We start from the raw sequence: 57,671 nt of genomic DNA, 5'->3' as shown, positions 1-57,671 counted from the left end.
CCGTCGAGCTCGAAGCGGCCTCCGCCGACCACTGCACCCACCTCACCGACGCCGATGTCGACGCCCTCGCCCAGGCCGCCGGCACCACCGTCGCCACCCTGCTGCCCGGCGCCGAGTTCTCCACGCGCGCCCAGTGGCCCGACGCCCGGCGCCTGATCGACGCGGGCGCCACCGTCGCCCTGTCCACGGACTGCAACCCCGGCTCTTCCTACACGAGTTCGATGCCCTTCTGCATCGCGCTCGCGGTCCGCGACATGCGGATGACCCCCGACGAGGCCCTCTGGTCGGCCACCGCCGGTGGCGCCCGCGCCCTGCGCCGCGACGACATCGGCTTCCTCGCCCCGGGGGCCCGCGCGGACCTGGCCCTGCTGGACGCCCCGAGCCATGTCCACCTCGCCTACCGGCCGGGCGTACCGCTCGTCTCCGGCGTCTGGCAGCGGGGGCGCCGCGCCTGCTGACGAACAGTCAATCCCGGGTTGTCCTTTGTCTTCCCTCCGTAAGGGCCCGGGCGTACCTTGAGCCACCGATCTGATGTGTCGTCAGTTTTCTGTGGCCCGAGGGGAAGACGAAGGTGTCCGACCGCAAACGCTCCACCGCGCTCGCGCTGGCCTCCGCGCTGGCCGGATCGGCGGTGCTGTTCACCGCCCCCGCGGCCCATGCCGCCGTCGTCGACGTCGCCTACGACTGCAAGACCCCGATCGGGGACAAGTCGGCGGTGTCGCCCATCGACATCAAGTCCGTCAAGGAGGGGGACGGGTACAAGCTGACGATGTCCTTCCAGAAGGGCGTCTCGTCCAGCCCCATCGAGCTCGGCAAGGGCGCCATGAGCCCCAGCGCCGTCATCCTCGTCGGCGGCGCCGAGAAGGTGTCCGTACCGGTCTCGGGACCGTCCAACCCCGAGGCCGTGCCCCCGGACACCCCCATCAAGATCACCGACCTCTCGGGCACCTACACGCCCAAGAAGAGCGGCAAGGTCACCTTCACCGCCGGCGTGCTCACCATCAAGGCGATGGGCACCACGACCACCTGCACCCCCGGCAACAACCCGGGACCGTCGCTCGAACTGGACGTCACGGCGCCCGGCGGCGGCGGGAGCACGCAGCCCGGCGCCGACACCACCGGCGACACCCTCCCGCAGACCGGGCCCACCGACTCCGCCCTGGCCCTCGGCACCCTCGGCGGCACGGTGCTGCTCGCCGGCGCGGCCGGCGTGCTCTGGCTGACCCGGCGCGGGCAGCGGGCCCGGTCCTGAACGGAGCACCTCGGTCATGCCCGTGCTCCACACCCTCAGGCGCGCCGCCGCCGTCCTCCTGCTCGCCGCCGCCACGCTGTACGCGGCCCCCGCGCGCCCGGCGGCCGCCGACGAACCGGGCTGGACCGCCGAGCCCGCCACCGGCGCGGCGGCGACCGCCGTCCGCCCGTACTTCTACCTGGCCGGCGCCCCCGGCACCGTGCTGGAGGACCGCCTCGCCCTGGCCAACACCACCGACCAGGAGCGCACCATCACCCTGCGCGGGGCCGACGCCTACAACACGGCCGACGGCGCCTTCGCGGTCCGCCCGGCGACGCCCGGCGCCGGAGCCACCGGAGCGACCGGAGCCGCCGGGGCCGGTTCCTGGATCAGCTTCGGGGCCGCCACCACCGTGAAGGTCCCGCCCCGTACCCGGGCCGTGGTCCCCTTCACCCTCACCGTGCCGCCCGCGTCCCCGCCCGGCGACCACCCCGCCGCCGTGATCGCGACCGAGGGCGGCCGCGAGGTCGGCGTGCGGGTCCACCTGCGGGTCGGCGGCCCCACGCTGGCCGCCCTCACCGTCGAGGACGTCGCCGTACGGGGCCGGGGCGCGGCCGCCGTCATCGCCTACACCCTCGTCAACCGCGGCAACGTGGCCCTCACCCCGGAACTCCGGATCCGCGCCGAGGCCCTGGTCGGCGAGCCGGCCGCCCCGCCCCGCGGCCGCACCCTGCCGATCGAACTGCTCCCCGGCCAGCGGGTGGAGCTCACCGAGCCCTGGCCCGGCGCCCCGGCCCTCGACCGGGTCCGCGTCACCCTCACCGTGACCGCCCCCGGCGGCGCCCGCGCGGTGGCCACCGGATCTCGCTGGCTCGTCCCCTGGAGCCTGGCCGGCTGGACCGGGGGCGGCCTGCTCGGCCTCGGCGCGACGACCGCCGCCGCGCTGTACCTCGTACGCGGCCGGCGACCCGAACCGGGCCCGGCCCCGGCGCCGGACGGGCCGTCCGCGGCCGGACCGACGCCCCCTACGCCACACCACGAACTGACGGGAGCCGCCAGGTGAGAAGAGTCGGAGCCCTGCTGGCCGCGGGGCTGGCGGTGTGCGCCCTCGCCCTGTTCCCCGCGGGCCCGGCCGCCGCCGAGGGCAAGCCGGCCGTGGCGCTCTCGCTCCAGGAGGCCGCCAAGGGCACCGGGATCACCGTCACCGGCACCGGCTGGCCGGCGAAGACGCTGGTGATGCTGCTGGTCTGCGGCCAGAACATGATCGGCGGCACCAACAGCTGCGCCAACGCCGACGGCGCCGCCGTCTCGGTCGGCGCCGACGGGAGCTTCACCGGCCGGCTGCCCGTGGTGGCACCGCCCAAGCCCTGCCCCTGCATCGTCAACGTCACCTCCGTCAACGGCGACCAGTCCACCGTCGCGACCCCCTTGAAGATCACCGACCACCCGGTCGCCGAGCTGCCCGCCGAGTCCGGCACGGCCCGCCTCGCGATGCTCACCGGGGTCCGGCTGGAGGGCGAGGACGGGGTGCTGACCTGGTTCGGGGCCCCACCCACCCGGAAGTTCAAGGTCACCGTCGGCAATCTCGGCCCGGTCCCGGTCAAGGACCCGGTCTTCCAGCTCGGCACCGCGCACGGGGTGTTCGCCCCGGTGTGGGAGGAAGCCCGCTGGAAGGGCACCGTCCCGCCCGGCGGCAAGGCGGAGATCGCGCTCGACGTGAGTCTGACCGCCGGCGCCCACGGGGACTACACGATCTCCCTCAAGTACGGCGAGACCGTGGTGGCCACACAGCCCTGGGGCGTGGACCGCCCGTACGGGGTGCTGCTCTTCCGGGGCCTGCTCCTGCTGGTGATCCCGGCCGCGGTCTTCCGTATCGGCATGGCGATCGTCGACCGGGCCCGGCCGGGCGCCGCGCCCGCCAGCGGCCGCCACCGGGGCGTACGGCTCCCCGACGCGGCCTTGGCGGTGACGGCCCGGCTGCCGAGGATCGGGGCCCCGCGGTCGCCCGAGCGGGCCCCGGGCTCCGACGGCCCGGAGCCGTCCCCCCAGACCACCACGGCGGTCCTGCCGTGGTTCACCCCGGACAGCGCGCCGGGCACAGCACCACAGGCGTCCGCACCGTCTGAGAACCGTTCGACGACGAAGGGACATTCGTGAATACCCAACGGAGGGTGAGCGCGGCCGTGATCGCGCTGCTGCTCGGCGGCGCCGGTATCGCCATCGGAGCCACTCCCGCCCAGGCCGCGGAGACCAAGTTCAACGTCAAGTGCGTCCCCCCGGCCGGGGGTGGCGGTCCGGTGGAGGGGGAGACCACCGCCAAGGTCACCGCTCCCGCCTCGGCGAAGGTCGGCGACGAGGTCGACGTGTCCTGGGAGACGGTGAAGCCGGCCTCGAACAACACGGACCTGATGGACATCCCGCAGGACGCGGTCCAGCCCACCGGCTGGATCACCGTCGGCGGCGGTGGCGGTGAGCTGAAGGTCGTCGGGGAGAAGAAGAACCCGCCGATCCCGAAGAAGGCGCCCATGCAGATGTCCGTGATGAAGGGCAAGCTGAAGCTCACCAAGGCCGGGAAGATCACGCTGACCCCCGGCAAGTACGACGTGGCCGTCACCTTCTCCTTCGGCACGTTCGTCACCAAGTGCGCGCCGACCGGCGCCGTGGGGGTCGGGGCCACCATCGACGTGGCGGCCGGCTCCAGCGGGGGTACCACGACCGGCGGCACGACGACCGGTGGCACCACCACGGGCGGCTCCACCACCACCGGCGGTTCCACGACCACGGGCGGCTCCACGACCACGGGAGGCTCCACCGGCGGCTCCACCGGCGGCGGAGGCGGCCAGACCGACTTCCCGGGCAAGGCGGTCGAGGTGGCCTTCGACTGCGGACCGGTCGTCCCGGGAGGCATCAAGACCCCGGTCACGATCAACGCGAAGAAGAACGGCGGCAGCTACGACCTGACGGTCAAGACCGCCAAGGGCGCGATGGCGGCGCCCATGGCCCTGCCCGCGGGAGCGCTCAAGCCCTCCATGGACGTGAAGCTCGGCGGGGCGGACAGCGGCACGGTCAAGGTCTCCGGCCCGGCCAACGCGGAGCCGATCCCGGACAAGGCCCCGGTCAGCCTCAGCGACATGACCGGCACCTACAAGCCCGGGAAGAGCGGCAAGGTGACGCTGAGCCCGGACCAGCTGACGATCGACGTCACGATGGCTCCCGGCGCCACCCCGATCAACGTCCCCTGCAAGGCGGCGAGCAGCGGGGTGTCGCTGGAACTGGACACCGCCGCCCAGCCGGGCGGCTCCGGTTCCTCGACCTCCTCCTCCGGCAGCACCACCTCGGGCGGTCTCGCCGAGACCGGCGCGGAGGACGAGGGCGGCATCAAGGCCCTGGCCCTGGTCGCCGGCACGGTGATCCTGCTCGGCGGGGCGGTGTTCACCTTCACCCCCTGGCGCCGCCTGCGCGGCACCCGCTGACACGAGAACGGCCCGGCACACCTTCCGGTGTGCCGGGCCGTTCGCGTGGGACGGGGAGCCGACGGGTCAGCCCATGCCGTCCATCAGCTGGTTGACCTTCTTGCGGTACATGAAGATCGCGAGGCCGGCGAGCACGGCGGCGACCGCCTGGAAGAGGATGACCCCGACGCCGTTCAGCTGCACGTCGGCCAGACCCATCAGACCGGTGACGCAGTCACCGGCGGTGACGGCGAGGAACCAGACACCCATCATCTGGGAGCCGTACTTCTGCGGCGCCATCTTCGTGGTGACCGACAGGCCGACCGGCGACAGGCACAGCTCGGCGAGCGTGTGCATCAGGAAGATGAGCACCAGCCACCACATGGTGACCTTGGTGTCGTTCCCGGCGGTCTGGCTCAGCGGCAGGGCGAAGACGAAGAACGAGGCGCCGACGATGATCAGGGCCACCGAGAACTTCACGATGGTGCTGGGCTCGCGGTTGCGGCGGGCCAGGGCCACCCAGGCGGCGGCGAAGACCGGGGCCAGGGCCACCACGAAGAGCGGGTTCAGCGACTGGAAGATGGTGGTGGGGACTTCCCAGCCGAGCAGGCTGCGCTCGGAGTTCTTGTCACCGAAGAGCGAGAGCGTCGAACCGCCCTGGTCGTAGATCATCCAGAAGACGGCGGCGGCCACGAAGAACCAGATGTAGGCGCTCATCCGGGTCTGCTCGACGGTGGACAGGTCCCGGTCCCGCTTGATGCGGACGAGGACGGCGACCGGGATGAGCAGACCGGCGATGGTGATCGGGTACAGCGCCCACTTGATGGTGAACATGTCCGCGGCGACGACGGCGCCGTAGAACACGGCGACGACGGCCAGGACGGCGAGGGCCTTGACGATCACGGCCTTGCGCTCGACCGCGGACAGCGGGTTCGGGACGATGCTGCTCTGCGGGCTCAGGGTGCGGCCGGCGAGCAGGTAGACCACGAGGCCGATGCCCATGCCGACGGCGGCGAGCGCGAAGCCGAGGTGCCAGTTCACGATCTCGCCGACCATGCCGATGCCGATCGGGGCGAGCAGGGCACCCACGTTGATGCCGATGTAGAAGATCGTGAAGCCGCTGTCCCGGCGCGGGTCGTCCACACCGCGGTACAGGTGGCCGACCATCGTGGAGATGTTGGCCTTCAGCAGACCGGAGCCGACCGCGACCAGCAGCAGACCGACGAAGAACGACAGCTGGCCGGGCAGCGCGAGCGCCAAGTGGCCCGCCATGATCACGACGCCGGCGATGGTGACCGTCTTGCGGGCACCCCAGACGCGGTCGCCGAACCAACCGCCGGGCATGGCCATGAGGTAGACCATGGCGACGTAGACGGAGTAGATCGCCGTCGCCGTCGCGGCGGTGAAGCCGAGGCCACCACCCTGGCTGCCGGTCGCGGCGTCGACACCGCCGGAGACCAGGTACAGAACGAGAAGCGCACGCATGCCGTAGTAGGAGAAGCGCTCCCACATCTCGGTCATGAACAGCGTGGCCAGGCCGATCGGGTGGCCGAGGACGGTCTTCTCGTGAGCGGGGCTCGGTGAGGCCGTCGTCAGGCTGGAAGCCATGGTCGATCCTTGCTTGCTCGGGACGCTTCGGCTTCGTGAGCTCATCCGCGCCCGGTGGGGGGTGGCCGGCACCGGTGGACGGATCTCCCACCCCACGCCTCGGGGCCCGCCCCACGGGGATGGGGGCGGCAGGACATCCGTAACCGGGATCCACGCCCTCCCGCGCATCTCACGCGAGGGGCCCGGCCAACAGGTCATTCACTGTCGTCAAGGCCGGTCGGGCCGGTCCTTGATCGGACCGTCCGTCCGGTTCAGGACAGAAATAGAGACCTTTGTGCTGCTTTTCGGCACAAAGGTCCCTGAGGTATTGCATCAGGCGTCTCGCCACCATACGACACGACACTGCGGCATATGAAAGGACTTGAGAGATGGATCACAAGGCGCGCCGGGAACCGTTCGACCATATTCGAAGGCGCTCAGTCCCTCATAAGCGCAGATAGAGAGGGGTCCTCCCGGGGGCCCCAGGTTTCAGCCGCCGCGCACTACCATCACCCACATGACGCGTGTACTGCTCGCCGAGGACGACGCATCCATCTCGGAACCCCTGGCCCGCGCCCTGCGCCGGGAGGGGTACGAGGTCGAGGTCCGGGAGGACGGCCCCACCGCCCTGGACGCGGGACTGCAGGGCGGCGTCGATCTCGTCGTCCTCGACCTGGGACTGCCGGGCATGGACGGGCTGGAGGTCGCCCGCCGGCTGCGCGCCGAGGGCCACGGCTTCCCGATCCTGGTCCTCACCGCCCGGGCCGACGAGGTCGACACGGTCGTCGGCCTGGACGCCGGCGCCGACGACTACGTGACCAAGCCCTTCCGCCTGGCCGAACTGCTCGCCCGGGTCCGGGCCCTGCTCCGGCGCGGCGCCACCGAGGCCCTGCAGCCCCCCGCCACCCACGGCGTGCGGATCGACGTCGAATCGCACCGGGCCTGGATGGGGGAGGAGGAGCTCCAGCTCACGGCCAAGGAGTTCGACCTGCTGCGGGTCCTGGTCCGCGACGCGGGCCGGGTCGTCACCCGCGACCAGCTCATGCGCGAGGTCTGGGACACCACCTGGTGGTCCTCCACCAAGACCCTCGACATGCACATCTCCTGGCTGCGCAAGAAGCTGGGCGACGACGCCGCCAACCCCCGCTACATCGCCACCGTGCGGGGCGTCGGTTTCCGCTTCGAGAAGAGCTGACCGCCTCCTCCGCCCCACCTGGGGCATGCTCTAGGGCATGCGCCGCCGCCTCATCAACTCCACGCTCGCCGTGGTGCTCGTCGTGATCGCCGTCTTCGGGGTCTCCCTCGTCATCGTGGAGACCCGGACCATCACCAGCAGCGCCCAGGACCGCATCGAGTCCGAGGCGCTGCGGCTCGTGGGCATCGTCGAGGCGAACGTCCTGGAGAAGAAGCCGATCGACCCCGTGGCCCTCGGCGAGCAGCTGGACGCCGGCCACCACGCGCGGATCACCGTCCCCGGCCAGTCGGCCGTGCAGGTGGGCGCCCCGATCCCCGAAAGTGTGATCCGCGGCACCGCCCGCGGGGAGCAGGGCGAGGTCGTGGTCGTGGAGGAGTCCCGCTCCACCGTGACCCGCGAGGTCGGGCGGACCCTGGCCGTGGTCGGCGCGGTGGCCCTGCTGGCCGTCGTGGCGGCCGTACTGCTCGCCGTACGGCAGGCCAACCGGCTGGCCTCCCCGCTCACCGACCTGGCCGAGACGGCCGAGCGGCTCGGATCGGGCGACCCGCGGCCCCGGCACAAGCGGTACGGGGTCCCCGAGCTGGACCGGGTCGCGGACGTCCTGGACTCCAGCGCCGAGCGGATCGGCCGGATGCTGACAGCCGAGCGGCGCCTGGCCGCGGACGCCTCCCACCAGCTACGCACCCCCCTCACCGCGCTCTCCATGCGGCTGGAGGAGATCACGGTCACCGACGACCTGGCGACCGTCCGGGAGGAGGCGACGATCGCCCTGACCCAGGTGGAGCGGCTCACGGACGTGGTGCAGCGGCTGCTCACGAACTCGCGGGACCCGCGGACGGGCTCCGCGGTCCCCTTCGACCTGGACGAGGTCGTCAAGCAGCAGGTGGAGGAGTGGCGGCCGGCCTACCGCAGTGCGGGCCGGGCCATCGTGCGGTCCGGACGGACGGGCGTGCGGGCCGTCGGCACCCCGGGCGCGGTCTCGCAGGTGCTGGCCACCCTGGTGGAGAACGCCCTGATGCACGGCGGTGGCACGGTCGCGCTGCGTACCCGGGTGATCGGCAACCAGGCGGTGCTGGAGGTCACGGACGAGGGACCCGGTGTCCCGCCGGACCTCGGCAACCGGATCTTCGAGCGGGCCATCAGCGGTCGCAACTCCACCGGGATCGGCCTCGCGGTGGCCCGGGACCTCGCGGAGGCGGACGGGGGGCGCCTGGAGCTGCTTCAGGCACAGCCGCCGGTGTTCGCGCTGTTCCTCAGCCGGACGGCGCCGGAAAGGGCCGTGCGGGAGGCGATGGTCCGCTAGGCCCGGTTGTTCGCGGGCTCGGGGGTGGGAGCGGGCGCGGGCGCGGGCTGGGGCGTCGGCTTCGGCGCAGATACGGGCTCGGGCGCGGATTCGGCCACGGTCACGGGCAGGGCCTTGAAGACCCAGGTCCGGTACGACCAGAAGCGGAAGACGGTCGCCGTCCCGATGCCGACGAACTTGAAGACGTTGGACGCGAGCGGCCCGTCCCAGCCGAACCCGTAGGTGGCGGTGTAGAGCACGCCGTTCTCGATGACCAGCCCGATCGCGCTGAACAGGGCGAACAGGATCAGCTCACGGGTGCGCCCGCTCTGCGCGCGGTCCCGGTAGGCGAAGTAACGGAAACCGAGGTAGTTCGTGGCGATGGCCACGACGGTGGCTATGACGCTCGCGCGCACCACCTGGAGGTCGGTCGTGTTGCGGATCAGGTTGAAGACACCCAGGTTGACCAGCACACCGAGACCGCCGACGGCCCCGAACTTGGCGACCTCCCGTGCGAAACCGCGTACGCGTTCGAGGGGCGATCCGTTCTTCGGCGTGCTCATGTGATGGTTCAGTCCCTGTCGGTCACCGCCCCGCGAGGGGCGTCCGGTGGTTTTCGTCAACCCAGACATGCTAAGTGTCGCTCGGTTGCTCCGTCTGTCCCATCCGGGACCGTGCGACGCAACGCACACGGGTACACACACGGGAACGTTCTCGCCAGGGCCGTGTCCGGATGGCGGAATACCGGCGGATACCCTGGAGGAGTGACGTTCCCGGTAGTCGGCATGGTCGGCGGCGGACAGCTCGCCCGCATGACCCACGAGGCGGGTATCCCCCTCGGCATCAGATTCAAGCTCCTCAGTGACACCCCGCAGGACTCGGCGGCCCAGGTCGTGAGCGATGTCGTCATCGGCGACTATCGCGACCTGGAGACGTTGCGTGCCTTCGCGCGCGGTTGTGACGTGATCACCTTCGACCACGAGCATGTACCCATGGAGCACCTGCGGGCCCTGGAAGCGGACGGCATCCCCGTCCGCCCGGGGTCCGACGCTTTGGTGCATGCCCAGGACAAGGGGGTGATGCGCGCCAAGCTCGACGAGATCGGCGCGCCCAGCCCCCGCCACCGGATCGTGCGCGATCCGGCGGACGCGGCGGCCTTCGCGGACGAGGTGGGCGGCTTCCCCGTCATCCTCAAGACGGTGCGCGGCGGGTACGACGGCAAGGGCGTGTGGTTCGTCCGCACCCCGGAGGACGCGGAGGCCCCGTTCAAGGCGGGCGTCCCGGTCCTCGCGGAGGAGAAGGTCGATTTCGTCCGCGAGCTCGCGGCCAACATCGTCCGCTCCCCGCACGGCCAGGCCGTGGCGTACCCCGTCGTCGAATCCATCCAGGTCGACGGCGTCTGCGACACGGTGATCGCCCCGGCCCCGAACCTCTCGGAGGCCCTCGCGGGCGAGGCCCAGGCCCTCGCCCTGCGCATCGCCAAGGAACTCGACGTGACCGGCCACCTGGCCGTGGAGCTGTTCGAGACCACCGACGGCCGGATCCTGGTCAACGAGCTGGCGATGCGCCCGCACAACAGCGGCCACTGGACCCAGGACGGGGCCGTGACATCACAGTTCGCCAACCACGTACGGGCGGTCCTGGACCTTCCGCTGGGCGACCCGCGCCCGCGCGCCCGGTGGACGGTCATGGCGAACGTGCTGGGCGGGGACTTCCCCGACATGTACGCGGCGTACCTGCACTGCATGGCCCACGACCCCCAGCTGAAGATCCACATGTACGGCAAGGACGTGAAACACGGTCGCAAGGTCGGCCACGTCAACACCTACGGCGACGATCTGGACGATGTGCTGGAGCGCGCACGCCACGCTGCCGACTACCTCAGAGGAACGGTCACCGCATGAGCCCCACCTCCGCAGCCCCCGTCATCGGCATCGTCATGGGCTCCGACTCGGACTGGCCCGTCATGGAGGCGGCCGCCCAGGCCCTGGACGAGTTCGAGATCCCCTACGAGGTCGACGTCGTGTCCGCCCACCGGATGCCGCGCGAGATGATCGAGTACGGGGAGCGGGCCGCCGGCCGCGGGCTGAAGGCGATCATCGCGGGCGCGGGCGGAGCCGCCCACCTGCCCGGCATGCTCGCCTCGGTCACCCCGCTGCCGGTCATCGGCGTGCCGGTGCCGCTGAAGTACCTCGACGGCATGGACTCGCTGCTGTCGATCGTCCAGATGCCCGCCGGGGTTCCCGTCGCCACCGTCTCGGTCGCCGGCGCGCGCAACGCGGGCCTGCTGGCCGTACGGATGCTGGCCGCGCACGACACCGAGCTGCTGGCCCGGATGCGCGACTTCCAGCAGGAGCTGAACGACCAGGCCACGGAGAAGGGCAAGCGGCTGCGTACGAAGGTCGCGAACGCGGAGTCCTTCGGGTTCGGCAAGTGAGCGCCGCGCAGCGTCTGGACGAGGCGCGCGAGCTGCTGGCCGAACACCCCGTCGTGGACGGCCACAACGACCTGCCCTGGGCGCTGCGCGAGCAGGTGCGCTACGACCTGTCGCGTCGGGACATCGCGGGCGACCAGTCCGCCCACCTGCACACCGACATCCCCCGGCTGCGCGCCGGCGGGGTCGGCGCGCAGTTCTGGTCCGTCTACGTGCGCTCCGACTACGCCGGCGACGAGGCGGTCAGCGCCACCCTGGAGCAGATCGACGTCGTCGCCCAGCTGATCGACCGTTACCCCGGCGACCTCGTGCGGGCGCTGACGGCGGACGACATGGAGGCGGCCCGCGCCGACGGCCGGATCGCCTCGCTGATGGGAGCCGAGGGCGGCCACTCCATCAACAACTCGCTCGCCACCCTGCGCGCCCTGCACCAGCTGGGCGTGCGGTACATGACGCTCACGCACAACGACACCATCGACTGGGCGGACTCGGCGACCGACGAGCCCCGGCACGGCGGTCTGACCGACTTCGGCCGCGAGGTCGTCCGCGAGATGAACCGCGTCGGCATGCTGGTGGACCTCTCGCACGTCGCCGCGACGACGATGCGCGACGCCATCGCCGTCTCGGCCGCGCCGGTGGTCTTCTCGCACTCCTCGGCGCGGGCGGTCTGCGACCACCCGCGCAACATCCCCGACGACGTGCTGGCGCTGCTGCCGGCCAACGGCGGGGTGGCGATGGCCACCTTCGTCCCGAAGTTCATCCTCCCGGCGGCGGTCGAGTGGACCCTGGCCGCGGACGAGAACCTGCGGGCACACGGCCTCCACCACCTGGACACCACCCCCGAGGCGATGGCCCTGCACCGGGCCTTCGAGGAGGCGCGCCCGCGCCCCATGGCCACGGCCGCCACGGTGGCCGACCACCTGGACCACATGCGCGAGGTGGCCGGCATCGACCACATCGGCATCGGCGGGGACTACGACGGCACGGCCTTCACCCCGTCCGGCCTGGACGACGTGGCGGGCTACCCGAACCTCGTCGCCGAGCTGCTCACGCGCGGCTGGTCCAAGGCCGACCTGGCGAAGCTGACCTGGTCCAACGCGGTACGGGCGCTGCGCGACGCGGAGGCGGTCGCCCGCGACCTGTCGGCCTCCCGGGGCCCGTCGAACGCGGTGATCCGCTAGCGGACGCGGTGCCCGGTGGACGCGGTGACAGGGTGTGACCTGCGGGTTCACCCGAACGCTGCGTCCGCCGGGCGGCCCTGCCGTCCCGCGTGTCACGGTGGCACCATCTCTCCCTGCTGCCGCCGAGACCGGAGCGAACGCCATGGCCGACCTGCAGGATGAACCCCACTCCGTGGGCATCGGAGCCGAAGACCTCCCCGCACCCGCGGTAGCGGTGGCGGCGGGCGCCCTCGACCGGGCCGTCGCGCTGCTGGCCGTCCATCCCGTGGCCGACGGGTGCAACACGCTGGTACGGACCCTGCACCAGCGCCCGTACCACGACATCGAGACCTCGGACACGGGCGTGGACACCGACATCCCGCGGCTGCGCGCCGGGGGAGTCGGGGCCCAGTTCTGGTCCCTGCTCGTGCCGTCGGCGCGGGCGCGCGAGGACGCCTCCGGCGACCAGGTGCTCTCCGACACGCTGGACCAGATCGACACGGCGCTGACCCTGATGCGCCGCTATCCCGACAGCCTGCTCCTGGCCCTCACCGCCGACGACCTGGCGGACGCCCGCAACCGCGGCCGCATCGCCTCGTACCTGGGCCCGGTGCCCGGCCGCACCCTCACCGACTCCCTGGGCGCGTTGCGCGCCTTCCACGCGCTGGGCGTACGGATCCTCGCGCCGGCGGGAGCGCCCTGGGCGCGGGAGGAGCTGACGCCCTTCGGCCACGAGGTGGTCCGCGAGGCGAACCGGCTGGCGATCCTGCTGGACCTGACGGACTGCCCGCCGACGGTCGCCTGCCGAATCGCGGGAGCCTCCAAGGCCCCGGTGATCATCTCGAACACGGCGGCCGCCTCGCTCAACCCGCATCCGGGGAACGTGACCGACGAGGTGCTGGCCGCCCTACGGGAGGCGAACGGCCTGGCGATGGTCACCTTCGACACCGAGCGCACCGGGGACTCCCTGCACGCGGTGGCGGACCACCTGGACCACGTACGGGCGATCGCGGGCCCGCACGGCGTCGGACTCGGCGCCAGCTTCGGCACCGGACCGGGCCACCCCCGCCCGACGGGCCTGACCGACCCCTCGGGCTATCCGCGGCTGATCGCGGAACTGCTGGAGCGCGGCTGGCCGGAGTCCGAGGTGGCCCTGCTGACCTGGGGCAACGCCCAGCGCGTCCTGCGCGACGCGGAATTCACCGCGCGCGCGGCCGGGCACCGCCGCTGACCCGGCCTCAACGGTGTTCGAGGCGCTCCATTCAGCCTCGCCGGCGTTTGAGGCGCGGGGGTCCGGGGGCGGAGCCCCTGGCAACGGCGCCGCACCCGGCACCCCGGACCCGCACCCGGCACCCCGGACCCGCACCCGGCACCCCGGACCCGCACCCGCACCCCACCCCGGCCCGAGGGCTAGGCTCGCGGACGCCCCATCGCCCGGTACGTCCAGCCCGCGGCCCGCCACCGCTCGGGGTCCAGCGCGTTGCGGCCGTCCAGGATGAGCCGGTCGGTGACCACGCCGCCCAGCTCCGCCGGGTCGAGGTCGCGGAACTCGCGCCATTCGGTCAGGTGCAGGACGACCTCCGCGCCGCGGGCGGCGGCCATCGCGGAGTCCGCGTAGGCCAGCGTCGGGAAGAGGCGGCGGGCGTTGTCCATGCCCTTGGGGTCGTAGACGGTGACCTGGCCGCCCTGGAGGTGGATCTGCCCGGCCACGTTCAGCGCGGGCGAGTCCCGTACGTCGTCGGAGTCCGGCTTGAAGGTGGCGCCGAGCACGGCGACCCGCTTGCCGAGGAACGAACCGCCCACGGACTCCCGGGCCAGCTCGACCATGTGCCCGCGGCGCCGCATGTTGATGGAGTCGACCTCGCGCAGGAAGGTCAGTGCCTGGTCGGCGCCCAGCTCACCGGCGCGCGCCATGAAGGCCCGGATGTCCTTGGGCAGGCAGCCGCCGCCGAAGCCGATCCCCGCGCGCAGGAACTTCGCGCCGATCCGCTCGTCGTAGCCGATGGCCTCGGCCAGCTTGGCCACGTCTCCGCCGGCGGCCTCGCACACCTCCGCCATCGCGTTGATGAAGGAGATCTTGGTCGCGAGGAAGGAGTTCGCGGCGGTCTTCACCAGCTCGGCGGTCGGGAAGTCGGTGACCACCAGCGGGGTCCCCTCCGACATCGGGGTCTCGTACACCTCCCGCAGCAGCTTCTCGGCGCGCTCGCCCTGGACGCCGATCACGATCCGGTCGGGGTGCAGGGTGTCGTCCACCGCGAAGCCCTCCCGCAGGAACTCCGGGTTCCAGGCCAGCTCCACGTCCGCGCCCGCCGGGGCCAGCTCCGCGAGCTTCACCGCGAGCCGTTCCGCCGAGCCCACCGGCACCGTGGACTTGCCGACGACCAGGACCGGCCGCGTCAGATGGGGGGCCAGCGAAGCCATCGCGGAGTCCACGTAGGACATGTCGCAGGCGTACTCGCCGTGCTTCTGCGGGGTGTTCACGCAGACGAAGTGGACGTCACCGAAGGCGCCGACCTCCTCCCAGGAGGTCGTGAACCGCAGCCGGCCGGTCGAGCCGGGCAGTCCGGCCACGTGCTGGGCCAGCAGTTCCTCCAGCCCGGGCTCGTACATCGGGACCCGGCCCGTGGCCAGCATCTCGATCTTCTCGGGCACCACGTCCAGCCCCAGCACCTCGAAGCCCAGCTCCGCCATCGCGGCGGCGTGGGTCGCACCGAGGTAACCGGTGCCGATCACAGTGATCCTGAGGGGGGCCATGGGTGCTCCAGAGGTGCGGGGCCGTTTGCGGCCACTGAGCATAGTCGGGCCCGCCGGCGGGGACGTTCCCGGAGGAACCACCGCTGTCACCCATCTCACGTGGCCCGTCCATATCGCCATCCGTGACCGGACCACTAGGCTTGGGTTACTTAACGGTAGTTAGCATCACGCATCACCCTGGGGAGTGAGAGATCTTGGCGGGTTCTGCCGACTTCGACCTGTACCGCCCGGCCGAGGAGCACGACATGCTCCGCGAGTCGGTCCGCTCGCTCGCCGAGGCGAAGATCCTGCCGTTCGCGGCCGCGGTCGACGAGGAGTCCCGCTTCCCGCAGGAGGCCCTGGACGCCCTGGTCTCCAGCGACCTGCACGCCGTCCACGTGCCGGAGACCTACGGCGGCGCGGGCGCCGACGCCCTCGCCACCGTGATCGTGATCGAGGAGGTGGCCCGTGTCTGCGCCTCCTCCTCCCTCATCCCGGCCGTGAACAAGCTCGGCTCGCTCCCGGTGATCCTCTCCGGTTCCGAGGAGCTCAAGGCCAAGTACCTCGGCCCGCTGGCCAAGGGCGACGCGATGTTCTCGTACGCGCTCTCCGAGCCGGACGCGGGCTCCGACGCCGCCGGCATGAAGACCCGCGCCGTGCGCGACGGGGACTTCTGGGTGCTCAACGGCGTCAAGCGCTGGATCACCAACGCGGGCGTCTCCGAGTACTACACGGTCATGGCCGTCACCGACCCGGAGAAGCGCTCCAAGGGCATCAGCGCCTTCGTCGTGGAGAAGAGCGACGAGGGCGTGTCCTTCGGCGCCCCGGAGAAGAAGCTCGGCATCAAGGGCTCCCCGACGCGCGAGGTCTACCTGGACAACGTACGGATCCCCGCCGACCGCATGATCGGCGCCGAGGGCACCGGCTTCGCCACCGCGATGAAGACCCTGGACCACACCCGCATCACCATCGCGGCCCAGGCGCTCGGCATCGCCCAGGGCGCCCTGGACTACGCCAAGGGCTACGTCCAGGAGCGCAAGCAGTTCGGCAAGCCGATCGGCGACTTCCAGGGCGTGCAGTTCATGCTCGCGGACATGGCCATGAAGATCGAGGCCGCCCGCCAGCTCACCTACGCCGCCGCCGCCAAGTCGGAGCGCCTCGACGCCGACCTCACCTTCTTCGGCGCCGCGGCCAAGTGCTTCGCCTCCGACGTCGCCATGGAGGTCACCACGGACGCGGTCCAACTCCTGGGCGGCTACGGCTACACCCGCGACTACCCGGTGGAGCGCATGATGCGCGACGCCAAGATCACGCAGATTTATGAAGGTACGAACCAAGTGCAGCGCATCGTGATGGCGAGGAACCTGCCGTAGCAGGGTTTTCACAGGTCAGCTGCCTTCTCGGGTGATCGGGGAGAGGTGGTCGGCTTTCGGTCCGTTCGGGTCCGTTCCGGTTCGTTCCTGGGCATCATGCTGGGGGAATCCTGGGCGGAGACCGGGCGCGGAACGGGTGCTGACCTGCATGAACGAGAAGGCCCCCGGCGTGATGCCGGGGGCCTTTCGTGTGGGCTGTCCCAGGCGACTTCGTCTCGCTCGGTGGGGTCGTCCGCGCCGGGTGTCAGCATGCTTGCGATGGCGGCCCGTCCGCGCTGCTCGGCTCCTTCGAAGAGGTAGTGGTAGTGCTCGCGGAGCACGTCCGTGCTGCTGTGCCCCATCCAGTCGGCCACATCGTTCTCGGGGACGCCCGCGTTGAACCGTTCCGGGTTCGGTAGAGATCTCAGTTGTTGGGTGTGACCCGGGGTTTCGTGGTTGCTCGGTAGTGGTTGTTCTCGTATTCGACGGGTGGAACGTGGCCTATCTCACCGTGGAGTCGTCGGTGGTTGTACCAGTCGACGTACTCAGCAGTGGCGAGCTCGACGTCGGACAGCGTCTTCCACGGCCGTCGGGGTTTGATCAGCTCGGTCTTGAACAGGCCGATCGTGCTCTCCATCAGCGCGTTGATCCTTGCGGGATCCGGTGCGAGAAGACTGACAGTCGTAGGCGTCGCCGACCGATCCGATCGAGGCGGCGATACCGGCGGCGTCCAGGTGCTCGGCGAGCCGGAAACTCGTGTACTGCGACCAGGCGTCCGAGTGGTGGATCAACTCGCCTGGCTGAACAGGGTGTTGGTCGCGGTCGCGCTGCCAGATCGCCATCTCCAGGGCGTCCAGCACGAAGACCGTCTCCTTCACGGTGGCCGCGGACCAGCCGACGATCCGGCGGGAGAAGGTGCCCACGACGAACGCCACGCAGACGACGCCGACCCAGTCTTGACGAGGGTGAAGTCCGCGACCCAGCAGCGGTTCGGGGCACCGGCGACGAATTCCTGGTCCACAAGGTCCGGGGCCCGCTCGGTCTGGCCGCCGGGAGTCGTGGTGATCACACGCTTGCCGCGGACCGCTCCGGCGATAGCGAGTTCTCGCATGAGTCGCTCGACGGTGCAGCGAGCCACGGCCTGGCCCTGCCGGTTCAGCTCCCGCCAGATCTTCCTCGCCCCATAGACGCGGTAGTTGGTGTCGTAGACGTGCTGGACCAGCAGCTTCAGTTCACCGTCCCGCACGGTCCTGGCCGACGGTGCGGCCTGTCGCTTGTGGTGGGCGTAGTAGGTGCCTTAGGGCGGGCCCTTCGAGAAGCCCCGACCGGACCCGGCCGGGGCTTCTTCGTGCGGCGCATCGGCATGGCCGTCGCACACCCCCGGATGGGCTAAATTTGGACCCTCATATGCACAATCGGTTGGGGAGTACGCAATGACGGAAGCGATCCTGCTAGTTGGCGGGCAGGGCACGCGTCTGCGCCCCGTGACGGTGAACACCCCCAAGCCGATGGTTCCGGCAGCAGGTGTCCCCTTCCTCGCACACCAGATAGCCAGGGCCGCTGCCGCCGGCGTTACCCACATAGTGATGGCCACCTGCTACCTCGCCGAGGTCTTCGAGCCCTACTTCGGCGACGGATCGGCCTTCGGCCTCACCCTTGAGTACGTGGTCGAGGACGAGCCCCTCGGTACCGGCGGCGCCATCCGCAACGCCGCCCAGCGGCTGCACGGCGGCCCGGACTCCTCCGTCCTCGTCTTCAACGGCGACATCCTCACCGGCCTGGACATCGCCGGCCTGGTCGAGTCCCACAAGGCCGCCGACGCCGACGTCTCCCTGCACCTCGTCAGCGTCGAGGACCCCCGCGCCTTCGGCCTGGTCCCCACCGACTCCGAGGGGCGGGTGCTGGCCTTCACCGAGAAGCCGCAGACCCCCGAAGAGATCATCACCGACCAGATCAACGCCGGCTGCTACGTCTTCCGCCGCGATGTGATCGACTCCATCCCGGCCGGGCGCCCCGTCTCCGTCGAGCGCGAGACCTTCCCCGGTCTCCTCGCCTCCGGGGCCAAGCTGCACGGCGTCACCGAGAACACCTACTGGCTGGACCTCGGCAAGCCGGAGTCCTTTGTCCAGGCTTCCGCCGATCTGGTACGAGGCGTCGTGTCCTCCCCGGCCGTTCCCGGCCCCCGTGGTGAAGCCCTGGTGCTCCCGGGCGCCCATGTGGCGGACGGCGCGAAGCTTTCGGGAGGTACTGTGGTGGGCGCTGGTGCCCGGATCGAATCGGGCGCCGTCGTCCAGGGCTCCATCGTGCTGGACGGCGCGATCATCGGTCCGGACACGCACGTCAGCGCCAGCCTGGTCGGCGCCGGAGCCTCGGTGGGATCGCGCACAGTCCTGGACGGCGCGGTCATCGGCGACGGTGCGGTCGTAGGGGCTGACAACGAACTTCGCGCAGGGGCGCGGGTGTGGTGCGAGGCTGAACTGCCCGCGGCCGCAGTCCGCTTTTCCTCCGACCGGTGACCCCGGGCAGGGACGCGCGTACCGACCGACTTCAGTGAGGCATACCCCTGTGATAGGCGAGCAGCAGACTCCCCGCGCCACCGACATCGTGACCACCAAGCTCCCCGACGCGTGGGCGCAGACCCCGCTCACCGTGGTCATGCCCACGTACAACGAAGCCGGCAACCTGCCGGGCATGGCCGAGCTCATCATGGGCCTGGACCAGCCCGGCCTGCGCCTGCTGATCGTCGACGACTCCTCGCCCGACGGCACGGGCCGGATCGCCGACGAACTCGCTGAGGGCTACCTCACCGAGGACGGCGCCCCGCGCATGTCGGTGCTGCACCGCACGGCGAAGGACGGCCTCGGCCGCGCCTACGCCGCCGGCATGGCCAAGGCCGTCGAGGACGGCGCCGAGTACGTGCTCCAGATGGACGCGGACGGCTCCCACCCGGCCGGCAAGATCGCCGAGATGCTGGGCGTGGCCCTGTCCACCGGCGCCGGTCTCGTCGTCGGCAGCCGCTACGTCCCGGGCGGCACCCTGTCCGACGCGTGGGGCGCGCACCGCAAGCTGCTCTCCCGCTGGGCCAACGCCTACGCGAGCACCATCCTGGGCACCCGCGTGCGCGACATCACGGGCGGCTTCAACCTGTGGAGCGCCGAGGCGCTGCGCGCGATCGACCTGGCGTCGGTCGGCAGCGCGGGCTACAGCTTCCAGGTGGAGATGAAGTTCAAGGCGCTGCGCCGCGACTTCCAGGTGATGGAGGTCCCGATCCACTTCGAGGACCGCACCGTCGGCGAGTCCAAGATGAACCTCGCGGTCCAGCTGGAGTCCATCGCCATGCCGTGGAAGCTGCGCGCCCGCGCCGGCAAGCGCTGACCCGCTCTCCCGCTCTCACGGAAAATGGGGCACCCCCTCAGGGTGCCCCATTTTCCTTACACCGGGTCACTGGCCGCGGACGGTGACCTTCTCGTCGTTCTGGATCTCCTTCACCAGCTGCTGCACCTTCGCCTTGTCCCAGACGAGGTTGCCGCCGCGCTGGCCGGAGATCGGCATGTTCATCGAGACGCCGTCACCGCCGTTGATGCCCTTCATCGCGAAGAACATCTGGCCCATGTCCCACAGGCCCATGTCCTTGTCCACGATCAGCGTGTCCAGCCCGGCTCCCAGCATCGGGTACAGCGCGAACGGGTTCACGATCGTGGACGGCGTGGCCGCCTGGCTCGCCAGCGCGGACAGGAACTTCTGCTGGTTCTTCGTCCGTTGAAGGTCCGACTCGGCGAAGGCGTACCGGGTCCGTACGAAGGCCAGGGACTGCTCGCCGTTCAGGGTCTGCTTGCCGGCCTGGAAGTCGGCGCCGGACTTCTCGTCCTTGAAGCCCTTCTCGATGTCCAGCTCCACCCCGCCCAGCGCGTCCACGATGTTCGCGAAGCCGGCGAAGCCGATCTCCGCGTAGTGGTCGATCCGCAGGCCGGTGTTGTGCTCCACCGTCCGCACCAGCAGCTCCGGCCCGTCCTCCGCGTACGCCGCGTTGAGCTTGACCCGGCGCCCCTGCGCGGGGAACTTCTTGCCCGACTCGGAGCCGACGAAGGACGGGATCTCCACGTCCGAGTCGCGCGGCAGCGAGATCATCGTGTTCCCGCTGGAGCACTTGGCGAGGATCATCATCGAGTCGGTCCGCTTGCCCTCGGCCGAGCCCGTGTGCAGCTTCTTCTTCTCCTCGTCGGACATGCCCTCGCGGCTGTCGGAGCCCACGATCAGGTACGTCGTGCAGTCGCCCTCCTTCGGGCGCTCGATGACCTTGGAGAGGTCCACCTCGCGGCGCACCTTGGAGTCCGCCCAGAAGTAGGTGCCCACCGTCGTCACCAGCAGCGCGGAGACCAGCATGATCGAACCGATCTTGATCCGCCTGCCCCAGTCCGGCGCGTGGCCGGGCCCCGACGGTCCGGACGGTCCCGACGGCCGCTGCGGCGGCACACCCGGCCCGCCCGGTCCACCCGGCCCGCCCGGACTTCCGCCCGCAGGCGTCCCGTAGACCTGGCCGGTGTTGTAGCCGCTGTCGTACCCGCCGTCGTACCCGCCGTGCTGCTGTGGCGGGACCCCCGGCCGGCCGGGCTGCGGCTGCTGCGGCGGTCGCGGAGGCCTCTGCGGCTGCTGCGGCTGCCGCTGCACGTGCGGCATCCGCTGCGCGCCCTCCGGCCGCGCCTGCGCGCTGCCGCGCCCGTACCCGTCGTCCCGCCGATCCGGCCAGTCATTCATGTGCCCAAGGATGCCTGCCCGGGCGCGTCGTCCGACAGCCCGGGGGAGGATCCGTACCGGGCTGTTGCAGAGCTGATGCCTCCGGCGCGCATCTAAGGTGTCCGTATGACAGAAACACCGGGCGAGCTGCCCGGGAAGCCGATCTCGGCCTCCCGCACCACCCTGAGCCACATCATGACCGCCAACGACACCAACCTCCTCGGCTCGGTGCACGGCGGCGTGATCATGAAGCTGGTGGACGACGCGGCGGGCGCCGTGGCCGGCCGCCACTCCGGCGGCCCGGCGGTCACCGCGTCCATGGACGAGATGGCCTTCCTCGCTCCCGTGCGCGTGGGTGACCTCGTCCACGTCAAGGCCCAGTGCAACTGGACCGGCCGCTCCTCCATGGAGATCGGCGTACGGGTCCTCGCGGAGCGGTGGAACGAGTCCACCCCCGCCACCCAGGTCGGCAGCGCCTACCTCGTCTTCGCGGCCGTGGACGCCGAGGGCAAGCCCCGCCAGGTCCCGCCCGTCATCCCGGAGACGGAGCAGGACGAGCGGCGCTACCAGGAGGCCCAGATCCGCCGCACCCACCGCCTGGCCCGCCGCCAGGCCATCATGGCGCTGCGCGAGGAGCGCTCCGCCCAGGGCTTCGACGAAGAGTTCTGAGCGACACCGCACAGCCCAACGGCCCGGCGGTGAGTCCTGCCTCACTTTCGTCAACCGCCCGGGCCGCCCCGACAAGGGCCCCACGTAGACTCATGAGCTGACGTTCGGGCTCACCGGGCGAACCGACGTGACCCTTAACCCGGCTCAGCAGTGGAGAAGTTCCTCTATGTCGACGGTCGTACCCCTGGCGCCGGGCATCAGTTCGCCAACAGTGCCGCATCCCTCCCCGACGCCCGTCGCAGGTGGTACCGGCCGGCGCCCGCGGCTCCGGGCCCTGGACGGCCTGCGTCTGGTGGCCGCCCTCATGGTGGTCGCCTTCCACTGGACCGGCGTCAACCGCATGCCGGAGGTCTGGGACGGCGCGCCCCGGCAGCTGATGCCGGAACTGCACCGGTTCACCGCGTACGGCTTCCTCGGGGTTGAGCTGTTCTTCCTGATCAGCGGCTTCGTCATTTGCATGTCCTGCTGGGGCAAGACGCCCCGCCAGTACTTCAACTCCCGCGTCGTGCGGCTCCTGCCCGCCTACTGGGTCGCGATCATCCTCACGACCCTCGTGGTGAACTACGCGGCGACGGCGCGCAACCGACCTCATCTCAGCAAGACGGACGTGCTCTCCAACTTCACGATGCTCCAGTTGCCACTGGGTGTCACCGAGGTGGACCCCGTCTACTGGACCCTCTGGGTCGAACTGCGCTTCTACCTGCTGTTCGCCGTCGTCGTGGCGCTCGGCGTCACCTACCGCAGGGTGCTGGCCTTCTGCGGGATCTGGATGATCCTGTCCGTGGTCGCCGACAAGGCGGACAGTGCGCTGCTGAAGATGTTCGTCATGCCGGAGTACGCCCCGTACTTCATCGCCGGTATCGCCATGTTCCTGATCTATCGGTTCGGCACGAACTGGCTACTCCTGGGCGTCGTCGGGTTCTCCTGGCTGGTGGCCCAGCATCAGCTGCTGGGCACGAAGGGCAGTTACGAGTACGGCGTCATGCACTCGCTGAGCTGGAACGTGATGGCCGGCTTCTCCCTCCTTGCCTTCGGCGTGGTGCTGGCGGTGGCGATGGGTGCCTTCGACCGGATCCAATGGAAGTGGCTGACCGTCGCCGGCGCCCTCACGTACCCCGTGTACCTGCTGCACCAGGAGATCGGATTCGCTCTGATCCGCTGGGCCCGCAACCACGGTATGGGCGTCGGAGCGACCCTGCTCGCCGTGCTTGCCTGCGTACTCCTGTTGTCGTGGATCGTGCACCGCTACGCCGAGCGGCCGCTGTCGGCTCTCATGAAGCGCATGCTCGACGCCCCCGGCATCTTCCCGCTGAGGGCCGACCCGCCGGTGCGGGACCGCGCCGCAGACCGCGAACGGAACTCGAACGACATGGCAGGTTCCTCCCGATGACGACCCATACCCTGCCTTCCCCGACCGGCCGCCCCGCCTCCGAGGCGGCCTCGGACGACGCAGCGGGCCACCGGGGCGCTTCGCGCACACCGCGCTCGGCCCGCTTCGACTGGCTGTGGGCCGCCGTGCTGACCCTCGCGGTCGCCACCGTGGGCAGCGACAACCCCCAGCTCTGGCGCGACGAGCTCGCCAGCTGGAACGCCGCGATACGCAGCACCGGCGACCTGATCGGGATGCTGGGCCATGTGGACGCCGTCTCGGGCCTCTACTACCTGCTGCTGCACGGCTGGATATCCGTCTTCGGCGACTCCGAGGTCATGCTCCGGATGCCCTCGGCGATCGCCATGGCCGGCGCCGCCGCCTTCGTCGTGCTGACCGCCCGCATGCTGTTCGACCGCCGCACCGCCGTCTTCGCCGGCCTGCTCTTCGCCCTGCTCCCGTCCGTCTCTCGGTACGGCCAGGAGGCCCGCTCCTACGCCTTCGTCGTGCTCGCGGTCACCGCCGCGACCTGGCTGCTGATGCGGGCGCTGGAGCGGCCGACCCCGCGGCGCTGGGCCCCGTACGCCCTCGCCGTGGCGGCCGCCGGACTGTTCCACATCGTCTCCCTGCTCTTCCTGCTGCCGCACGCCCTGATCGTGCTCCTGCGCTGGTGGCACGACCGGCACGGCCGCACCGTCATCGCCTACGCGGTGACCGTCGTCGTCAGCTTGCTCCCGGTGATCCCGCTGGTGCTGCTGGGACAGCGCCAGGTCGGCCGCCAGATCAGCTGGATCAAGACCCCGCACCTGCGCAGCATCGCCGACGTGTGGGACGCCCTCTTCGGCTCCCCGCTCATCGCGCTCGCCGTCGCGGCGATGGCGCTGCTCCCGCTCGCGTGGAGTCGCGGCCGTCGGCCCGCCGCGGAGCTCGCGCTCGTCGGCGCGGCCCCGATCGCGGCCGCCTGGGTGGTCTCGCAGGGCAGCACCTCGTACTTCATGGACCGCTACCTGCTCTTCACCATGCCCGCCTGGGCGGTCCTCGCCGCCGCCGGTCTGGCCGCCCTCAGGCCCCGGCCGCTCGGGGTGGCCGGCCTGGCTGCGGTGATCCTCCTCGGCCTTCCCGACCAGCGCCAGATCCGTACGGAGACGATCAAGGCCGGCCGCGAGGGCGAGGAGGCCGCGGCGGTCATCGCCAAGGGCTACCGGCCGGGTGACGGCTTCGTACCGGTCCGGGGCGCCGACAGCGTGTACATGACCGATTTCCAGGTCGAGTACTTCCTGCCGGAGCGGGTCGAGCTCCGCGACGTGTTCGCGCAGCGCTCGGCCGTGGCGAACGACGACCTGTTCCCGGTGGAGTGCGAGCAGCCCGAGCAGTGCCTCGGCACCACCCAGCGGGTGTGGGTGGTCACGTGGAGCGGTACGAAGAACCCGTACCACAAGCTCCCGGAGGCACAGGCCGAGGCGCTGGAGAAGCACTACAAGCTGGTCGAGACGAAGAAGGTCCACGGCCTCCAGGTCTCCCTGGTGGAGCGCGTCCGCTAGACGGCTGGACGCCCGGCCGGGGCTACATCCCGCAGACCACCTCGTCGCCCGTGACCACCCCGAAGGTGCCCTGGTACGGGTCCTCGGCGCGCACCGGCACCACCTTGCGGTAGTCCGCCCCCGCGACCACCACGACCGTCCGGCCCTGGCCCGCCACCGCCCGCAGCTCGCTGCCCGGCAGCGCGGTCGCCACCGACCGGGCGGAGCGGTCCCAGCGGGGGTCGTACGTGATCACCGTGCGCTTGACCTCGCGGCTCGCGCCGTTGCCCGGGGCCCGGGTGGTGTCGAAGCCGGTGGCCCGCAGCGCGGCGTCGACCCGTCCGCCCAGTCCGTCGATCCGGGTGCCGTTCTCCACCTGGACCCGGACCTGGCGCGGGGGCACGTCCACGGCCACCGCCGCGGGCGGACCGCCTTCGGCCTTCCCGGGCCGCGCCGGAGCCAGCGGCCGGTCCTGGCGCAGCGCCTCGAACAGCTTGGCCGCCTTCGGCTCGTCCCACTTCACGGTGGACCCGATGCCCTTCACCGGGAAGGAGGGGCTGCCGATGGGCACCGAGGCGAACTCCGAGGAGGACGGGGTGAAGTCCCGCATCGCCTGTCCGAGGGCCAGCATCTGCTCCGAGCCGAAGTCCTTGTCGGCCCGGACGGAGCCGAGAAGGGTGGAGCTGACCTCCTTGAACTTCACCGGGTTCAGCAGCACCCCGCCTCCGGTCGCCTGTTTGATCAGGGCGGCGACGAACCGTTGTTGGCGCTGCATCCGGCCGAGGTCGGAGGCCCCGTCGACATGGCGCGAACGCACGTACTGCAGGGCCTGGCCACCGCTGAGGCGGTGGCTGCCGGGCAGCAGGTCGAGGCCGGTGTTGCGGTCCCGCATGGTCTTGGCCGTGCAGATCTCCACGCCGCCCATCGCGTCGACCGTCTTCATGAAGCTGGTGAAGTCGACCTCCAGGTAGTGGTCGATCTTCACCCGGGTCATGTTCTCCACGGTCCGCACGGTCAGGTTGGGCCCACCCTCCGCGTACGCCGCGTTCAGCCGCACGGGATGGGCCTTGTGGGCCTTGCCCGAGACGAGGTCCCGGTGGGCGGGCACCTCGGCGTAGCTGTCGCGGGGCAGGCTGATCACACTGGCGCGCTCCTTGTCCGCCGACAGGTGCACGAGCATGATCGTGTCCGTGCAGTGGCAGGGCGCGCCGCCCAACCGGTACTCGCGCTTCTCCTCCGGGGAGACCTTCTCCCGCCCGTCCGTGCCCACCAGCAGGAAGTTGAGGCCGTGTCCGGCCTGCGGGCGGTTCTTCATGTCCTTGAACGGGTCCACCCGCTCGATCCCGGTGTCCAGGCCGGTCATCACGGCGTGCCCGACGGCCCCGGAGCCGAGCACCGCCACCGACAGGCCGGCCGCCAGCCGGACCCCCCACCGGGGCCGCCCGTCCCGGCGCCGGGCGGGACCGCCTCCGCCGCGTCGGGCGCGCTGCGGTCGGGGCGGCCCGTCAGGACGGGCGGGACGGTGCGGCTGGGGCACGGGGGACACCTCCGCGGGGGGCAGCAGGGAGACCGGCCGGGGCACTGGCCGGATCAGCTGATTCGGCAGAACAGTAGGCCCATACGATCAGCAGCTGTCCTTACCGATCGCTCGGCGCGCACCCGGTTCCCCCGTACGCGGTAACGTGACACCGATACCCGACCTTGAAGGACCACATGCCCGCCCAGCAGCCCGCAGTCTCGGTGATCATGCCGGTGCTCGACGAGGAGCACTACCTCCGCGATTCCGTCCGCCACATCCTGGAACAGGAGTACGCGGGCGAGATGGAGGTGGTGATCGCGCTCGGGCCGTCCACGGACCGCACCGACGAGATCGCCGCCGAACTCGTCGCCGAGGATCCCCGAGTCCACACCGTCCCGAATCCCACCGGCCGGACCCCGGCGGCCCTCAACGCCGCCATCAAGGCCTCGCGTCACCCGATCGTGGTGCGCGTCGACGGCCACGGCATGCTTTCGCCGAACTACATCGCCACCGCCGTCCGCCTCCTGGAGGAGACCGGCGCCCAGAACGTCGGCGGCATCATGCACGCCGAGGGCGAGAACGCCTGGGAGGAGGCCGTCGCCGCCGCGATGACCTCGAAGATCGGTGTCGGCAACGCGCCGTTCCACACCGGCGGCCAGGCGGGACCGGCCGAGACGGTCTACCTCGGAGTCTTCCGCCGCGAGGCGCTGGAACAGCAGGGCGGCTACAACGAGGAGTTCATCCGCGCCCAGGACTGGGAGCTGAACTTCCGTATCCGCGAAGCCGGCGGTCTGATCTGGTTCTCGCCGGAGCTGATGGTCCAGTACCGCCCGCGGCGCTCCGTACGAGCCCTGGCCAAGCAGTACAAGGACTACGGCCGCTGGCGGCACGTGGTGGCCCGCTACCACTCGGGCTCCATCAACCTGCGCTACCTGGCCCCGCCGACCCTCGTCTGCGCGCTCGCCGCGAGCGTGGTCGTGGGCGCGACCGTCACCCCCCTGGGCTTCGTCCTCCCGGCCGGCTATCTCGCGGCGATCACCGCGGGCTCCGTACCGGCGGGCAAGGGACTCGGGATCAAGGCTCGGGCGCAGATCCCCGTCGCCCTGGCGACCATGCACCTGAGCTGGGGCTTCGGCTTCCTGACCAGCCCGCGGGCACTGGCGAACAAGGTCATCGCGAGTCGCCGTCCGGCCGTGCGGCGGGACTCCTCGCAGGTCTGAGACGTACGAAGGGGCCCGGCCCGGAGGCTGCGGATCGTCGCAGTCGCCGGGCCGGGCCCCTTTCGTGTGCGCGCTACCAGGTGAAGCCGGGCTGGATCGGCATGCAGGCGCCCTCGTTGTCGCCGTTGAGGGCGTGGGCCGAGGTCGGGGCCACGGTCGGGGCGGGCGGCGGCGGGGTCGGCGCGTTGCCGGTCCGCCAGTCCTTGCCGACGTACAGGGTGATCCCGGAGACCTCCTCGGACTTCTGCACCGCGGTGGCGGGCAGGCCCAGGGCGGTGGCCACGGCGCCCGCGTCGGCCGCCTGGGCGTCCGTGGCGTAGCGGACCACCGTGGTGTCCTCGGCGCCGGTCTGGTTGTCGGCGGTGGCCTTGGTGAAGCCCTTGCCGGTCAGCAGCGCGGCCACGTCGTTCGCCCGATTCTTGACCCGGGTCTCGGCGCCGTCCTTGCCGCTCGTGGCGTTGCGGACGGAGACCGCGATCTTCGCGGGAGCCGCGGCGGGCGCCGTGCTCGGAGCGGTGCTCGGGGTACCCGGAGCCGTGCTCGGGGTGCCCGGGGTCGCGGAGGCGCCCGGTGAGGGGGACGCGCCGCTCTCCGGGGTCCCGTTGCCCTTGCCGTCGAGCGCGATGTCCTCGCGGACCATCCGGAAGACGGCCTCGGCCTCGGTCGCCATGGGCTCGACCCGACCGTCCAGGCCGGGCTTGGTGCTGTAGACCCAGGGCATGGTGGTCATGGTGATCCGGCCCGGGGGCACCTTCTTGAGCTCCATGCTCAGGTCGTACAGCTTGTCGATCTTGTTCAGGCCGGTGTCCACGACCATGGCGTCGATGGCCGCCTGCGCCAGGCTGTTGAGCTTCACCGGGTTGGTGAGCTTGGCGTTCTTGCGGAACTCGCGGGCCATCGACGTCATGTACTGGTGCTGCGCGTGGGTGCGGCCGATGTCGGTGCCGTCCTCGAAGCCGTAGCGGGTGCGCAGCCACTGCAGGGCCTGCTCGCCCTGGATGACGCTCGTGCCCTTCGGCAGCTTCAGGCCGGAGCCCTTGCCGTCCCGGGTGCGGGAGTGGACGTTCTCCTCGACGCAGACCGGGACGCCGCCGATGGCGTCCGCCATCGAGACCACGCCCTTGAAGTCGATCATCATGAAGTGATCGACGGGGATCTTGGTCAGTTCCTGCCAGGCGGCGACCGTGCAGCCCGGACCGCCGCGCTGCAGGGACTCGTTGGTCTGGACGAGGCCCTTGCTGGCGGGGTGCACCTTGCCGCCCGGCTCGGTGCACTTGGGCATCATCAGCATCGTGTCGCGCGGCATCGAGACCACCGACATGTTGCTGCGGTCGGCGGACAGGTGCAGCAGCATCTGCACGTCCGCCAGCGGCGGGCCGTCGAAGGTGTCCGTGGCCCCGCCGAGGGCCTGGTTCGCCGCGTCGTCGCGCGCGTCGGAGCCGATCAGCAGGATGTTCAGCGGGGTCTGCCCGAAGGCGTTGGGCTTGGAACCGCCCAGTTTGGTCTCACCGAGGTTCAGCGCGTCCGTATGGATGCTGCCGTTCAGGTGCTGGTAGTACAGGTATCCGGCGCCCGCCGTCCCGAGTATCAGCAGGGACAACACGGAAGCCGTCCAGCGCAGCACGCGCCGTCTGCCCTGTCTGCGGGGACGGCCGCCGTCCGAACGGCGAGCCGCTCCGGAGCCGCCCCGCTGTGGGGGCACCGTGCCGGACGCGCCCGCCCCGCCGCCGGATATCTCCCCGGCGGCCTGGGCGTTCGCCCCCTCCCCTCGCACGCTGCTGCGCCTCACACGTCCCCCTCAAGGTCCTTCTTGGTCAACGGAGTGCCGGTGTCACCGGCAGATCCCTGCTACTTGGCGCAGATCGCCTTGTCGGCCTGCGCCCGCTGCACGTCCTCGGGCAGCTGTTGGGGCACCGGGGCCGCCAGCGGGGCGCCCGGCTTGGCGAAGTCCGGACCCAGCGTCAGCTTCATCGGGGTCTTCGCCGAGGCGTCCGCCGTCCCCACCTTCAGCGCGGTCGCGGGCAGGCCCATCATGTCCGCCAGCGCCCGAGCCTGGTCGGCCTGGTTGGGGGCGTACTCCAGCTGCGTGGCGCCGACCTTCGAGGGTGCGTTGCCGTCGTTGCTGGACTTGGACACGCCCTTGCTGTTCTGCAGCCAGTTCAGCGTGGTGGAGGCGGAGCCCTTGGGGCCGCCGCCGTTGTAGACGCTCACCCGTACGTCCGCCGCGGCCGCGCGGTTGCCCTGGAGCAGGGCGTCCTGCTTGGCCTTCGCGTCCGCGTCGGCCGCCTCCTTGGCGGCCTGTTCCTTCTTCTCGACCTCCGTGAGCGAGACGTCCCCCCGGATCATCTGCAGCAGCGGGTCGGCCAGGGACTTCTCGACGACGACGGTTGCCTTCTTGCCTTCCGGTTCGGCCGGATTGTCCTTCACGGGCAGGGTGGTGAAGGTGATGTTCTTCGTGTCGATGCCCTTCAACTCGCCCGCCAGATCGGTGAGTTTGCCGATGGACCCGATCCCCGAGTCCACGCCCAGCGACTTGGTGGCGGCCTCCGCGAGGGAGAGGAACTTCTTGGGGCTGGTCAGCGTCTCCTTCGACTTCATCTCGCGCATCATCGAACCCAGGAACTGCTGCTGGATCCTGATCCGGTCGAGGTCGCTGTTGTTGCCGAAGCCGTGCCGGGTCCGGACGAAGGCGAGGGCCTGTTCGCCCTCCAACCGGTGTTCGCCGGCGTCCAACTTGAGGTGGGAACCCTCCTCGTCGTTGACGGCCTTGTCCAGGCACACCGGTACTCCGCCGACCGCCGTGCTCAGCGTCTTGACGGCGTTGAAGTCGGCCATCATGAAGTGGTCGACCTCGATGCCGGTGAGTTCCTTGACCGTTCGCATCGTGCAGCCCGCGTCCCGGCCCTCCTGGCCCAGGCTGGTGTTGAAGCGGGTGCCCTTGGTCGGTGCGATCGTCTTCGTCGATCCGTCCGGCTGTTTCGTCGGGCAGGCCGGGATGTCGGTGATCAGGTCACGGGGGATGGAGAGCGCGGTCGCGTTCGTCCGGTCCTTCGACACGTGGAACAGGATCGTGGTGTCGGCGTGGCCGACGCTGTCCTTGTCCCCGTAGTTCTCGTTGCCCGCGCCGGTGCGCTTGTCGGTTCCGATCACCAGGATGTTGATGGCCTGGTCCTTCTTGAAACCGCCGGTGCCCGCGCCCGCCACGTCGGTGACGCTGAGGTTGCCGTTCAGGTGGTCGTAGTAGAGGTACCCCGCCACGGCGCCGCCGACCAGCAGGAACGCCAGGACGCCTCCGGTGATGGCCAGCGCCTTCTTACGGCCGCCACCGCCGAGCTTGCGGGAGCGCCCGCCGCGCCGGCCGCCCGGAGGCGGGTCGCCCCGCCGCGGCCGCGGTACCCCGGGGGCGGGCTTGGTCGGCGTCGAGGGAGCAGACGGCGATCTGCGGGGTGCGCTGACCTTGGGCCGCGCTTGCGCGGCGGAGTCGGCCAGTCGCAGTTCGTAGTTGCCGGTGCGGGGATTGAGTACCCACTGGTCTGCGGGGTCGATTTCGTCCGCCCGCCCACGGCTTTGCGCATCCACGGTTGCTCGAATCCTCCGTCGGTGCCTCGCGACGCGCCTCCCCCAGGCGCACGGTCAACGATCCGGCTGCTGGTGCCCGCCTCTGGTCCGGCCGGGCACCGGATCGCTCACCCTATCCGCCCTGTTCGGCGGCAAACCATGCTGGTGACAAATTCCACTCCCCTTATAACGGGGCGAACCGCCCATCCCACTCGGTTCGGTCACCGGCTTTTGGGATTGCTTTACCGGCAGTCGGCCTTGCCCGCAGTCGTTCCGGTGAAAGTAGGGACGGGTACCTGAGGTGTGACGGTTCCCTCGTCCGTGGAGTCCGTGTCCGAACCGGCCTCCGTGTCCGCCCCGGCGGCCTCGGCCGGAGCCGCGGTCGGGGTGGGCTTCGGCGGGGCGACCGTGACCGGCTTGTCCGTCCGCAGCTGCTGGAACAGCCGCTCCGCGTCGGGCTCGACCAGCTCGTCCCGGTTCGGGTCGGGTGCGTAGGGCTTGCGGGGCACCGTCAGGAACTTGACCTGATGGGTCGGGATGTCCCGCATGCCCCGCACGAGTTCGTACAGGCCGCGCAGCGAGGCCAGTCCCGGGTCCGTGGTCACCGAGGAGGTCGCCGCGTCCAGCAGCGGGTACAGCCGGGTCGGATTGAGCAGCACCCCGTTGCTCTGCACCTTCTTGACGAGCGATCCGAGGAACTGCTGCTGCCGGTCCATGCGTTCGGTGTCACTGCCGTTGCCCAGGCTGTGGCGGGCGCGGACGTAGCCCAGCGCCTGCTCGCCCCGGAGGATCTGGCGGCCGGCGGCGAGCCGCAGCTTGGCCTCGGAGTCGTTCACCGGGTCCTTGAGGCAGACCTCCACCCCGCCGATGGCGTCGACCATCTTCTTGAACCCGCCGAAGTCGATCACCATGTGATGGTCGATCCGGATCCCGGTGAGCTTCTCCATCGTACGGATCGTGCAGGCGGCCCCGCCCCACTGGAACGCCCAGTTGAACTGGGAGAACCGCGCGGCGGTGCGGCTCCCGTCCGGCTGCAGGCAGGAGGGGATGTCCGTCATCAGGTCGCGGGGGATCGACACCGCGGTCGCGCTCCGGCGGTCCTGCGGCAGGTGCAGCAGGATCGTGGTGTCCGAGCGCTGGGTGCCCCCGTCCTGCCCGTACCGGGCGTTGTCCTTGCCGGAGCGCGAGTCCGAGCCGATCAGCAGGATGTTCTGGGCCCCGGTGGCCAGGTGCGCAGGGCGCTCGCGCTCGTAGCGCCTCAGCTCGGCCGCGGCCGAGGTGTCCTCGGTGATGTTCCCGTCGAGCTTGTTGTAGAGCCACCAGCCGGTGGCCGTACCCGCCAGGACCAGGAAGACCGCTCCGAGGCCGATCCATCGCAGCAGGCGGCGCCGACGCCCGCGGCTGCGCGGGGTCCGCCCCGGACCCCCGGCCGCGGTGCCGCCCGGTATGCCTGCGCTGTCCGTCACTGGCGTCCGTCCCCTCGCCGCTACGACTGCGGGCCGTCAGCCGTACGGGTGAGCACGGCCACTGCCGATGCTGCCCCGGGGTCGCCGGAGCAGCCCGGGGGCGGGGCCTTGTCTAGGGCCATGCGGGTGACAAATCGCCCGTACCTGCCCTTCACCAGTGTGGGGGACAGGCCTCCGGGCGGCGATCAGACGGCGGGCGGCGATCAGACGGTGTGGGTGACGCGCTCGCTCTCGCTGCGCTGGGCCAGCCCGGCCGCCGGGAGCCGGTCCAGGTTCCGGCACAGCACCACGGACCCGCCCGAGGCGAGCGCGGCGTACAGCCCGGCCGAGAGGCCCTCCCAGGTGTCGTAGCCGAGCCCGGTCAGCACGCGCGAGCCCTCGCCGAGGCCGAGCTTCGCCGCGTCCTCGCGGGCGCGGGCCACCAGCCGGGCCTGCGTGAGCTCCCCGCCGTCCACGACCAGCGCCGGGCCCTCGGGATCCACCGGCACGAAGGGCGCGAAGCGGTCGCCCTGCCCCGGTACCTCCACGGCGTAGTCGGCGAACCCGGCCGGCGGCTGCGGGAACCGTCCGCCCAGTGGCCGCAGCGCGAGCGCCACCCGCTCACCGCCGCACGCCAGGGCCGACTCCAGGGTGTCCGGCCCGCTGACGACGAGATCCGCACCGGCCGGGTCCTCGCCGATCTCCGCGACGACCCCGACGGACGCGCAGGCGAGCAGCCACACCGCGCTCTGCCAGTGCGCCGGGAGCATCAGCGCGAGCCGGTCCCCGGGCTCGGCCCCCAGGTCGCCCTGGAGCAGATTGGCGGTCTTGGCCACCCAATTGGCGAAGGTCGCGACGGACAATTCGACGCGCTCGCCGGTGGCATCGTCGTAGAAGGTGACGAGCGGGCGGCCCGGATCGGCGGCGAGCGCGGATCGCAGCAGGTCGGCAGGGGTGCGGTCAGTGGCGTTCACCCGGCACAGCGTACGCGGGCCCGTCCCCCGTACGGGGGCGGCCGGCTCCTCCGTACGGGGGAGGGGCACACGCGGCGCGTCGGACGGAGCGTCAGTTCTCGGATGGCGAGCGGCCGTCCGCGTGTTCACCATCCTTTTCATGCGTGGATTCCTTGCTTCCTCGATCGGCGTCGCGACGGCCGCCGTACTGGCCCTGCCCCTCGCGCTCCCCACTCCCGCCCTGGCCGAGACCGCCCCCGTAACCCCCGCCGGGTCCACCCAATCGCTGCCGCTCGTCCCGCTGGGACCCTCGGCGACACGGACGCCCGGAGTCCCCGGAATGAGCGCCTCCGCGGGCCGCCCCGAGACGCAGGGCCTCACCACCCGCGAGGTCAAGACGTTCTCGCTGGTCGGCGTGGTCTGGGACGACGCGACCACCGAACTGCACGGCCGGGTCCAGGTGCGGACCCGCTCCACCCGGACCGCCACCTGGTCGGACTGGCAGGACGTCGAGACCCACAACGGCGAGCACGCCGCCGACCTCGACGCGGCGGAACGCGGCTCGCGGCAGATCCGCGGCGCCACCGCCCCGCTGTGGGTGGGCGAGTCCGACGCCGTGGAGGTCCGCGTCCAGGCCGAACCCGGCGCTCCCACCACCCGAGCCCCCTCCCGGCTGCCCACGGGCATGCGGATCGAACTCGTCGACCCCGGCGCGGACACCCCCACCACGGGGTCCGACGGCAAGAACACAGGCCCGGACGGCGACGGCAAGGGCGAGGTGGCGGTGCCCGCCATGTCGATGGGGACGGCCGAGGCCTCCGCGGCGAACGTCCCGCACGCCTCGCTCGGCGCGAACGAGATCACCGCACTCGACAAGGCCGACTCCACCGCCGACGCCGTCTTCGCGAGCGACGGCGAACTGACCGCGGCCGCCGCCCCGTACATCGGCCCGCGCCCGCGGATCGTCACCCGCAGGGGCTGGGGCGCGGACGAGGGCCTGCGCGAGTCGGGCTTCGTCTACACGAGCACGGTCAAGGCGGCCTTCGTCCACCACAGCGCCTCCGGCAACAACTACGCCTGCAAGGACGCCCCGGCGGTCCTGCGCAGCCTGTACCGCTACCACGTGATCAGCAACGGCTGGCGGGACTTCGGCTACAACTTCGCCGTCGACAAGTGCGGCACGGTCTACGAGGGCCGCGCGGGCGGCGTCTCCAAGGCGGTCCTCGGCGCGCACACCATGGGCTTCAACACCAACAGCATGGGCGTCGCGGTGCTGGGCACCTTCACCTCCACGGCCCCACCGGCGGCGGTGGTCGACTCCGTCGCCCGCCTCACGGCCTGGAAGCTCGGCCTCTTCGGCCGGGACCCGCGCGCGAAGACCACCCTGACCTCGGGCGGGGGCAACCTCTTCCCCAAGGGCAAGAACGTGTCGATGAACGTCATCTCCGGCCACCGGGACGGCTTCGCCACCCAATGCCCGGGCACGAAGCTCTACGGCAAGCTCCCCACGACCCGCACGACCTCGGCCAAACTCCAGGGCCGGCCGTAGTACCCGGCGACGCGTAGGGGCGGCAGCGGCCGAATGCAGCCCCGCCGGCGCTTGAGGCGCGGGGTCCGGGGCGGAGCCACCGGGGGTGGCGCCCGCCGCGGCGCTACGCTCGGGGCATGGCCGGCCGCTTCGATCCCCTCACCCGCGCCGCCGTCCGCGGCGGCCGGACCGACGTACCCGCCGGCCGCGCCGCCACCGGCGCCGCCACCGCCTCCGGGGCCAAGGAACGCCGCTGGACCCCCGACGGCCCCGTCGACCTCGGGCTCGTCCTCGGCCCGCTGCGCCGCGGCCCCGGCGACCCCACCTTCCGCACCACCCCCGACGGCTCCGTCTGGCGTACCGGCCGCAGCCCCGAGGGCCTCGCCGCCACCCTGCGCGTCTTCGGGACCGGCCCGGAGGTCACCGCCGAGGCCTGGGGCCCCGGCGCCGACTGGTTCCTCGAACAGCTGCCGGCGCTCCTCGGCGCGGGCGACGACCCCGCCGCCTTCGTGCCCCGCCACCGCCTCGTGCACGCCAGCCACCGCCGCCGGCCCGGCCTGCGCCTCACCCGTACCGGCCTCGTCCTCGAATCGCTGATCCCCACGGTCCTGGAGCAGAAGGTCACCGCCGACGAGGCCTACCGCGCCTGGCGCCGGCTCGTCCGGCAGTACGGCGAGCCGGCACCGGGCCCCGGCCCGGAGCTGTACGTCCTGCCCGAGGCACGCACCTGGGCCATGATCCCGTCCTGGGACTGGCACAAGGCCGGGGTCGACGCCAAGCGCTCCGCCACCATCGTGCGGGCGGCCCGCGTGGCGAACCGCCTGGAGGAGGCGGCCGCTATGGACCTGCCCGAGGCCGTACGCCGACTGGAGGCCGTCCCCGGCATCGGCCCGTGGACCTCCGCCGAAACCCTCCAGCGCAGCAACGGCGACCCCGACGCGATCACCACCGGCGACCTCCACCTGCCCGGCATCATCGGCTACGCCCTCGCGGGCGACCGCGACGCCGACGACGCCGCCATGCTGGAGCTGCTCGCCCCGTACGCGGGCCAGCGCCACCGCGCGGCCCGCCTCGTCCTCCTCGCGGGCCGCACCCCGCCCCGCCGCGCGCCCCGTATGCCGCGCGGCGACATCGGCCGCCTCTGAGTCCTGTCGTCAGGCGCCCCGCCACGCCGGACCGGGGTCCGCCCGGCAGGGCAGGGCGGACCGCCGATCCGCCGGGCTCGCCGCAGGCGTCACCGCACCTCGATGAAGTCCGCCGCGGAGCGTCCCGGCCGGTCCGCCGGGGCCGCCGCCGGGTGGCCGACCGCCACCGTTCCCATCGGGTCCCAGTCCTGCGGCAGCTCCAGCACCTCGCGCACCACGTCCCGACAGAACATCGTCGAGGAGACCCACGCCGACCCCAGCCGCTCCCCGGCCAGTGCCACCAGCAGGTTCTGCACGCCCGCGCCCATCGCGACCACGAACATCTCCCGCTCCGCCGTGTCCCGCCGGGCGTGCCCGTAGTGGTGCGCGCCGTCCGTCACCAGACACGGCACCACCAGGTACGGGGCGGCCCGCAGCACGTCCCCGCGCCTGACCCGCTTCGCGACGGACTCCTCGGACTTGCCGTCCGCCCGCAGGTCCGCGATCCACGCGTCCCGCATCGCGTCCAGCAGCCGCACCCGGGAGGCCTCGGACTCCAGCAGGACGAACCGCCACGGCGTCGTGTGGTGCGGGGCCGGGGCCGTCACGGCCGCCGCCACCGCCCGCCGTACCGCGCCCGGGTCCACCGGCTCGGACGTGAAGGCCCGTACGGTGCGGCGCTGCGTCACGGCTTCCCGTACCGCCTCCGAGGTCCCCAGCCGGAACATGTCGTCGGCGGGGGAGCGCACCAGGTCCCGGGCCGAGGAACCCTCGCCCAGGACGTGGGCCAGCCCGCGCACGACGGCCACCGGCAGCCCGGTCGCCTTGCCCTTGACCAGGTCACCGGCGGCGGCCAGCTCGTCGGCCGTGGCCACCACGGTCGCGCTCAGCGGGTTGCCGTGGGCGTCCGTGCCGCCGCGCAGGTCGTCCAGGACCCGCACCCCGGCCGAGCCGATCGCCACGTCCGTCAGTCCGGTGCGCCACGGCCGCCCGAAGGTGTCCGTCACGACCACGCCCACGTCCACCGACAGGGTGTCGCGCACGCCCGCGCGGATCGCGGCGGCCGAGCCGTCCGGGTCCTCGGGCAGCAGCAGCACCGTGCCGGGGGCGGTGTTGGAGGCGTCCACCCCGGCGGCGGCCATCACCAGGCCCTGCCGGGTCTCGACGATCCGCAGCGGACCCCGGCGCGCGACCACCCGTACGGTCTCGGCGTCGATCGCGGCCTCACGCGACTCGGCGTGCACGATCCGGCCCTCGGCCTTGGAGACGATCTTCGAGGTGACCAGCAGGACGTCCCCGTCCCGCAGGTCGGGGGCGGCCGTCGTGATCAGCTTCGCCAGGTCGTCGCCCGGCCTGACCTCCGGGATCCCGTCGAGCGCCCGCACCTCGTACGCGGGCACCCGCGTCACCGGGAGGCCTCCGCCAGCTCCAGCGCGGCGCGGGCCATCTCCGCGGTGGCCTCCACGTCGGTCATCATCAGCGGCACCGCGCGGCAGGTGATCCCGGCGGCCTCGACCTCCGCGACGGCGTCCGCGTCGGAGGTGTCCACGAGCCAGCCGTCCAGCAGCCCGGTCCCGTAGTGCAGGGCGACCGCGGCGGCGGTGGACTCGACGCCCACCGCGGCGAGCACCTTGTCGGCCATCCCGCGCACGGGTGCGCCCCCGACGATGGGGGAGAGACCGATGACGGGCGCCCCGGCGGAGGCCACGGCGTCCCGGATGCCGGGGACGGCGAGGATCGTGCCGACGGAGACCACGGGGTTGGACGGCGGGAAGATGATCACGTCGGCGGCGGCGATGGCCTCCAGCACACCGGGGGCGGGCTTGGCCTGCTCGGCCCCCACGGGTACGACGGCCTCCGCGTCCACCGAGGCGCGCAGCCGGACCCAGTACTCCTGGAAGTGGATGACGCGGCGCTCGCCGGTGCCGGCCTCGGTGATCGCGACGTGGGTCTCGACCCGGTCGTCGGACATGGGCAGCAGCCGGACGCCGGGCTGCCAGCGGTCGCAGAGGGCCTCGGTGACGGCGCTCAGCGGGTAGCCCGCGCCGAGCATCTGCGTACGCACGATGTGGGTGGCGAAGTCGCGGTCGCCGAGGCCGAACCAGGTGGGTCCGACCCCGTACGCCGCGAGTTCCTCCTTGACGGTGAAGGACTCGTCGCTGCGACCCCAGCCCTGGTCCTCGTTGATGCCACCGCCGAGGGTGTACATCACCGTGTCCAGGTCGGGGCAGACCTTGAGCCCGAAGAGGTGAATGTCGTCACCGGTGTTGCCGATGACCGTGATGTCCGCGTCGGGCACCGCCGACTTGAGTCCGGACAGGAACCGGGCGCCGCCTATACCGCCGGCCAGAACAACAATGCGCATACAGACAGTCTGTCAGCCGAAGGCTGTCGTCGAGGGGTGGTGGTCGGGTGACGGGTGGGACTGTCAGCCGAAGGCTGTCGTCGAGCGGTGGTGGTCGGGCCGATCGAGGTCAGGCGGGTACGGACGCGGATTCGGCCGGGGAGCAGCTGTGCATCGGCATCGCGGTCAGGCCGGGGAAGTAGACGTGCAGGCTGACCGCGCCGTCGAGGGTGTCGTTGACGACCTCGTGGGCGTGGCCGGGGGCCAGGACGCGCTGGGTGCCGGGGCGGTGGGTGGTGCGGCCGCGGGGGGTGTGCTCGGTGAGCTCGCCCTGCAGGACGGTCATGACGCCGGAGGAGGCGCCGTGGTCGTGCGGGCCGCTGCCCTGGCCGGGGACCCAGCTGAGCAGCCAGACCTCGTACCCGGGGCCGGTGCGCAGCCGGTGGTACCAGCGGGTGGTGGCGTCGTACTCGACGAGGTGCTCCCAGGAGGCGCGGTCCTCGGCGATGGAGCGGGCGAGGCCGGCGAACTCGGCGACGGTGGCCGGGTGTTCCCGGGCGGGCTGGAGCAGGTGCTGGACGGCGAGGATGTCGCCGGCGATCTGGAGGTCGCTCTCGACCGTGGCGGGCGCGACGGAAGCGGCGGCGGAGGCGGCGGGAGCGGTGGGGGTGGCGCTGTTCGTGCTGTTCATCGTGGGGGTACCTCGACGGATGTCAGTCGTGCTGGCGGTTGCTGCGGGGGCGGGCCGGAGCTCTGAGGAGCCGGGGCTCCGCGGGCATCAACAGCTGCAACAGCAACAGCGAACCTGGGCAGCGCACAGGAACCCACGAATGGGGGTCCGGGTGGCGGCTGCGGGCGCTGACATGCGAACAAGGAGAACGGCTGGGGGGCCTGACTGTCAACCCAATGTCCGGTTTGGGGCAAAAGTTTCACCTCATCCGGTTACCGTGCCCGGAGAAAGGTTTGTGCAGTGTGCGCCAGGGGATGTGGCGCTGTGTCGGCGCTCAAACCAGATCCCGACTTCCGTGACCTGAATGTGATCTGCGCCGCTTCTCCGGCCGGACCGCAACCCCGCCCGGAGGTGGCACGTGGAATACGGGTAAAGGCGGCATCCTGTGGTGCCGGTGGCATGTGTCACGATTTTTGGCGATATGAACACTTTCTGCATAGGCTTGGTTCCGCAGAGTGAATAAGGGGCCCAATAGCAGATCTCGGCTTGACTGCCCCGGAGCCACGCACTTGTAATTTCACTCGTGTCGTTACGTAGCAATCAGTGACGGCATCGTCACGGGGACGCACAGACAGAGCGAGGGGCGCACATGACCGAGCTGTTTCAGGAACTGCTGGTCGAGGAGGCGGACGAAGAGCTCGGGTGGCAGGAGCGCGCTCTGTGCGCCCAGACCGACCCCGAGTCCTTCTTTCCCGAGAAGGGCGGCTCCACCCGCGAGGCCAAGAAGGTCTGCCTCGCCTGCGAAGTCCGCTCCGAATGCCTCGAGTACGCCCTCGCCAACGACGAGCGATTCGGCATCTGGGGCGGTCTGTCCGAGCGGGAACGCCGCCGCCTGAAAAAGGCAGCGGTCTGAAACGGTCGGCGCACCACCGCCGGGGCACCTACCGCACATCGCACGACATATCGAACGCACCACGGCACGTACCGCAGAACCGGCAGCACGGGACGACGAGCGCGACACACAGCACGGCACACGGTCCGCCTCCTGCACCTTCCCCGCAGGAGGCGGACCGCTGTCGTGGCAGCCGTTAGGGTGGGGCGCTGTCCAGCAGCCTCCGAGGGCACACCACCCCCGGACCCCCGGCCGGAGGGCCCGTACCGCGATGTCCCTGCACAGCCAGTCGACGGCCTCCTACCAGGCCCCCGCCACACCCGAGTTCCCCCGGCACGTCGTCACCGCGATCCTCGTCGCCCATGACGGCGCCCGCTGGCTGCCCCGGACACTCGCCGGTCTCCTCGGCCAGGAACGCCCCGCGCAGAACCACATCGCCGCCGACACCGGCAGCGCCGACGAATCCGCGCGGCTGCTCACCGAGGCCCTCGGCGACGACCGCGTCCTGCACCTCGCCCGCCGCACCGGCTTCGGCACCGCGGTCGACGAATCCGCCCGCAGCGCGGGCACCCTGACCCCCGAGGACCTCCCGTACCTCAAGCGCCCCAGCGGCTGGGACCCGGTCAGCCGCACCTGGCGCGACGACACGTACGACCTCCCCGACCTCCCCCACGGCGACCCCGTCCAGTGGCTCTGGCTCCTGCACGACGACAGCGCCCCCGAACCCGACGCCCTCACCGAACTGCTCCGCGTCGCCGACGAGAACCCCGACGCCGCGATCATCGGCCCCAAGCTCCGCGGCTGGTACGACAAGAAGCAGCTCCTCGAAGCCGGCGTCACCATCGCCCGCAGCGGCCGCCGCTGGACCGGCCTCGACCGCCGCGAACAGGACCAGGGCCAGCACGACCAGGTCCGCCCCGTCCTGTCCGTCTCCACCGCCGGCATGCTGGTCCGCCGCGACGTCTACGACGAGCTCGGCGGCTTCGACCGGCGCCTGCCCCTGATGCGCGACGACGTCGACCTGTGCTGGCGCGCCCAGAGCGCCGGCCACACCGTCCTCGTCGCCCCCGACGCCGTCCTGCGGCACGCCGAGGCCGCCGCCCGCGAACGCCGCACCGTCGACTGCGCCGGCCGCACCACCGCCGGCCCGCACCGCGTCGACAAGGCCGGCGCCGTCTACACGATCCTTGCCAACAGCTCCGGCCGCGCCCTGCCGTACGTCCTGCTGCGCGTCCTGCTCGGCACCGTGCTGCGCACCCTCGCCTACCTCATCGGCAAGGCCCCCGGCCAGGCCGTCGACGAACTCACCGGCCTCCTCGCCACCCTGCTCCGCCCCGGCCGGCTCCTCGCCGCGCGCAAGGCCCGCCGCCGCCCCGCCGTCCCCGCCACCGAACTGCGCCCGCTCTTCCCCCCGCCGGGAGCCTCCCTGCGGGCCAACGCGGAACAGCTCGCCGGCTACTTCGGCGGCGACCGCGACACCGCGACCGCCCCCGCGGGCCGGCACGGCGGAGGCAGCGTCCTCGACGCCCCCCGCGAGGACGGCGACTACCTCGTGGAGACCGAGCGCTTCGCCCGCCTCAAGCGGCTCGCCCGCAACCCCGCGCCCGTCCTCCTCGCCCTCCTGGCCCTCGTCTCCCTCGCCGCCTGCCGCGCCCTGATCGGCGGCGGCTCCCTCATGGGCGGCGCCCTGCTGCCCGCCCCCGGCAGCGGCTCCGACCTCTGGGGCGCCTACACCGACAGCTGGCACGCCGTCGGCACCGGCTCCACCGCCTCCGCGCCGCCCTACCTGGCCGTCCTCGGCGCCCTCGCCACCCTGCTGTTCGGGTCCACCCAGGCCGCCCTGACCCTGCTGCTCGTCGGATCCGTCCCGCTCGCCGGCCTCACCGCCTACTTCGCCTCCCGGCCCCTCGTCGAATCCCGGCTGCTGCGCGCCTGGGCGGCCATCGCCTACGCCTTCCTCCCCGCCGTGACCGGCGCCCTCGCCGGCGGCCGCCTCGGCACCGCCGTCCTCGCCGTCGTGCTCCCGCTCCTCGCCCGTGCCGCCGTCGCCGCCTTCGACCTCGCCGACGGCGCGGAAGCCGCCGACCGACGGGGCGGCCGGCGCGCGGTGTGGACGTACATCCTGCTCCTCACCCTCACCACCGCCTTCACCCCCGTCGTATGGCCGCTCGCCGCCGTCCTCGGGATCGGCGCGCTGGTCCTGCGCCGGGCGCACTGGAAGGCGTACGGCCTGCGCCTGCTCGCCACCCTCGCCGTCCCGCTCCTCGTGCTCGCCCCCTGGTCACTGGGCCTGCTCACGCACCCCGGCCGCCTCCTGCACGAGGCCGGACTGCCCTACGGGGTCGGCTCCGCCGACGCCTTCGGCCTGCTCGCCATCAGCCCCGGCGGCCCCGGCACCGGCCCCGGAGCCGTGCTCGTCGGCATCGTCCTGGCCGCCCTGGCCGCCCTGCTGCGCAGCGACCGCGCCTTCGCCGTCCGCACCGCCTGGGCCGCCGCCCTGGCCGGACTGCTCCTGGCCGTCGTCCTCAACCGCACCGCCTGGGCCGGACCCGCCACCCTCGTCTTCGGGCTCGCCCTGCTCGCGGCCGCCGCGCTCGGCGCCGACGGGGCCAAGGAACGCGTCGCCGCCCGCAGCTTCGGCTGGCGCCAACCACTGGCCGCCCTCATCGCCCTGGCCGCCGCCGTGGGACCGCTGATCGCCGCCGCCACCTGGATGGTCGCCGGGGCCGACGGCCCGCTGCAGCGCCGCGACCCCGTACAGGTCCCGGCCTTCGTCGCGGACGCGGGCGGTGACGACAACCAGACCCGCACCCTGATCCTCGACCTGGAACCGCCCGCCACCGTCTCCTACAGCCTCGTCCGCGGCTCCGGCGGCCGCATCGGCGACGCGGAGGTCACCGCCCGCACCGGCGGCGACGCCCGCCTCGACAAGGTCGTCTCCAACCTCGTCGCCGGCTCCGGCGCCGACCAGTCCAGCCAGCTCAGCGCCTTCGCCATCCGCTTCGTGATGTTCCGCCCCGGCGGCCCCGAGGAGATCCGCCGCGTCCTCGACGCCACCCCCGGCCTCAGCCGTCGCCACCAGCAGGACGGCACCGCCCTGTGGGGCGTCGAACCCTGGCTGCCGCGCGCCGTCATCCTCTCCGGCAAGCAGGGCGAGGCCCCGATCCCCGTCGCCTCCGGACCCGTCGAGGCCCACAGCAAGATCCCCGCCGGTGACGCGGGACGCGTCCTGCGCATCGCCGACCGGGCCGACGAAGGCTGGCAGGCCACCCTCGACGGCAAGGCCCTCAAGCCCAAGACCGTCGACGGTTGGGCCCAGGGCTTCGAACTGCCCGCCGACGGAGGCCGCCTCGACCTCGTCCACGAGGACTCCCTGCTGCGGACCGCCTGGTACTGGACCCAGGGCCTGCTCGCCCTGGTCCTGCTGGTGATGGCCCTGCCCGGCCGCCGTGCCGAGCTCGACGACGACCTGCCCGAGGAGGAGGCCGCGCTCCCGTCCCAGCCCGGCCCGGGCGAGGCCGGCGAGGGCCGCCGCGCCCGCCGGCTGCGCGCCGAGGCCGAACCGGCCCCCGTACCGGTGGAGACCGCCGAGGTCGCCGACCCGTACGCGCAGATCCCGGCGCAGCCCGTGTACGGCGACGACGGCTACGCCTACCAGGCCTACGGCGACCAGGGCGGCTACGCGTACGAGCCGCAGCAGCAGGTCCCCTACGACCAGTACCCGCAGTACGACCAGCAGGGCGCTCAGCAGGGCGGACAGGCCGGACAGGCCGGTCAGGGCTACGAGGACCCGTACCCGCAACAGCCGCAGCACCAGCCGGTCCAGGACCCGGACCAGCAGCAGTACCCCTACCCGTACGAGCCCTACCCGCCGTACGACCCCCACCAGCCCCACGCACCGCACGACCAGCGCCCGGACGGGAGCCCCCAGCAGTGAAGCAGCGCGCACCCCTGACGCTGGCGGCGGTGACCGCGGCCCTGGCCGCCCTCACCGGCGTCGCCGCCCTCACCGCACCCGCCGCCGACGGCAAGGCGGCCGACACCAAAGCCGCCACCGCGGCCCGGATGCCGGTGGAGCGGTCCCTGCTGGTGTGCCCCGGGCCCAGCTCCTCGGACATCGCCGAGACCACGTACACGGCCTTCACCCCCGGCGCCCCCGCCGGCGAGGGCAAGGGCTCGGCCCGACTGCTCGGCGCGACCAAGGACGCCAAGCCGGTGCTGGAACCCAAGGAGCAGGGCAAGCCCTTCGGCGCCACCGCCAGCGGTGCCGACGCGCCCGCCCTCACCGGCAGCGCCGACGGCGCCCTCGCCCCCGGCTGGACCGCACAGCTGACCACCAAGGTCTCGGTCGGCCGCAGCCGCGGCGTGCTCGGCGTCGGCTGCACCGCCCCCGGCACCGACTTCTGGTTCCCCGCGGTCAGCACGGCCAAGGGGCGCGAGGACTACGTCCACCTCACCAACCCCGACGACGCCGCCGCCATCGTCGACATCAAGATCTTCGGCCCGGACGGTCCGGCCAAGCCCGACGCCGGCACCAGCGAGAGCATCCGGGTCGACCCCAAGTCCACCAAGACCGTCCTGCTGTCCACCCTCGTCCCGGGCGCCCAGCTCGCGGACGCCACCGCCCACGTGACCACCCGCGCGGGCCGGGTCGGCGCCTCGGTGCAGGTCGGCGAGGAGGGGGTGGGCGCCGACTGGCTGCCGGCCTCCGCCGACCCGGCGGGCTCGCTCGTCCTGCCCGGCATCCCGGCGGACGCCGCCTCCGTACGGCTGGTCGTCCTCGTACCGGGCGAGGAGGACGCCGACCTGAAGGTGCGCCTGGCCGCACCGGGCGGCTCGATCAGCCCGGCGGGCAACGAGCAGCTGCACGTCAAGGCCGGTATGACGGCGGCCGTGGACCTCAAGGACCTGACCCGCGGCGAGCCCGGCTCGCTGCTGCTGACCCCCTCCGACCCCAAGAAGTCCGCCCCGGTCGTCGCGGCGGTACGGGTGGTCCGCGGCAGCGGCGCCAAGCAGGAGATCGGCTTCATCCCCGCCACCGGGCCGGTCGGCGTACGGGCGACCGTGGCCGACAACCGCCCCGAGGAGAACACCACCCTGCTGGCGCTGACCGCGCCGGGCGCCGACGCGAAGGTCAAGGTGACCGCCTCGCCGGGCACCGGAGGCGGCGAGCCGGCCTCCCAGGAGGTCACGGTCAAGGCGGGCACCACGCAGACGCTGTCCCTGGCCCCGGCGGGCGGAAAGGGCTCCTACGCCCTCACCGTCGAGACCCTCTCGGGCGGCCCGGTCCACGCGGCCCGCACCCTGTCCCTCCCACACGAGGGCATCGCGATGTTCACGGTCCAGGCCCTCTCGGACGACCACTCCACGGTCTCGGTCCCCAAGGCCGCCCAGGACCTCTCCGTCCTGACGCGCTGACAGGGCGGCGCCCCGGTACGCCCGACCCAGGCCGGAGCCGGCCTAGTTCTCGCCGTACCGGGGATCGACCGTCTCCGGCGACAGCCCCAGCAGCTCCGCCACCTGCTCCACGACGATCTCGTGGACCATCATCGCCTTCTCGTCCCGCGTCTTGGCCCGGATCTCCACCGGCCGCCGGAACACCACGATCCGGGCCGGCCGCCCCTCGCGGGGCTCCTGCACCGCGCCCAGCGGCACCGCCTCGTCGTTCCAGCCACCGTCCGGACCGCCCGGCGGCCCGGGCACGTCACCGATCAGGAACTCCACCTCGGACAGCTGCGGCCAGCGCCGCTCCAGCCGCTCCACGGAGTCCCGTACGAGGTCCCCGAACAGCTCCGACCGGCTCGCCGAAAGCGGCACCTGAGGAGGGGCCACCGGACCGCGCATCCCGCGCCCGTGCCGGTCCCGTCGGCGCGGGCGCGGCTCGGCCGGGGCCCCCGCGGGGGGCTCTGCGGGGCAGGGAGGAAGAGGGGTGTCCGTCACCCCCGCAGGGTAGCCCTGAGCACGACACGGGGGAGTGAGCGGCGGTGGAGTCGTCGCGGCCCGGTCAAGAGTGCGGTACCGTCCAACGTCGTGAGCCTTGTACGTCGCTGTTCGCGCACTGCGTGCGGCCGCCCTGCCGTCGCGACACTGACGTACGTCTACGCCGATTCGACCGCAGTTCTCGGCCCGCTCGCCACCTACGCCGAACCCCACTGCTACGACCTGTGCGCCGAGCACTCGGAGCGCCTGACCGCGCCGCGCGGCTGGGACGTCGTCCGCCTGTCCGACGGCTCCGCGCCGTCCCGGCCCAGCGGCGACGATCTCGAAGCCCTCGCCAACGCCGTACGCGAGGCGGCCCGCCCGCCCGAGCGGGCGGTGGAGGCCGGCGGTTCCGGTCAAAGCCGCCCGGTCCCCGGCGAGACCCGTCGCGGACACCTGCGGGTCTTGCGTTCGCCCGATTCCTGACGCCAGGACCGTCTGAAAAGCCCCTCAAGGTTCGAGGTAGGTTTGCCGAACCGCACAGAACACCTCAGGAGGGCAGGCAGTGGCCGCAGATCTTACGAACATCGTCAAGGCATATGACGTACGAGGCGTCGTACCGGACGAATGGGACGAGCCGCTGGCCGAACTGTTCGGTGCCGCCTTCGTCGAGGTCACCGGCGCCACGGCGATCGTGATCGGCCACGACATGCGCCCCTCCTCCCCGGGCCTGTCCGCCGCCTTCGCGCGCGGTGCGGCCGCCTGCGGCGTGGACGTCACCCTGATCGGCCTGTGCTCCACCGACCAGCTGTACTACGCGTCCGGCGAGCTGAACCTCCCCGGCGCGATGTTCACGGCCTCCCACAACCCGGCCCAGTACAACGGCATCAAGCTCTGCCGCGCCGGCGCGGCCCCCGTGGGCCAGGACACCGGCCTCTCGCGCATCCGCGAGCTGGCGGAGCAGTGGACCGACGAGGGCGCCCCCGCCATCGCCGCCGGCACCGTCCCCGGCACGATCACCGAGCAGGACACCCTCGCCGGCTACGCCGCGCACCTGACGGGCCTGGTCGACCTCACCGCCATCCGCCCGCTCAAGGTCGTCGTCGACGCGGGCAACGGCATGGGCGGCCACACCGTCCCCACCGTCTTCGAGGGCCTCCCCCTCGACCTGGTCCCCATGTACTTCGAGCTGGACGGGACGTTCCCGAACCACGAGGCGAACCCCCTCGACCCGAAGAACATCGTGGACCTCCAGGCCCGCGTACTGGCCGAAGGCGCGGACCTCGGCATCGCCTTCGACGGCGACGCCGACCGCTGCTTCATCGTCGACGAGCGCGGCGAGGCCGTCTCCCCGTCGGCGATCACCGCCCTGGTCGCGGCCCGCGAGCTGGCCCGCAACGGCGGCAAGGGCACCGTCATCCACAACCTGATCACCTCCTGGTCCGTCCCCGAGGTCGTCCGCGAGCACGGCGGCACCCCCGTCCGCACCCGCGTCGGCCACTCCTTCATCAAGGAGGAGATGGCCAAGACCGGCGCCATCTTCGGCGGCGAGCACTCCGCGCACTACTACTTCAAGGACTTCTGGAACGCGGACACGGGCATGTTGGCCGCGTTGCACGTGCTGGCGGCGCTGGGTGGTCAGGACGGTCCGTTGTCGGCGTTGGTGGCCTCCTACGACCGGTACGCGGGTTCGGGGGAGATCAATTCCACGGTCGGCGATCAGGCGGCCCGTCTGGCGGCGGTGAAGGCCGCCTACGGCGACACCGAGGGTGTCACCCTGGACGAGCTGGACGGTCTGACGGTGACGGCCGAGGACTGGTGGTTCAACGTCCGTGCCTCCAACACCGAGCCGCTGCTGCGGTTGAACGTGGAGGCCCGTGACGAGGCCACCCTGGCGAAGGTCCGCGACGAGGCCCTGTCCCTCATCCGCGCCTGACCTCATCCAGCCTCGCCGGCGTTCGAGGCGCGCACCCGGCGGAACCCGGGAGCCTGGCTCCGCCCGATCAAGCCTCGCCGGCGTTGGAGCAGGGGGCACCTCCCAGCGGTAGCTGGGGGAGGGTCCGGGCGGAGCCCGGTGCCGGCGGAGCCGGGTTCCCCCGGGGCACAGGCCCCGGGGCCCGGCCCAACCCGCCCCCACGACACCGCACCGCCACGAACTCGGCGGTACGCTGACCTCGCCCCACCCACATGCCCGAAGGGAATCGCCCCATGCCGCTCGAAGCCGGCCTCCTGCAGATCCTCGCCTGCCCCTCCTGCCACTCGCCCCTCGAGGACAAGTCGGCCGACGAGACGGCCCCCGAACTGATCTGCACCGGCCAGGACTGCGGCCTCGCGTACCCGGTCCGTGACGGCATCCCCGTGCTCCTCGTGGACGAGGCCCGCCGCCCCGCCTGACCCCTGCCGCGCCCGCGCAGCAAGGGCAGACGCAGACGCTGAGACCGATTCCGCCACCCTGGATCCGTCAACACCGCCGGAGGCCGCCATGCTCGACGAGTCGCTCCTCGACGCACCGGACGATCTCGCCCGCGTCGACCGCCGGGGCCTGCTCCGCGGTGCGGCCGAGGCCGGAGCCAGAGTCCGTACCGCCGCCCGGCACGCGAGCGAGGCCGGCCTCGCCGAGCTGCGCCCCGACGGCCGCCCGCGCTCCGTCCTGATCGCCGGTCCCGGCACCGCCGCCACCGGCGTCGCCGACCTGCTGGGCGCCCTCGCCGGAGCCTCCGCACCCGTCATCCGGCTCCACCCCACCGGCGTCGCCCACGCCGCCGGCGCCCTGCGCTGGGCGCTGCCGGGCTGGGCCGGCCCCGTGGACCTGCTGCTCATCGCCACCACCGACGGCACCGAGCCCGGCCTCGCCGTCCTCGCCGAGCAGGCGTACCGCCGCGGCTGCAGTGTCGTCGCCGTCGCCCCCGAGCGCTCACCGCTGAGCGAGGCCGTCGACGGGGCGCACGGACTCCTCGTACCGATGGCCAAGGCCCCGTACCAGGAGTACGACGAATCCGCCGCGGCCGGACCCGGCGCCCTGTGGGCCCTGCTCACACCCCTGCTCGTGCTCCTCGACCGGGTCGGCCTGATCACCGCCGCCCCCGACACCCTCCAGCTCGTCGCCGACCGGCTCGACCGCACCGCCGAACGCTGCGGCCCCGCCATCGCCACGTACTCCAACCCGGCCAAGACCCTCGCCGCCGAGCTGGCCGACTCCCTCCCGCTCATCTGGAGCGAGGGCACCGCCGCCGGCTCCGCGGGCCGCCGCTTCGCCGCGACCCTCGCCGAACTCGCCGGCCGCCCCGCACTGGCCGCGACCCTCCCCGAGGCGCTCCCCGCCCACGGCGTCCTGCTCGCCGGAGCCTTCGCCGCCGGAGCCGACCCCGACGACTTCTTCCGTGACCGGGTCGACGAACCCCAGGCCCTGCGCGCCCGCGTCGTCCTGCTGCGCGACCGGCCCGCCGACGGCCTCAGCGCCGCCCCCGCCGCCCGCGAACTCGCCCTCAGCCACGACACGGCCATCAGCGAACTCGAACCCGAGGAGGGCGTGGAGCTGGAACAGCTCGCCGAACTCCTCGCCGTCACGGATTTCGCCACCGCCTACCTGGCGCTGGCCTCCGGGGGACGCACCTGAGGCACACATCCGTGCCCGCCCCTTCATCCAGATCCAGGAAGACGACCGATGGACCGCCTGACGAACACGATCCGCCCCTACGCCTGGGGATCCACCACCGCCATCCCCACCCTTCTCGAGGTGGAGCCCACGGGTGAGCCCCAGGCCGAGATGTGGATGGGCGCCCACCCCGGCGCCCCCTCCCGCCTCGACCGCGGAACCGGCGAGACCACCCTGTCGGACGTCATCGCCGCCGGCCCCGAGCGCGAGCTCGGCGCGGCCGCCGTCGCCAAGTTCGGCCCCCGGCTGCCCTTCCTCCTCAAGATCCTCGCCGCCGGCGCCCCGCTCTCCCTCCAGGTCCACCCCGACCTGGCCCAGGCCAAGGAGGGCTACGCCGACGAGGAGCGCCGAGGCGTCCCGATCGACGCGGGCCACCGCAACTACAAGGACGCCAACCACAAGCCCGAGCTGATCTGCGCGCTCACCCCCTTCGACGGCCTGTGCGGTTTCCGCCCGCCCCTGGAGGCCGCCGAACTCCTCGCCGGCCTCGGCGTCGACTCGCTCGAACCGTACGTCGACCTGTTGCGCGCCCACCCCGAAGAGGCGGCCCTGCGCGAGGTGCTCACCGCCGTACTGACCGCGGACCGCGCGGAGATGGCCCGTACGGTGACCGAGGCCGCGGCCGCCGCCGAACGCCTCGGAGGCCCGTACAAGCCCTACGCCTCACTCGTCCACGACTACCCGGGCGACCCCGGCGTGATCGCGGCCATGCTCCTCAATCACGTCCGACTCCAGCCCGGCGAGGCCATGTTCCTCGGTGCCGGCATCCCGCACGCCTACCTCGACGGCCTCGGAGTCGAGCTCATGGCCAACTCCGACAACGTGCTGCGCTGCGGGCTCACCCCCAAGCACGTGGATGTGCCAGAGCTGCTGAAGATCGTGAAGTTCGAGCCCAGCGACCCGGGCGTACTGCGCCCCGAGGCGTCCCCCGAGGGCGAGGAGGTCTACGAGACCCCCATCGACGAGTTCCGGCTCTCCCGCTTCCTCCTGGCGCCCGGCGGAGCCCCCCAGGTGCTCGCGGACGGGACCCCGCAGATCCTGCTCTGCGCGGCCGGCTCCCCGCAGGCCGGCGAACTGGCCTTGCGTCCCGGCGAGTCGGTCTTCGTACCGGCGGGCGAAAAGGTCGAACTGTCCGGAAGCGGGACGATCTTCCGTGCCACCGTGGTGGTCTGACGTAGCGTCCCTCCCACCGGCTGCAACAATGTGCGGCCGGTAGTCAGTGGCTAGGAAGGACACCCTGCACCCATGAGCGCGTCGGGCGGTACCAAGGCGATCGTGGCGGCACTCGCCGCCAACCTCGCCATCGCTGTAGCCAAATTCGTGGCATTCCTCTTCAGCGGCTCCTCGTCGATGCTCGCGGAAAGCGTCCACTCGCTGGCCGACTCCGGGAACCAGGGGCTGCTGCTGCTCGGCGGCAAGAAGGCCAAGCGCGAGGCGACGCCGCAACACCCCTTCGGGTACGGGCGCGAGCGCTACATCTACGCCTTCCTGGTCTCCATCGTGCTCTTCACCGTCGGTGGCATGTTCGCCATCTACGAGGGCATCGAGAAGATCAACCACCCGCACCCGATCGAGGCCTGGTACTGGCCGGTCGGCGTCCTCGTCTTCGCGATCATCGCCGAGTCCTTCTCCTTCCGCACCGCGATCAAGGAGTCGAACGAGATCCGAGGCAAGCAGACCTGGACCCAGTTCGTCCGCCGCGCCAAGGCCCCCGAGCTGCCCGTCGTCCTCCTGGAGGACCTCGGTGCGCTCGTCGGCCTGGTGCTGGCCCTCGGCGGCGTCGGCCTCGCCCTGCTGACCGGCAACGGCGTCTGGGACGGCATCGGCACCCTGTGCATCGGTGTCCTGCTCATCGTGATCGCGATCGTCCTGGCCGCGGAGACCAAGTCCCTGCTGCTCGGCGAGGCCGCCGGCATCGAAGAGATCGAGAAGATCAAGACCGCGCTCGTCGACGGGGACGTCGTCACCCGCGTGATCCACATGCGCACCCTGCACCTGGGCCCGGAGGAACTGCTGGTCGCCGCCAAGATCGCGGTCGAGGGCAACGACACCGCGACCCAGGTGGCCGACGCGATCAACGCGGCCGAGGCCCGCATCCGCGAGGCGGTCCCGATCGCCCGGGTGATCTACCTGGAGCCGGACATCTACCGTCCCGAAGCCACCAAGTAGCCACGAACGCCCGAAGGCCCCCGCGAGCAGCAGCCCGCGGGGGCCTTCGCACTTCGGTGGCTACGACTCCTCGACGTGTACGGCGCCCCAGACGGGTCCCGCCGGCACCGGCTGCTTCCGCCGCGCCACCAGCGCGGCGATGCCCAGCCCGAGCCCCACGGGAAGGGCGAGGGTCCCGACGGACGATGCCAGGCCGAAAGTCAACATCAGCGCGTTCTTCTCGGGGACGCGGACCCCCGTCACGTCCGACACCGCCAGCGTGCCGTACTGGAGCTCCGGGAAGTAGCGGGAGTCCTCGGAGTTGCCCCGGTTGTCACCCAGGACGAAGACCCGGCCCTTCGGCACCGAGACGGCGAAGCTCAAGCCCGGGTCCCCGGGAGCGCCGCCCAGTACGTAGGGCTCGTCGAGCGGCTGCCCGTTGAGGGTCAGGGTGGCGTCCCCCTTCGCGAAGGCGATGTGGTCGCCCTCCACCGCCACCACGCGCCCGATGGAGGGCCCGCTCCTCTGCCACGCGACGCTCTCGTAACTGACGATGTCACCACGACGCACCTCCGGCGGATCCTTCTTCAGCAGGACCCGGTCCCCATCGCTGAGCGTGGGCAGCATGGCGTCGCCGCCATAGATCACCGGCTTGAACAGGCTCAGCATGAGCGCGATCGCGCCGGCGTTCAGCGCGACGCCCGATATCAGGAGGACGATCGCCCATATCCCCCGTATGCGCCCAGGTCTGTGTTCCATGACTCCGTAACCCCTCCCACCAGTGCGAACGGCCGGAAGAATACGGTCCGGCCGAAACTGGACGGAGGTCGGGCCCCGATCACCGGATCTCTCTCCGTACCCCCTGGTCGACGCCGCGTCAGGCGCGGCCCGCGCCCCCTCCCGGCACCGGCTGTCCGCGCATCACCACCCGGCTTCTTCCTCGTCCGACTGGGGCTCGCTCCACCGATCGGTGTAGATTCGTGCCCAGTGTCAGGCGTCGCTGCTGATGGCGGGTCGGGCGGTCCCTGCGACCGGCCGAGGGGAGAGAGGACCCCCGACGGACTGTGCTCGGTGTCCCGTCCCCAGGACGGCGCACGGCCCAGCCGTACCCACCCTCTCGAACCATGAGGAGCAGCACCCATGGACTTCAAGGTCGCAGACCTCTCCCTTGCCGTGTTCGGCCGCAAGGAGATCACCCTGGCCGAGCACGAGATGCCGGGTCTGATGTCGATCCGCGCCGAGTACGCGCAGGCGCAGCCCCTGGCCGGCGCCCGCATCACCGGCTCGCTGCACATGACCGTGCAGACCGCCGTGCTCATCGAGACCCTCGTCGCCCTCGGCGCCGACGTCCGCTGGGCCTCCTGCAACATCTTCTCCACCCAGGACCACGCCGCCGCGGCCATCGCGGTGGGCCCGAACGGCACCCCGGAGAACCCGCAGGGCGTACCCGTCTTCGCCTGGAAGGGCGAGACGCTGGAGGAGTACTGGTGGTGCACGGAGCAGGCGCTGACCTGGCCGAACACCCCCACCGGCGGCCCGAACATGATCCTCGACGACGGTGGTGACGCCACCCTCCTCGTCCACAAGGGCGTCGAGTTCGAGAAGGCTGGCTCCGCCCCGGACCCGTCGACGGCGGACTCCGAGGAGTACGCCCACATCCTCACCCTGCTCAACCGCACCCTCGGCGAGTCCCCCCAGAAGTGGACCCAGCTCGCGTCCGAGATCCGCGGCGTGACGGAGGAGACCACCACCGGTGTCCACCGCCTCTACGAGATGATGTCCGAGGGCACCCTGCTGTTCCCGGCGATCAACGTGAACGACGCCGTCACCAAGTCGAAGTTCGACAACAAGTACGGCTGCCGCCACTCCCTGATCGACGGCATCAACCGCGCCACCGACGTCCTCATCGGCGGCAAGGTCGCGGTCGTCTTCGGCTACGGCGACGTCGGCAAGGGCTGCGCCGAGTCCCTCCGCGGCCAGGGCGCGCGCGTCATCGTCACCGAGATCGACCCGATCTGCGCGCTGCAGGCGGCGATGGACGGATACCAGGTCGCCACCCTGGACGACGTCGTCGAGACGGCCGACATCTTCATCACCACCACGGGCAACAAGGACATCATCATGGCCGCCGACATGGCCAAGATGAAGCACCAGGCCATCGTGGGCAACATCGGCCACTTCGACAACGAGATCGACATGGCCGGCCTGGCCAAGATCGACGGCATCGTCAAGGACGAGGTCAAGCCCCAGGTCCACACCTGGAAGTTCCCCGACGGCAAGGTTCTGATCGTCCTCTCCGAGGGCCGCCTGCTGAACCTCGGCAACGCGACCGGCCACCCGTCCTTCGTGATGTCGAACTCCTTCGCGGACCAGACCCTGGCCCAGATCGAGCTCTTCACCAAGCCGCAGGAGTACCCGACCGAGGTCTACGTGCTCCCGAAGCACCTCGACGAGAAGGTCGCCCGCCTGCACCTCGACGCCCTCGGCGTCCGCCTCACCACGCTCCGCCCGGAGCAGGCCGCGTACATCGGCGTCCAGGTCGAGGGCCCGTACAAGCCGGACCACTACCGTTACTGATCAACCCCTGATCAGCCTCTGATCAGCGGCGGCAGAACGTGAAGCAGGCCCCCGGCACCCGTGCCGGGGGCCTGCCCCGTATCCCTCGACCCCAAGAAGAGTGCGCACCATGCCCCGCGGCCGCTACTCGCTCCACGACCCGCACGACCACACCCCGCTCGGCGAGGAGCACTTCCACTGCGCGCCCGGCCCCTCAGGCTGGCGCTACGTCTCCCAGCTCACCGGCCCGGACGGCGACCACCGCGGTTCCGTCGACCTGGCCGTCGACGAGCTGGGCCGCCCCATCCGCATGGAGCTCAACGCCGCGAGCTGGCAGGTGCGCGGCGCCGCCATCGACGGCGTCACCTGGGTCCGTACCGACCCCACCGGCACCGAGGCCACCGAGGGCAACATCGCCGCCCCCGGCTTCACCGGCACCTCCCCGGCCTTCCTCGTCGCCACGACCCGCCTGCTGCGCCTGACCCCCGGCGCCCCCGCGACCCGCGTCCGGCTCCTGGCCCTCACCGACCCGGTACTGGCACCCCGTACCGTCGACCAGGCCTGGGCCCTTGTGGCCCGGCAGGAACACCCCACGGACAGCGGCCCGCTGCTGGTGGACGAGTACCAGGTCAGCGCCCTGGACACGGGCGAGGTCCACACGGTCCACATCGCCGGGGACGTGGTGCTCTCGGCCCCCGGCATCGAACTCGAACACCTGGAGACACCGCCCTCGACCTTCGAGGAACAGTGACCGCTCAGGCGGGCGGCGCGAACCCGCCGGCGCGCGGAGACTCCACGGGCGGTACGGGTGCGACGGGCGCCACGGGTGCCGCCGGCGCGGGAGCCACGTAAGGGACCGGCGCCACGACAGGCATCGTCCCCGGCATCGGCATCGGCATCGGCATCGGCATCGGCATCGGCGCGGGTGCCGGCGCGGGCGCGTACCCGGTGCCAGGCCCGGCGGCAGCCGGCCGGAACGCCCGGGCGGCGTCCCGCGTCTGCCGTTCGTGCACCACCGCCATCAGGAACGCGGCGGCCGGCACCCCGGCCGGCGGCGGCGCCCCGGTACGCGCGACCAGATCGTCGGCGAGCCGCACCGCCATCGTGGCACCGACCTGCGGATCCAGCTGGTTCATCCGCGTCAGGTACTGGCGGATCGCCAGCCACAGCCCGTCCGGCACCGCCGACAGGTCCAGCCCGGTGAACCGCCCGGCCAGCCACGGCGGCGGCGGAGGTACCGGCATCACGCGCGTCCCCGGCACCCGCTCCCGGACCACCAGCGTCCCCGCGAACACGTCCCCGAGCCGCCGGCCCCGCGCCGACACCAGCGAGGCGATGCACGCGATGGACCCGAAGGTCAGGATCAGTTCCACGACCCCCATGGATCCGCGCACCAGAGCGTGCCGGAACCGGATCGGTCCGCCGTCGTCCCGGACGACCCGCAGCCCGCAGGCGAGCTTGCCGAGCGACCGCCCGTGGGACAGCGTCTCCACCGCGATCGGTACGCCCACCAGGAACAGCAGGAAGGTCGCCACGGCTACGGCCGCCTGGGCGGCCAGGTCCAACGAGGCCGTGGCCACGGTCAGCCCGACGGAGATGAGCACGTATCCGGTGACGTACACGGCCAGGTCCAGGAGGATCGCCAGCCCGCGGCTCGGCAGCCGCGCGGGCCGGAGCCCCAGGACCACCGCGTCCCCCGTCACCAGATCGCTCACCACAGCACCTCTCATATGACCTGCCCCCGCCCCTAAGGCCTCCAGTCTGCCAAGCTGACCACACTAGGAATAGGCAATGGCCAGGGGACCTGGGACAGGGGAGCGGCAACCGGATGGATCTCGACGTCTTCGTGACCGCACACCGTGCGGAGTGGGACCGCCTGGAGCAGCTCCTGGGCCGCGGCCGCAAGCTCACCGGTGACGAGGCCGACGAACTCGTCGCGCTCTACCAGCGCACCTCCACCCACCTCTCGCAGATCCAGTCCAGCGCCCCGGACCCGATGCTCACCGGCCGGCTGACCCAGCTCGTGGCCCGCGCCCGCGCCACGGTGACCGGCACCCGCCGGGCCGGCTGGCGCGACGCCGCCCTCTTCTTCACCGCAGGCTTCCCGGCCGCGGTCTACCGCAGCCGCCGCTGGTGGATACCGACGGCCCTGCTCTCCACGGCACTCGGCGTGCTCATCGGCTGGTGGATAGCCACGCACCCGGAGGTCCAGAGCGCCATCGCGGCCCCCGAGGAACTGAAGGCGCTCACGCAGCCGGGCGGCGAGTACGAGACGTACTACTCCAGCCACCCCGCGGGCTCCTTCGCCGCCCAGGTCTGGACGAACAACGCCCAGGCGGCGGCGATCTGCCTGGTGCTGGGAGCGTTCCTGGGGATACCGGTGCTCTGGATCCTCTTCCTGAACATGGCCAACCTCGGCGTGGGCATCGGCCTGATGGCCTCCGCCGGCCGCCTCGACGTCTTCCTGGGCCTGATCCTTCCGCACGGCCTGCTCGAACTGACCGCGGTGTTCGTGGCCGCTGGCATGGGCCTGCGCCTGGGCTGGACGGTCATCGACCCGGGCCCCCGCACCCGCCGTGCGGCCCTCGCGGAACAGGGCCGCACCGCCCTCGGCATGGCCATCGGCCTCGCGGTGGTCCTCTTCGTCTCGGGCCTGATCGAGGGCTTCGTGACCCCGTCGGGCCTCCCCACCTGGGCCCGCATCGCGATCGGTGTCGCGGCCGAGGTCGCGTTCCTGCTGTACGTCTTCATCCTGGGCGGCAGGGCCGCGCGCGCCGGCGACGTGGGAGACGTGGAGGCGGCCGACCAGACGGCGACGCTCCCGACCGCGGCCTGATGTGCGTACAAGCCTGTTGAGCTGCTAGTCTCCTCGTCGTCCCGCGAAGACCGTTGACACGGAGCGCGCGGGGAGGTAGATTCGAACGGTTGCCTCGAACTGGACAAGTTCGGCAGCGATGGTTTAAACTCTCTCTCGCCCCCAAAAGGAATTGAATTCCAGTGGGGTACAACCGACTCCTCATTCAGGAATCCGAAGCCGGGAAATCCGGTGGAAAACTTCTGATAGAGTCGGAACCGCCGGAAAGGGAAAACGCGAAAGCGAAAACCTGGAAAGCGCCGAGGAAGTCGGACACGAAAGAGTCTGATAGAGTCGGAAACGCAAGAACAGAACGAAAGCCCGGAGGAAAGCCCCAGCGGATGTCGCGGGGGTGAGTACAAAGGAAGCGTCCGTTCCTTGAGAACTCAACAGCGTGCCAAAAATCAACGCCAGAAGTTGATACCCCGTCCACTTCGGTGGATGAGGTTCCTTTGAAAAAGACCTGTCGGGCCTTCGGGCACTGGCAGGCGAAAACACAGCGAGGACGTTGTGGCGCGTCGGTCTTATTCCGACATGACGTGCCCGCTCTAAGTGATGTGTGCACCCG

50 protein-coding genes (1 of these 50 running past the window's edge) are annotated in these 57,671 nt (G+C 71.8%); 32 read left to right on the top strand and 18 right to left on the bottom strand.

Annotation, left to right across the window (positions count from 1 at the left end; all coding sequences use genetic code 11):
- The 5 genes from hutI to AB8A24_RS10985 form a co-directional block, all read left to right on the top strand.
- Positions 1–458, top strand: the 3' end of a protein-coding gene (hutI, locus tag AB8A24_RS11005; RefSeq protein ID WP_328963110.1) for an imidazolonepropionase. 721 nt of this gene lie to the left of the window's left edge; 458 of the gene's 1,179 nt are visible here — the last part of the coding sequence; the start codon falls outside the window, past its left edge; the stop codon is at positions 456–458.
- 113 nt (positions 459–571) lie between these two features.
- Positions 572–1,252, top strand: a complete 681-nt coding sequence (locus AB8A24_RS11000; RefSeq protein WP_266392123.1) for an LPXTG cell wall anchor domain-containing protein — start codon at positions 572–574, stop codon at positions 1,250–1,252.
- A 16-nt stretch (positions 1,253–1,268) separates the two neighbouring features.
- Positions 1,269–2,294, top strand: a complete 1,026-nt coding sequence (locus AB8A24_RS10995; protein ID WP_369475427.1) for a hypothetical protein — start codon at positions 1,269–1,271, stop codon at positions 2,292–2,294.
- Positions 2,291–3,388 carry a hypothetical protein gene (locus tag AB8A24_RS10990; RefSeq protein ID WP_369475426.1) on the top strand — a complete coding sequence of 366 codons (1,098 nt, stop codon included), beginning with the start codon at positions 2,291–2,293 and terminating at the stop codon, positions 3,386–3,388. Before AB8A24_RS10995 ends, AB8A24_RS10990 begins: the two co-directional genes overlap by 4 nt.
- 14 nt (positions 3,389–3,402) lie before the next feature.
- Positions 3,403–4,704 carry a hypothetical protein gene (locus AB8A24_RS10985; protein ID WP_328963113.1) on the top strand — a complete coding sequence of 434 codons (1,302 nt, stop codon included), beginning with the start codon at positions 3,403–3,405 and terminating at the stop codon, positions 4,702–4,704.
- A gap of 66 nt (positions 4,705–4,770) precedes the next feature.
- Here AB8A24_RS10985 and AB8A24_RS10980 read toward each other — a convergent pair whose 3' ends face one another.
- A complete protein-coding gene (locus AB8A24_RS10980; RefSeq protein WP_328963114.1) occupies positions 4,771–6,291 on the bottom strand; it encodes an oligopeptide:H+ symporter in 1,521 nt (506 codons plus the stop codon).
- Positions 6,292–6,787: 496 nt separating this feature from the next.
- On the opposite strand from AB8A24_RS10980, the gene AB8A24_RS10975 reads away from it, so the two are divergent.
- Both AB8A24_RS10975 and AB8A24_RS10970 read left to right on the top strand, forming a co-directional pair.
- Entirely contained in the window at positions 6,788–7,465 is a 678-nt protein-coding gene (locus AB8A24_RS10975) for a response regulator transcription factor (protein ID WP_030724697.1), read from the top strand.
- Positions 7,466–7,502: 37 nt separating this feature from the next.
- Positions 7,503–8,768, top strand: coding sequence for an ATP-binding protein (locus AB8A24_RS10970; protein ID WP_328963115.1), 1,266 nt, complete (start codon positions 7,503–7,505; stop codon positions 8,766–8,768).
- Here the strand turns inward: AB8A24_RS10970 and AB8A24_RS10965 are convergent.
- Entirely contained in the window at positions 8,765–9,310 is a 546-nt protein-coding gene (locus AB8A24_RS10965; protein WP_369475425.1) for a GtrA family protein, read from the bottom strand. The two genes, AB8A24_RS10970 and AB8A24_RS10965, sit on opposite strands and share 4 nt — an antisense overlap.
- A gap of 201 nt (positions 9,311–9,511) precedes the next feature.
- On the opposite strand from AB8A24_RS10965, the gene AB8A24_RS10960 reads away from it, so the two are divergent.
- The 4 genes from AB8A24_RS10960 (at position 9,512) to AB8A24_RS10945 (ending at position 13,572) form a co-directional block, all read left to right on the top strand.
- Positions 9,512–10,651, top strand: coding sequence for a 5-(carboxyamino)imidazole ribonucleotide synthase (locus tag AB8A24_RS10960; protein WP_369475424.1), 1,140 nt, complete (start codon positions 9,512–9,514; stop codon positions 10,649–10,651).
- The gene (gene purE / locus AB8A24_RS10955; protein ID WP_030763602.1) at positions 10,648–11,184 is read left to right on the top strand and encodes a 5-(carboxyamino)imidazole ribonucleotide mutase; all 537 of its coding nucleotides are present in this window, start codon (positions 10,648–10,650) and stop codon (positions 11,182–11,184) included. Before AB8A24_RS10960 ends, purE begins: the two co-directional genes overlap by 4 nt.
- On the top strand, positions 11,181–12,362 hold the full coding sequence (locus AB8A24_RS10950) for a dipeptidase (protein ID WP_328963118.1): 1,182 nt from the start codon (positions 11,181–11,183) through the stop codon (positions 12,360–12,362). Before purE ends, AB8A24_RS10950 begins: the two co-directional genes overlap by 4 nt.
- 142 nt (positions 12,363–12,504) lie before the next feature.
- Complete coding sequence (locus AB8A24_RS10945; RefSeq protein WP_369475423.1) at positions 12,505–13,572, top strand: membrane dipeptidase; 1,068 nt, start codon at positions 12,505–12,507, stop codon at positions 13,570–13,572.
- A gap of 179 nt (positions 13,573–13,751) precedes the next feature.
- On the opposite strand, the gene AB8A24_RS10940 is transcribed toward AB8A24_RS10945, so the two are convergent.
- Positions 13,752–15,095, bottom strand: a complete 1,344-nt coding sequence (locus tag AB8A24_RS10940; RefSeq protein WP_328963120.1) for a UDP-glucose/GDP-mannose dehydrogenase family protein — start codon at positions 15,093–15,095, stop codon at positions 13,752–13,754.
- A gap of 194 nt (positions 15,096–15,289) precedes the next feature.
- Here AB8A24_RS10940 and AB8A24_RS10935 point away from each other — a divergent pair, with 194 nt between their 5' ends.
- Entirely contained in the window at positions 15,290–16,447 is a 1,158-nt protein-coding gene (locus tag AB8A24_RS10935) for an acyl-CoA dehydrogenase family protein (protein WP_328963121.1), read from the top strand.
- Between the two features lie 403 nt (positions 16,448–16,850).
- Here the strand turns inward: AB8A24_RS10935 and AB8A24_RS10930 are convergent, their stop codons facing one another.
- Genes AB8A24_RS10930 through AB8A24_RS10920 form a run of 3 tightly spaced genes read right to left on the bottom strand, consistent with a single transcriptional unit; the run spans position 16,851 to position 17,672 of the window.
- Positions 16,851–17,063, bottom strand: a complete 213-nt coding sequence (locus AB8A24_RS10930; RefSeq protein WP_369475422.1) for an IS3 family transposase — start codon at positions 17,061–17,063, stop codon at positions 16,851–16,853.
- A complete protein-coding gene (locus AB8A24_RS10925) occupies positions 16,972–17,361 on the bottom strand; it encodes a DDE-type integrase/transposase/recombinase (protein ID WP_328963122.1) in 390 nt (129 codons plus the stop codon). The genes AB8A24_RS10930 and AB8A24_RS10925 overlap by 92 nt, the downstream gene beginning before the upstream one ends.
- Positions 17,301–17,672 carry an IS3 family transposase gene (locus tag AB8A24_RS10920; protein WP_369475421.1) on the bottom strand — a complete coding sequence of 124 codons (372 nt, stop codon included), beginning with the start codon at positions 17,670–17,672 and terminating at the stop codon, positions 17,301–17,303. The genes AB8A24_RS10925 and AB8A24_RS10920 overlap by 61 nt, the downstream gene beginning before the upstream one ends.
- A 187-nt stretch (positions 17,673–17,859) precedes the next feature.
- On the opposite strand from AB8A24_RS10920, the gene AB8A24_RS10915 reads away from it, so the two are divergent.
- A complete protein-coding gene (locus AB8A24_RS10915) occupies positions 17,860–18,942 on the top strand; it encodes an NDP-sugar synthase (protein WP_030763613.1) in 1,083 nt (360 codons plus the stop codon).
- Positions 18,943–18,991: 49 nt separating this feature from the next.
- Entirely contained in the window at positions 18,992–19,801 is an 810-nt protein-coding gene (locus tag AB8A24_RS10910; protein ID WP_328963123.1) for a polyprenol monophosphomannose synthase, read from the top strand.
- Between the two features lie 66 nt (positions 19,802–19,867).
- Here AB8A24_RS10910 and AB8A24_RS10905 read toward each other — a convergent pair whose 3' ends face one another.
- On the bottom strand, positions 19,868–21,181 hold the full coding sequence (locus tag AB8A24_RS10905) for an LCP family protein (protein WP_369475420.1): 1,314 nt from the start codon (positions 21,179–21,181) through the stop codon (positions 19,868–19,870).
- A gap of 105 nt (positions 21,182–21,286) precedes the next feature.
- Between AB8A24_RS10905 and AB8A24_RS10900 the strand changes: the two genes are divergently transcribed.
- The 3 genes from AB8A24_RS10900 to AB8A24_RS10890 all read left to right on the top strand — a co-directional run bounded on the left by AB8A24_RS10900 (position 21,287) and on the right by AB8A24_RS10890 (position 24,739).
- A complete protein-coding gene (locus AB8A24_RS10900) occupies positions 21,287–21,829 on the top strand; it encodes an acyl-CoA thioesterase (RefSeq protein ID WP_328963125.1) in 543 nt (180 codons plus the stop codon).
- A 166-nt stretch (positions 21,830–21,995) separates the two neighbouring features.
- Positions 21,996–23,219, top strand: coding sequence for an acyltransferase (locus tag AB8A24_RS10895; RefSeq protein ID WP_328963126.1), 1,224 nt, complete (start codon positions 21,996–21,998; stop codon positions 23,217–23,219).
- On the top strand, positions 23,216–24,739 hold the full coding sequence (locus tag AB8A24_RS10890; RefSeq protein WP_369475419.1) for a glycosyltransferase family 39 protein: 1,524 nt from the start codon (positions 23,216–23,218) through the stop codon (positions 24,737–24,739). Before AB8A24_RS10895 ends, AB8A24_RS10890 begins: the two co-directional genes overlap by 4 nt.
- 22 nt (positions 24,740–24,761) lie before the next feature.
- On the opposite strand, the gene AB8A24_RS10885 is transcribed toward AB8A24_RS10890, so the two are convergent.
- Positions 24,762–26,255: an LCP family protein gene (locus tag AB8A24_RS10885; RefSeq protein WP_369475418.1), complete on the bottom strand. Its 1,494-nt coding sequence runs from the start codon at positions 26,253–26,255 to the stop codon at positions 24,762–24,764.
- 176 nt (positions 26,256–26,431) lie between these two features.
- Between AB8A24_RS10885 and AB8A24_RS10880 the strand changes: the two genes are divergently transcribed.
- Positions 26,432–27,457, top strand: coding sequence for a glycosyltransferase family 2 protein (locus AB8A24_RS10880; protein WP_266392073.1), 1,026 nt, complete (start codon positions 26,432–26,434; stop codon positions 27,455–27,457).
- 73 nt (positions 27,458–27,530) lie between these two features.
- Here the strand turns inward: AB8A24_RS10880 and AB8A24_RS10875 are convergent, their stop codons facing one another.
- The 4 genes from AB8A24_RS10875 to AB8A24_RS10860 form a co-directional block, all read right to left on the bottom strand.
- Complete coding sequence (locus AB8A24_RS10875) at positions 27,531–29,246, bottom strand: LCP family protein (protein ID WP_369475417.1); 1,716 nt, start codon at positions 29,244–29,246, stop codon at positions 27,531–27,533.
- 59 nt (positions 29,247–29,305) lie between these two features.
- Positions 29,306–31,036 (bottom strand): LCP family protein, encoded by a 1,731-nt coding sequence (locus AB8A24_RS10870; protein ID WP_328963131.1) that lies wholly within the window; start codon positions 31,034–31,036, stop codon positions 29,306–29,308.
- A gap of 221 nt (positions 31,037–31,257) precedes the next feature.
- Complete coding sequence (locus AB8A24_RS10865; protein ID WP_369475416.1) at positions 31,258–32,481, bottom strand: LCP family protein; 1,224 nt, start codon at positions 32,479–32,481, stop codon at positions 31,258–31,260.
- A 203-nt stretch (positions 32,482–32,684) separates the two neighbouring features.
- On the bottom strand, positions 32,685–33,434 hold the full coding sequence (locus AB8A24_RS10860; protein WP_328963133.1) for a TIGR03089 family protein: 750 nt from the start codon (positions 33,432–33,434) through the stop codon (positions 32,685–32,687).
- A gap of 139 nt (positions 33,435–33,573) precedes the next feature.
- Between AB8A24_RS10860 and AB8A24_RS10855 the strand changes: the two genes are divergently transcribed.
- Together AB8A24_RS10855 and AB8A24_RS10850 are read left to right on the top strand one after the other, a co-directional pair.
- A complete protein-coding gene (locus AB8A24_RS10855; protein WP_328963134.1) occupies positions 33,574–34,962 on the top strand; it encodes a peptidoglycan recognition protein in 1,389 nt (462 codons plus the stop codon).
- Positions 34,963–35,078: 116 nt separating this feature from the next.
- Positions 35,079–36,086 (top strand): DNA-3-methyladenine glycosylase 2 family protein, encoded by a 1,008-nt coding sequence (locus tag AB8A24_RS10850; protein WP_328963135.1) that lies wholly within the window; start codon positions 35,079–35,081, stop codon positions 36,084–36,086.
- 89 nt (positions 36,087–36,175) lie between these two features.
- Here the strand turns inward: AB8A24_RS10850 and AB8A24_RS10845 are convergent, their stop codons facing one another.
- The 3 genes from AB8A24_RS10845 to AB8A24_RS10835 all read right to left on the bottom strand — a co-directional run bounded on the left by AB8A24_RS10845 (position 36,176) and on the right by AB8A24_RS10835 (position 39,100).
- The gene (locus AB8A24_RS10845; protein WP_328963136.1) at positions 36,176–37,474 is read right to left on the bottom strand and encodes a coenzyme F420-0:L-glutamate ligase; all 1,299 of its coding nucleotides are present in this window, start codon (positions 37,472–37,474) and stop codon (positions 36,176–36,178) included.
- Complete coding sequence (gene cofD / locus AB8A24_RS10840; RefSeq protein ID WP_266484226.1) at positions 37,471–38,430, bottom strand: 2-phospho-L-lactate transferase; 960 nt, start codon at positions 38,428–38,430, stop codon at positions 37,471–37,473. The genes AB8A24_RS10845 and cofD overlap by 4 nt, the downstream gene beginning before the upstream one ends.
- Positions 38,431–38,539: 109 nt before the next feature.
- Positions 38,540–39,100 (bottom strand): cysteine dioxygenase family protein, encoded by a 561-nt coding sequence (locus AB8A24_RS10835; RefSeq protein ID WP_328963137.1) that lies wholly within the window; start codon positions 39,098–39,100, stop codon positions 38,540–38,542.
- A gap of 628 nt (positions 39,101–39,728) precedes the next feature.
- Here AB8A24_RS10835 and AB8A24_RS10830 point away from each other — a divergent pair.
- The 3 genes from AB8A24_RS10830 (at position 39,729) to AB8A24_RS10820 (ending at position 45,389) form a co-directional block, all read left to right on the top strand.
- Positions 39,729–39,992: a WhiB family transcriptional regulator gene (locus tag AB8A24_RS10830; RefSeq protein ID WP_003983763.1), complete on the top strand. Its 264-nt coding sequence runs from the start codon at positions 39,729–39,731 to the stop codon at positions 39,990–39,992.
- 250 nt (positions 39,993–40,242) lie between these two features.
- Positions 40,243–43,908, top strand: a complete 3,666-nt coding sequence (locus tag AB8A24_RS10825) for a glycosyltransferase (protein WP_328963138.1) — start codon at positions 40,243–40,245, stop codon at positions 43,906–43,908.
- Positions 43,905–45,389, top strand: coding sequence for a DUF5719 family protein (locus AB8A24_RS10820; RefSeq protein WP_328963139.1), 1,485 nt, complete (start codon positions 43,905–43,907; stop codon positions 45,387–45,389). The genes AB8A24_RS10825 and AB8A24_RS10820 overlap by 4 nt, the downstream gene beginning before the upstream one ends.
- 42 nt (positions 45,390–45,431) lie before the next feature.
- On the opposite strand, the gene AB8A24_RS10815 is transcribed toward AB8A24_RS10820, so the two are convergent.
- Complete coding sequence (locus tag AB8A24_RS10815) at positions 45,432–45,815, bottom strand: metallopeptidase family protein (protein ID WP_328963140.1); 384 nt, start codon at positions 45,813–45,815, stop codon at positions 45,432–45,434.
- A gap of 111 nt (positions 45,816–45,926) precedes the next feature.
- Between AB8A24_RS10815 and AB8A24_RS10810 the strand changes: the two genes are divergently transcribed.
- The 6 genes from AB8A24_RS10810 to AB8A24_RS10785 all read left to right on the top strand — a co-directional run bounded on the left by AB8A24_RS10810 (position 45,927) and on the right by AB8A24_RS10785 (position 51,714).
- Positions 45,927–46,376, top strand: coding sequence for a DUF3499 domain-containing protein (locus tag AB8A24_RS10810; protein ID WP_078851479.1), 450 nt, complete (start codon positions 45,927–45,929; stop codon positions 46,374–46,376).
- A 79-nt stretch (positions 46,377–46,455) separates the two neighbouring features.
- The gene (locus tag AB8A24_RS10805) at positions 46,456–47,826 is read left to right on the top strand and encodes a phosphomannomutase/phosphoglucomutase (protein WP_328963141.1); all 1,371 of its coding nucleotides are present in this window, start codon (positions 46,456–46,458) and stop codon (positions 47,824–47,826) included.
- 272 nt (positions 47,827–48,098) lie between these two features.
- Positions 48,099–48,284 (top strand): Trm112 family protein, encoded by a 186-nt coding sequence (locus tag AB8A24_RS10800; protein ID WP_266392032.1) that lies wholly within the window; start codon positions 48,099–48,101, stop codon positions 48,282–48,284.
- A gap of 88 nt (positions 48,285–48,372) precedes the next feature.
- Positions 48,373–49,506 carry an SIS domain-containing protein gene (locus AB8A24_RS10795; protein WP_328963142.1) on the top strand — a complete coding sequence of 378 codons (1,134 nt, stop codon included), beginning with the start codon at positions 48,373–48,375 and terminating at the stop codon, positions 49,504–49,506.
- A gap of 48 nt (positions 49,507–49,554) precedes the next feature.
- Entirely contained in the window at positions 49,555–50,718 is a 1,164-nt protein-coding gene (gene manA / locus AB8A24_RS10790) for a mannose-6-phosphate isomerase, class I (RefSeq protein WP_369475415.1), read from the top strand.
- Positions 50,719–50,790: 72 nt separating this feature from the next.
- Positions 50,791–51,714 (top strand): cation diffusion facilitator family transporter, encoded by a 924-nt coding sequence (locus AB8A24_RS10785; protein ID WP_328963144.1) that lies wholly within the window; start codon positions 50,791–50,793, stop codon positions 51,712–51,714.
- A 60-nt stretch (positions 51,715–51,774) separates the two neighbouring features.
- Here the strand turns inward: AB8A24_RS10785 and lepB are convergent, their stop codons facing one another.
- Entirely contained in the window at positions 51,775–52,452 is a 678-nt protein-coding gene (gene lepB / locus AB8A24_RS10780; protein WP_328963145.1) for a signal peptidase I, read from the bottom strand.
- A 381-nt stretch (positions 52,453–52,833) separates the two neighbouring features.
- Between lepB and ahcY the strand changes: the two genes are divergently transcribed.
- Positions 52,834–54,270 (top strand): adenosylhomocysteinase, encoded by a 1,437-nt coding sequence (gene ahcY / locus AB8A24_RS10775; RefSeq protein ID WP_328963146.1) that lies wholly within the window; start codon positions 52,834–52,836, stop codon positions 54,268–54,270.
- A 109-nt stretch (positions 54,271–54,379) separates the two neighbouring features.
- The gene (locus tag AB8A24_RS10770; protein ID WP_328965955.1) at positions 54,380–55,000 is read left to right on the top strand and encodes a hypothetical protein; all 621 of its coding nucleotides are present in this window, start codon (positions 54,380–54,382) and stop codon (positions 54,998–55,000) included.
- A 4-nt stretch (positions 55,001–55,004) separates the two neighbouring features.
- Here the strand turns inward: AB8A24_RS10770 and AB8A24_RS10765 are convergent, their stop codons facing one another.
- Positions 55,005–55,964, bottom strand: coding sequence for an RDD family protein (locus AB8A24_RS10765; protein ID WP_369475414.1), 960 nt, complete (start codon positions 55,962–55,964; stop codon positions 55,005–55,007).
- A 113-nt stretch (positions 55,965–56,077) separates the two neighbouring features.
- Here AB8A24_RS10765 and AB8A24_RS10760 point away from each other — a divergent pair, with 113 nt between their 5' ends.
- Complete coding sequence (locus AB8A24_RS10760) at positions 56,078–57,085, top strand: stage II sporulation protein M (RefSeq protein ID WP_266392015.1); 1,008 nt, start codon at positions 56,078–56,080, stop codon at positions 57,083–57,085.
- Positions 57,086–57,671: the final 586 nt, after the last annotated feature.

The sequence above is a fragment of the Streptomyces sp. BF23-19 genome (assembly GCF_041106355.1).
Lineage (GTDB): Bacteria > Actinomycetota > Actinomycetes > Streptomycetales > Streptomycetaceae > Streptomyces > Streptomyces virginiae_A.
Note: the sequence above shows the minus strand (reverse complement) of the source record. Positions and strands in the feature narration are given on the sequence as shown.

Bases quoted from the DNA above. Each gene is read 5' to 3' on its own strand.
- AB8A24_RS10995 (WP_369475427.1), top strand. From the start codon at position 1,269: ATGCCCGTGCTCCACACCCTCAGGCGCGCCGCCGCCGTCCTCCTGCTC.
- AB8A24_RS10980 (WP_328963114.1), bottom strand. From the start codon at position 6,291: ATGGCTTCCAGCCTGACGACGGCCTCACCGAGCCCCGCTCACGAGAAG.
- AB8A24_RS10975 (WP_030724697.1), top strand. From the start codon at position 6,788: ATGACGCGTGTACTGCTCGCCGAGGACGACGCATCCATCTCGGAACCC.
- AB8A24_RS10970 (WP_328963115.1), top strand. From the start codon at position 7,503: ATGCGCCGCCGCCTCATCAACTCCACGCTCGCCGTGGTGCTCGTCGTG.
- AB8A24_RS10965 (WP_369475425.1), bottom strand. From the start codon at position 9,310: ATGAGCACGCCGAAGAACGGATCGCCCCTCGAACGCGTACGCGGTTTC.
- purE (WP_030763602.1), top strand. From the start codon at position 10,648: ATGAGCCCCACCTCCGCAGCCCCCGTCATCGGCATCGTCATGGGCTCC.
- AB8A24_RS10945 (WP_369475423.1), top strand. From the start codon at position 12,505: ATGGCCGACCTGCAGGATGAACCCCACTCCGTGGGCATCGGAGCCGAA.
- AB8A24_RS10940 (WP_328963120.1), bottom strand. From the start codon at position 15,095: ATGGCCCCCCTCAGGATCACTGTGATCGGCACCGGTTACCTCGGTGCG.
- AB8A24_RS10930 (WP_369475422.1), bottom strand. From the start codon at position 17,063: ATGGAGAGCACGATCGGCCTGTTCAAGACCGAGCTGATCAAACCCCGA.
- AB8A24_RS10915 (WP_030763613.1), top strand. From the start codon at position 17,860: ATGACGGAAGCGATCCTGCTAGTTGGCGGGCAGGGCACGCGTCTGCGC.
- AB8A24_RS10905 (WP_369475420.1), bottom strand. From the start codon at position 21,181: ATGAATGACTGGCCGGATCGGCGGGACGACGGGTACGGGCGCGGCAGC.
- AB8A24_RS10900 (WP_328963125.1), top strand. From the start codon at position 21,287: ATGACAGAAACACCGGGCGAGCTGCCCGGGAAGCCGATCTCGGCCTCC.
- AB8A24_RS10895 (WP_328963126.1), top strand. From the start codon at position 21,996: ATGTCGACGGTCGTACCCCTGGCGCCGGGCATCAGTTCGCCAACAGTG.
- AB8A24_RS10890 (WP_369475419.1), top strand. From the start codon at position 23,216: ATGACGACCCATACCCTGCCTTCCCCGACCGGCCGCCCCGCCTCCGAG.
- AB8A24_RS10880 (WP_266392073.1), top strand. From the start codon at position 26,432: ATGCCCGCCCAGCAGCCCGCAGTCTCGGTGATCATGCCGGTGCTCGAC.
- AB8A24_RS10855 (WP_328963134.1), top strand. From the start codon at position 33,574: ATGCGTGGATTCCTTGCTTCCTCGATCGGCGTCGCGACGGCCGCCGTA.
- AB8A24_RS10850 (WP_328963135.1), top strand. From the start codon at position 35,079: ATGGCCGGCCGCTTCGATCCCCTCACCCGCGCCGCCGTCCGCGGCGGC.
- cofD (WP_266484226.1), bottom strand. From the start codon at position 38,430: ATGCGCATTGTTGTTCTGGCCGGCGGTATAGGCGGCGCCCGGTTCCTG.
- AB8A24_RS10835 (WP_328963137.1), bottom strand. From the start codon at position 39,100: ATGAACAGCACGAACAGCGCCACCCCCACCGCTCCCGCCGCCTCCGCC.
- AB8A24_RS10830 (WP_003983763.1), top strand. From the start codon at position 39,729: ATGACCGAGCTGTTTCAGGAACTGCTGGTCGAGGAGGCGGACGAAGAG.
- AB8A24_RS10825 (WP_328963138.1), top strand. From the start codon at position 40,243: ATGTCCCTGCACAGCCAGTCGACGGCCTCCTACCAGGCCCCCGCCACA.
- AB8A24_RS10815 (WP_328963140.1), bottom strand. From the start codon at position 45,815: ATGCGCGGTCCGGTGGCCCCTCCTCAGGTGCCGCTTTCGGCGAGCCGG.
- AB8A24_RS10800 (WP_266392032.1), top strand. From the start codon at position 48,099: ATGCCGCTCGAAGCCGGCCTCCTGCAGATCCTCGCCTGCCCCTCCTGC.
- AB8A24_RS10795 (WP_328963142.1), top strand. From the start codon at position 48,373: ATGCTCGACGAGTCGCTCCTCGACGCACCGGACGATCTCGCCCGCGTC.
- manA (WP_369475415.1), top strand. From the start codon at position 49,555: ATGGACCGCCTGACGAACACGATCCGCCCCTACGCCTGGGGATCCACC.
- AB8A24_RS10785 (WP_328963144.1), top strand. From the start codon at position 50,791: ATGAGCGCGTCGGGCGGTACCAAGGCGATCGTGGCGGCACTCGCCGCC.
- lepB (WP_328963145.1), bottom strand. From the start codon at position 52,452: ATGGAACACAGACCTGGGCGCATACGGGGGATATGGGCGATCGTCCTC.
- ahcY (WP_328963146.1), top strand. From the start codon at position 52,834: ATGGACTTCAAGGTCGCAGACCTCTCCCTTGCCGTGTTCGGCCGCAAG.
- AB8A24_RS10770 (WP_328965955.1), top strand. From the start codon at position 54,380: ATGCCCCGCGGCCGCTACTCGCTCCACGACCCGCACGACCACACCCCG.
- AB8A24_RS10760 (WP_266392015.1), top strand. From the start codon at position 56,078: ATGGATCTCGACGTCTTCGTGACCGCACACCGTGCGGAGTGGGACCGC.